Source organism: Paenibacillus sp. MSJ-34, from assembly GCF_018918005.1.
GTDB lineage: Bacteria > Bacillota > Bacilli > Paenibacillales > Paenibacillaceae > MSJ-34.
The window spans coordinates 1-42460 of sequence record NZ_JAHLPR010000052.1 but is presented as its reverse complement, the minus strand read 5'-3'; the positions used below and the strand labels follow the sequence as shown (position 1 = coordinate 42460).

The following is a 42460-nucleotide window of genomic DNA, read 5'->3' as shown; positions in this document are numbered from 1 at the left end:
GAACAGGCTCACGCTATATGGAGGCATCCTTTTCCTTTTCTGTGATACGGACATTATATTCGTCAATCCCTGGACAGGCAATACCGTCAGCTTTCGGGCATTATGCTTCAGCGTAAACACCGTACCGTTTCATGAGAATTTACATATTATACGAAATATAAAAATAAATTATTCCGATCTGCACATCATAGCATACGTCGACAAGGAAGATGTTCACCTCTATAACGATTTGCTGGCAGCTGGCGTTAGCGGAGTTTTCGTTAAAAGTGCCGATCCGCAGCAAATAAGAAGATTACTGTATAGTATTCTCGATGGCGATACGGTCATCCCCCTTTGGCTAGTGGACGCATATCGCTCCAGAAAATCGGAAGATCCGGTCATAGGGATGGAACATTTGTCGGATCGGGATAAGCAAATATTACAATGTGTATCGAATGGATACACGAATTCGGAAATTGCTGCGGAGTTGCACTTAAGCGTTAGATCGATTGAAACTAATTTATCGAAAATATATAGGAAATTGAATGTTAAATCCCGCCTGGAAGCGGTGAAGCAAGGTTATGCTATTGGATTCATAAAATAAATTTCATGCAATGAAACACTGGAGCCAAACTGATTGCAGAGGTGAAAGTTTTGAAAAAATAATCATCGTCGTGCTATGCTTTATTTTCATCATAGGCTGTTCAAAGGTAGCAGATTATTCGGTGCCTACGGAGCAACATTGGCTGATTCTTTAAGTTAAATTCAGGATAGCACTGGAACTGAATATTTCCATTTCTTTGATTGTTTGATTCTTTTTACAACCAGGTTATGTCCTGCTTATATAAAGGTGGTGAAACAAAGTTACGAAAGTATAAAAAAACTTTAATTATAACGCTCTTGTTATTTATTTTTATAATAGGAGGATACTTGTATTATTTTGCTTCTAAATTATATAAAAAATCTAAACCAGTTTGATATACAAATCGGAACTCAACAAAATCAAGAGTTTGGATATTTTAACGATGCTGGCAAAAGATTTAAAAACGACACAACACTAATTGCAGTTGCAATATATCCTCAAATTGGGCCACTTGATTCCTATAAAAAAGCCTCTCTTAAGGTATCACCTAAAGGATTAGATAAAGTTCTCCAAAGAGATGAGTGGAGGGAACATGAAAATTTAAGGATTTCAGCTCCGCTTTACCTAGACAATTTAAAATGGCCTAGAGGAACGTATACGATTACTTTTACTCGTGGTAATGAACTTGTAAAGTCAATTGATTTTGAACTGTATTAAAAAGAGATGGTTTATAATGCGGACATTGAAACATCATGCTCTTAAAGGGCTTAAGGATAATTAGGTTTTGGTAAGCTCGTAAACATTATTCCCTCTTATACACTAACTACATGTCACCCAAAATAATTGGAATTTAACAATTCGTAAATAAAAATTTGGTAAAATATCGTATAATACCATTATATCCCCTAATTGGAAGAGGTTCTGTATATGGCAGATAATTCATTGATCTACAAAAGTATTTCAGCATTAAAACAAAGATTAATAAACAACGGAGGATTCATTGAAATTCAACTAGAAAACGGTCAATTGGATAAATATGGTTGTTCGTTTAAATTGCCTGCGGTAGACGAAGAATGGAATGAACTTATCGAAAAAATAGGTCCGCTTCCCGTTGACTATTTAGCCTTATTTAAATTATGTAATGGTTGTAGTCTCTTTGATCATCCATTATATGGAGGAGAAAACCACATTTTTAGTCTAAGTGAGATACTTGAATACAATCGAAAAGACGAAGTCCATAATTGGTTGAAAATAGCTTATATCTATGATGATTACATAGTAATTAATATGGATAGGGTTCGAAATAATCAATCACATTATCTATTTGTTACCGAAAGTACCGATCCATTTGAATACAGTAGGGATCTTTACTGCAATTTCGAAACATGGTTGGAACGTTTTATCATCACTAACGGGAATAAATTTTGGAACTGGGGGGCGGAACCATACAAGTACTAAGATATGGTGGGATATTTCAATGAGTCTATTAATTTTGTGTTCGGTTTACGATTTTTGTGTCTCTTATAAATAGATGAACTGTTGAAATGGGAAATAATAAAATCAGCGTTAAATTTTAGATTGAGGTAAAGGCAATGAACTGGTTAAGAAAAATTGACAGGAGTTATTTAAGTCGCTACGAGAAAAGCACATTTTTTGAAGAGGAATTTAACATTAGAAGACTTCATAATATCGGCGGATACGATCATATTAGTGTAACGGCCCAATTTTTCCTAACGCCAGAATTATTGGGGAAAGAACGAGTCGTTTCCCATATTCCCACTCCGTCAACCGAGGTATATTTGCAAACCATCGAGGAGATAGCTGTACATTTCCAACATGTTAAGATTGTTGAAAAAAGTGGAATTCCTTGCGAGGTGATTTTGCAAGATATCAATCCAATGTCAAAAAAACAAATGGAAAAAATATTGAACCATGATGCGCTTAATCCCATTGTTAAAGATATCTATTATTCAAGCAGCCTAAGATTAGAAGAAAGTATCAATAATATTGGATATTATTCCGTGATTAAAACGAATATAGACCGAATAGAAATGAAGTCGTTCGATCCTGCTTGGCAGTTTATTTTCGATAGCTATATAATGCAGGATGGTTCGGTTTCCATTGTTCCAAGTAACTGGATATTTGATGATCATCTTAAAGAAAAGGTCAGTTTACAATATTTCGCTTTTAAATGCAAAGAAATAATTTTTACTGTAGATTTAACTGCAAGTAAAGTTCTTGCGCTTTCACTTTTCAATGAATTAGATTAAAGTTTGATTGAACTACTCCAAGAAAATTCAACTAAGCGGCCCTTACGATTATTAGGGAGCTGTTTTTTGTTGTCTCTAGGAAACAGAATCTCTGTCTTTTCTTGAGGGGACTCGATTTTTGCAATTCTTTTTAATAGATTTTTTAATACGGTCATCCCCCTTTGGCTAGTGGACGCATATCGCTCCAGAAAATCGGAAGATTCGGTCATAGGGATGGAAGATTTGTCGGATCGGGATAAACAAATATTACAATTTCTATCGAATGGATATACGAATTCTGAAATTGCCGCGGAATTGCACTTAAGCGTTAGATCGATTGAGACGAATTTATCAAAAATATATAAGAAATTACAAGTCAAATCGCGCCTTGAAGCGGTGAAGCAAGGTTATGCCATTGGATTCATAAAATAAATTTCATGCAATGAAACACTGGGGCCAAACTGATTGCAGAGGTGAAGTTTCATGAAAAAATTAATCATCGTCGCGCTTTGCGTTATTTTCATCATAGGTTGCTCAAAGGTAGCGGATTATTCAGTGCCTACGGAGCAACAATTGATTGATTTTTTGGGATCGAAGGATATTACTCCGTTAGACATGCATTTTTTTAAGGATACGGCGGTTGTACTGCACGGGGCGGAGTATAGTAATGCCATTTCATTTATATCCTATGAAGATATTGAAAAGAGACATGTTATCAATGCTAGCAGTACGAGTGCCGCTGGTCCGCTCACGATCATTCCGTATAAAGGCAGCGATCGAGATCCCTCATTTGTTGCCATTTTCCTGAACGATTCGCAACTCGTGGCCGATGCGACGAAGATCATCGTTGATTTCGATGGAACGCCAACAGAGACAGCGATTGAAAACAGGAGAGGCATTATTGTCAGCAGTCCCAACTCCAAACCAACGAAAAAAATGAATGTCTTAATATACGGTAATGAAAATCGTCTTTTATATAGCAATGAATTTTAGAGATTAACGCGAAATCAAAAGTGTCGATCTTGGGGGGTTAGCAAAAAACGATTTTGAAGGTTCAAGAAAGGAACCTGATGAAAAAGGTATTTACATGGAAATTTATTGGATATTCATTGCTGTTTTTGCTAAATATCATTTCATGGCTAGAGCAATCAACTTAATAATCTCTATAATTTTATTCTTAGTAATAGCGTTATACTTCGTCCTCCATTTCTCATCAAATCAAAAGAGTAAGGATAAGGGACCTAATTAGAGCAAGAAACCTTGGAAACAGAAATCGAGATCATAGTACATGGATAAGGAATGGGCTTTTTCCAATCAGTTAAATATGTGTGTTTTCCGTCAACTTTGCGATTCTCCTTCCGTCGATTTATTAAAGGGTGGAATGAATCTAATGAACAAGTACGAGATATTCGTCAATTTTACTTGGACGACATTATTACTCAAATTTTCAGATGAAATTGAACAGTTATTTAACAATTTGATTCTAAGCAATACCATACAATTTATTATCTCTTTTTTGTTTTTTACATTAGTTGCTCCTAGAATATCCCCGTACGTCAAAGCATTTTCCGAAAAATATGCAGTACGCGTGGGAATATTTTATTTGGTGCACTTCATTCTCTACTTATCTTTGTGAGTTGAAGGAGAGGCCAATGAAAAAAGTGTTTCTTATACTATGTATTGCAACGATGATGCTTACGGGTTGTCACAATCAATCTCCCAAAATACAAACTCCAACGAAAATCAAAATTCTTGCTTGGGATGAGCAAGGTTTTTATGATCGATACGGCAATATATTTCTGGCGGCACACCCACATATTGAATTAGAGGTCGTTTCCGTTCTGGACTCTGCAAAACCAGGCGAAGACTTCGGTAAAACGATTGAAAAAATCGTCAAGGAACAAAAACCGGATGTGCTTACTTTATCTATGGATTTTTATACGATATATCGGGAGAGGAATGAACTAAGTCCGCTTTCTGCTTTTATGAAAGAGGATGATTTTGATCTTTCCGGCTTCACGCCGGCAATAATCAATTATATAAAAGATGAGTTGGGAGAGTTGTACGGGCTTACGCCATCATTTACAGGCAAAGCGTTGTACTATAATAAAAAACTTTTTCATACTTATGGTGTTCCGCAACCGGCTGATACCATGACATGGGACGATGTTTTTGCTTTGGCTCAACGTTTTCTCAAATCAATGGATAATGAAGCGCCCTTGTTCGGATTTTATGATCGAGATTTATCCAATCCCTTCGTAATGGCACTTAAAATCGGGGAAGGCGGCGGGTTGTCTCTATATAACAATAACGAAATCATGTTGAATACAAAAGGATGGAACACTATTTTTCAAAGCGTGATCGATTGTTTGATAGCGGAGACCTGTTGGGATTACAACAAACAACAAGCAACCGATAGCGCAGTTTTAAAAAGACACCCTTTTCTAAAAGGTAATATTGCGATGGCGATTGATGATTCGGACTTGTATAAGATGATGACCCTGAACAAAAATGATTATAAAGATTTGGATTGGGGTGTTGTATCTTTTCCAGTTCGTGCCGAACAACCCGATACCGGGAATGGAATGCATATGGAGGAAATATTTTCAATACACTCTACTTCCACTCAAAAAAATGCGGCATGGGAATTTATTAAATATGTTTGTGGTGAAGATTATGCCAAGCTGCTCCCAAAGACGAATCCTTACGCCCTGCCGGCTCGAAAGCCTGCGGACGATCCGACCATCCCTGATATACAGGCATTTTATAAATTGGATCATGTGACGAACACGATGATGAATACATTGAGACGACTTCCAAAACCGGTTATTACAAAAATGGATGAAGTGTCTGTCACTTATATAAATGACGTCTTTGAAGGCAAGTTAACTGTTTCGGAGGCATTGCAATTAATAGAAGATGATTTGCAAGTAGAATTAAACGAGAAAAAGTAGGAGGAATGGGAGGAAAAAGAACTCATTGGTTACGATATAGATGAAAATGGCGGCTGGTCGTTTACATGGGCCTTCGGCGACAGGAAGCATACAGATACGGAATGAAAGCAGGGATGAACCTCCCGTTAAATGAAAGTCCTGGATAACGATGTGTACCTCACAAATTTTTTCACGTTACTCAAGCCAATCATTTTATTTTATCGTTATTTTTCTCCTCTTCCCTTCGTTAAATAAATAAACCTGAACAACAAAGGAAACGAAAGGGACGATCAAAAATGAGATGGTTGATAATAGCGATTGTATTTATCGGCTTGATCGGCTGCACACCCGTCAAAACGGATGTAAAGGATTTGAACGAAGAAATCAGGCAATACGGCATCGATGCCGAGATCCCGGAGATTGACGGGCTGGTTCCCGTATATGTTCATGTTAATTCCCCGCCTGTCGATGGATACGGCAACTCGATTGGGGACCATTCCGCTTTAGTTATAACCTATTCGGAAAAGAAAGGGCCAAACGTCGATATTCCGGACGAAGAGAAGGAGACTGCCGACCGAAAAATATTATACGGTCCCTACGACGGCGAGAAGGTCATGGATATGACGATAAGCAATGCGGAAAATCATCTGGATGGCGCAGAAGACTTGTCCATGAGCGACGGGGAGAAGATCCAGTATAAACAAATGAACGATCGGGTTCTGTTTGTTTTCAATCGGGAGGATTTGTCTTATTTCATCGAGGGCCGCTTTACGGACCGGTATAATCTGAAAAAATACATGGACATTGTGGAACATTTGGCGATGTCGCTCCGGGAAGAAACGACTTCCGATTCGGCGTTCGTCTAGGCGTGAAGTTATTTCTGCACAATCTGAATAAGGTTGCCGCATGTATCGTCGAAGACAGCTATTGTGAGTTCGCCCATTTTTGTCGGCTCCATAGTAAACTTCACGCCTTTTTCCAATAATCGTTTATACTCTTTATTAATATCTGCAACGCCAAACATGGTTGCTGGGATGCCATCGGCAAATATCTTCTTCTGATACTCTTTGGCGGCAGGATGGTCATTCGGTTCGAGCAAAAGCTCGGTACCGTCTTGTTCATCGGGGGAAACAAGCGTTATCCACCTAAATTCTCCGACGGGAACATCCTCCTTTTTTATAAACCCCAGCTTTTCTGAATAAAACTCCAGTGCCTTGTCTTGATCTTGTACGAATATACTGGTAACAACGATTTTCATACTGTTTTTTGCCTCCTTTGATAGTTGCGACGTTGGTGCTCTGCTAACAATCTAGCTCCAATCGGAAAAAACGTACTTTCGTCTGAAGTTTTTAATTAAAATTACTCTACCCATCCTTTCAGCAAATTTTTAAGTGGTTCGTTGTTGAAGATAATCACGCGGTATTTTCCCCTTTTTTCTGATTTTACGAGCCCTGCATCTTCCAATGCAGAAAGATGTTTAGCAATCGCCTGTCGCGAAATGGAGAGGTCGTGCTTCATAATAAGACGTGCCGTAAGTTCATACAACGTGAGCTCGTTGCGTTCGGATAGTTCGTCTAACATAAGCCGTCGAGTCGAGTCGCCTAGAGCTTTGAATATAGCGTCTTTGTCCCAATTCATAGATCTAGTATAAGCAACCCCGGGGTTGCTTGTCAAGAGTAAGCAACTATAAAGTTGCATGATAAAGAAACCGTATCATTGCTCGGGAAATAATACGATCCACTGCAACAATATCAATCATTGGCAAATGAACGGCAACCAGGAAGGAAAAGCATCAAAGACCCCGCCCATACTGGTTCGGGAGCTAAATTGGCGGGCTTGTTGCTAATATTTGCTTCAAAACTTGACAAAGGTTAGTCAATGCGATTGATGATCGATGATTTTTTCGGCTTGGAAAGAGGGGGTCGGGTGGATTGCTGCAATAAGAAGACGATTAACGCATGTCCGGCGATTGGGCTATGGATGGCAAAACCCACCGCAACGTAGGTTAGATGCCTACGCGGTGGGTTTCTCATATCATCGTGAATAACTATACCGATTGCACCGAGTCGCCGGGAACCAGTGTAACATAAATGCGTTCATGTTCGACTTCCTCGCCGGCGATGAGCTTCAGCAATTGTTCGGAGGCGATGGCTCCCCATTTGCGCTTGGAGTAGTCGATCGTTGCGATGCGGGGATGCGTGTATTGGGTAAGCTCGATATTATCGAAGCCGATGATGTGGATTTGTTCGCCTACCCGAAGCCCGGCATGAACGACCGTATCGTAGACGCCGATAGCCATTTCGTCGTTCAAGCAGAATATGGCCGCCGGTTCCGTAAATTCTTCAATCACTCGCCGGGCCGCTTCCTCGCCTGTCGATTTTGTGAAATCGCCTTGGATGGAAGTGAAGCGAATCGGTTGGTTCCGCTCAATCGTTTGCCTCGCCGCTTGCATGCGCTGCATCGAATCGAAAGAATCTTTCGGGCCGGATACGACGTAAATGTTTCGATGGCCTTTCTCGATTAAATATTCTACAGCGAGGCCCGCCCCCGCTTTGTTGTCGAGCAGCACTTGATTTACATTCGGGTGGTTCAATTCCCGGTCGAGCACGACTAATTTATGGCCGCGATCGGCATATTGAAGCAGTTCTTCGCTGGAGAAGAACCCGTCCAAAATGATAGCGCCATCAATCATCTTCTCCGGTAAAAGCCGATGGGATTGCGAGCCGCTGCATACGATGAGATCGTAGCCGTTCCTGTTCAACACTTCCTTCATGCCTTGCAATAAATCGCCGTAAAAAGCGCCGCTGAAATCGGTCAAGAACGCGCCGATGATTTTCGTTTCTTGCTTTTTCAACGTTCTGGCAGCCGCATTCGGCACATAGTTCAGTTCTTTTGCAATCGCCAAAATTTTGGCTTTCGTTTCTTCCGTTACTTTCGGGTTCCCGTTCAACGCGTAAGATACGGTTGAGATCGACACCCCGGCCTTTTTAGCGATATCTTTAATACTGACCACAACACCCGCTCCAATCGTTCATTTCCACCATTTTCTTTACTATAGCAAATTTGACGGCGATCTCGAAAGATCGCCGACGAATTCCATCCATTTTCACCGCGCTAACATGTGAAAGTTTCCTTGTATTCTACATCCGTCTATTGGATTTTATCCAGTAGAATATTTCTTTCTGACTTCGTAAAACGGCCTTTCATTGGAATTTATCCAATGAAATCTTCGCAAACGCGGCCGAAAATGATAAATAAGGTTGAGTTCATTGGAAGTTTTCCAATGGGTCTGCAAATTTTACATAAAAATTGCCAATATGATTGGATATTATCCAATGGGCAACGGAAGGGAGGCGCCAAAAGCGGGCTTTCTTCGCCTTTTGTACACCCACCGCCGTCCGCCAAACCCGTAATCCCGCAAGCCCCCCCCCCCCCCCCCGGGGCGACGCCCCGGCGAAGGCCTACATCTCGATGACGATCTCGTTCGCATCGGCGCTCAGCGTGCGGGCCAATTCCTGGCCGCGAATGCGTAGACCGCCCTGACGATAACGATTGGCTGTTCGAATCGATTCCATTTGCTGCCCGTTTATCGTCACGCTGCGAACCGGCTGGCCGCTGACGCGGTATACGAATCGTACCGGAACGTCGTTCAGCTTGAAATCGAATTGCAAACCGTCGCAGTCCTGCGGCAATACCGGGTCAACGATCAGATCATCGCCTTCGTGGCGGATGCCCAGGCAGTTCGAGATCAACTGGTTCATATAAATTCCCGGACCGCTGGAATAGATGCGCCATCCGCCTTTGACGGCCACCTTGCCTTGGCGCAGTTCGCCGAACCGTTCCTGCGCTTCGTAACGGTTGTTGAATTTGCCGTCCGAGCTGCTGAAGTAAGCGTTGCTCTGTCTGAGTTCGGCGTTCGGCACCGCATCCCGCAATCCGATCGGGTTGATCGTCTCCAGCCCTTTCCAAGCCTCTTCGGCTTTCCCCAGCTTCGCCATCGCTTCGACGAAACGGATATGCGCATGCACGTATTGCAAGCCGACTTCGCGGCCGAAGTTCGCCGCTTGTTCCGCCCGCTTGAAATGCGTGCTCACGCCACCGGCATACTGGGCCGGACGGTTCATTAACCGGACGCCGTCCGGACAATACAGTTCCCGCTTGATCAGATCGTAGTGAGCCGCGGCTTGCTTCTCGTCCAGCAATTCGCTAATGATGCTGCGCGTCATCGGAAGCAAGCGGTACTGTATACCTGTCTCGGCGTCGGTCGGGTGAAGCATCAATTTCGCTTGCCCCGGCTCTTCCATATAGACGAAGCCCGGGATGACGTCGGTTTGCAGCATGTACCGCTGGAAATCGGCTTGAATGCCGGAGGCGAGTTCCCGCAACTGAGCCGTTAACGCTTGATCCGCTTGCGCGAGCGCATCCGATAATTGCCGGAATACTTGGTACGTCAGCGCGACGGTCCAACTGCTGATCAAATACTGCTTCAGCTGCGGGTTCGCGGGCTGGAGCGTGTCGTCCCAATCGCCGTCGCCATACGAGGACAGGAACGTATCGTGCAGGAAGTTTCGCTTCATATAGTCGATTTCTTTGGCGACATGATCGGAGATCGCCGCCCGTTCTTCCGTAAACTCGAAGCTATGGCGGTCCGTATAAGGAACCCGTTCCGTCAAAATACTGTAATCCCGCGTTGCGATTAAATAATCGCCCAACACTTTTAACGGCCAGACGATAATATCGCCGTGACTTTCTTCCTGCTGAATCCGATAATACCGGTCGAACATAAACCACTGCGGCCAATTGCCTTCATCCGCATATTGATGGCTGTATACCGCAAGCAAAATTTCGCGCACTGCGTCGTATTTTTGCGTCGCCAGAAAATATTCCGTCGGTCCTTGGCATACGTCGCGCGTTCCCCATGCCGCCCCGCCGTATTGCTCCAATCCGTGCGGCACGGAATAATGCACGAGCATGTTATGCGTATACCACCAGGCGAGCGCGTTGATTTTGCCGAATTCCTCCCCAGTCCCGTTCCGGCGGGAAAGCCGGAAGCCGTTCATCACCTTCTCGTAAAATGCCCGGTAGCGGGCGGCCTCCGCGTCGGCGTCGACGGGAACGAACGGTCTTGCCTCGCCATGGATCGATCCTTGCACGGTCATCGTCCATGCGCTGCTCTCGCTGAGTTCAAGCACAACAAGGGAAGCATCCCCGGAACGGACTCCGGCCGCCAAGGCGCTCTCGTCCTTCACCGACACGTTGGAACCTTCTACCTGCATGCGATAGCAGAGACTAGGGAGCGTCTTCGCGCTGTCCGACGCCGCATCGGCCGTAAATGTCAGGATGGGCCCTGCCTGCTCCATATGAAACGGCGCATCGTATTCGTTGTTATTCATAATCACCTGTTTCGTGACGAGCCAACGATACGATTTGCCGCTCTCGGAGCGTACTTGCAAATGAATTTCCGGCGTATCCACTGTCGTGAAATTCGTAATGACGAGCGTATCGTCGGCCGTTTTATAATACCATCGCGAGTAGTTGAAGCCCATTTCGAACATGGAAGGCATCGTCAACAGACGATATTGGCCGTCCCTTTCAACATAGATGCGCTGTCCCGACGTTTTCATTACATTGAGAGCGTTCCGGGCGTTGGTGATCATTTTATTATTTGACGTATTCCCGACAACCAACTGCGAATTGAAGATGCCGTACATATAGGATGTCGAAGTCAACACTTGGTCGTTCAGCCGCGCATTGTTCCCTGTCATGATAATATGGCCGTGCGGGCGCTCGACGAGCATTTCCTTCGCCTTCAGCACGACATGCTCATGCGTCCCGGTAAAGAAAGCGAGCAATTCCCCGTCCTGGCGTTCCTCCTGACGGCGGTCCGGAAACAAACGGTCGATCTCGTCGATCGTCATGGCCTCCGTTTGCAGCGGGGCTCCGATCTTCGCGTTAAGATGTACCGGTTCAACCGGAGTGAAAGCCTGCTCGCTCACGCCATTCGCTTGGTTCCACGCTTCCGCCACATCCGCCGCGAATTCCAAAGAGGCAATCGCTTGCGGATGGTCGGGACGGAACAAGCCGTAGAACACGAATTGCGCTTTCCCGTCCAGCGTAACGCGCTCGGATTGCAGCGCCGTATAAGCAAATTCGTATTGGTATACCTCGTTGTCCAAACGCTCTTTGCCGAACGCGGCCGGTTCATTCGACTCTTTGTACGACAGGCCGAAAAACTGGAATCCGTCCGTCGAATACCCGATCGCTTTCGTTAGAGCGCCTTGCTGCATATAAGGGAATATGCCTTGCTGAGGCTGATTTTGGCGGGAGCATACGACGTACCCTTTGGTTTCGTCCTCAAATACGGCATGATCGATATATTGCGACAAATACGCTTCATTGGAACGAACGGCTCCTTTATGGGCAAGCCCGAGGTCTTGTCCGTATAAAATATCCACTTCCGCACCGCTGCCCTCGATTTGAACGTCCCAGAACCAAATGCTTTGCGGCGTCAAGGTGAACGTAACCCGATAAGACAGCGATTCGGCCGTTCCTTCCCAAATCACTTGCGTATCGGTATAACGCACTTCGCTCCCGGAGTGAACGCCCAGCAAAGGAACGACCTTGATTCCCGTGTCGCGATGCAAGCGAAGGTAAATATTGTTGAGCGATCCGTCGATCGGATTCGCGATCCATTGATTGATCATCGTGTCGTTATGCCTGATTTCGCGGATATCGCCGCTGTTCAGAAACGTAAACTCTAAATCTCCCGCCTTAACGTGGAAATTCGGGTGTAACAACGTTGTCATAGCTTCCACTCGCTTTCATTGCTTCGTTAGTGTAAATGTCAGTTCCGCCGTGTCGCGGCTGTTCGGACCGACCATGGCGACAAAATCGCCCGGATCGCTGATCCACTCCAAATTCGTATGATGATAGCGCAATTGCCGCTCCGATAAAATGAATTCCACTTCTTTACTTTCTCCCGGCTGCAGCGAGATTTTGCGAAAATCTTTCAATTCTTTGACCGGACGGACCGTTTCGCCCGCCACATCGCGCACATATAATTGCACAACCTCGTCTCCCGCAACGTCCCCGGTGTTGGTGACGCGAACGCGAATCCGCACCGGTTGTTCGGGGGTCATCGTCCCGGACGAGATAGCCGGTTCGCTATATTCGAACGACGTATAGCTCAGGCCGTAGCCGAACGGCAGCAAAGGTTCGTTCGGAATGTCCAAATATTGCGACACATAACGCTCCTGCGCGTCCGGAGCCCCTTGCGGGCGGCCGGTATTGAAATGATTGTAATAGACCGGAATTTGACCGGCGGCATAAGGGAAAGACATCGTTAAACGACCGGATGGATTATGCTTGCCGTACAATAGTTCGGCGATCGCCGCTCCGCCTTCCGTGCCGGGATACCAGGCTTCCACCACCGCGTCCGCTTGATCGAATACGCCGTGCAGGTCGAGCGGGCGGCCGTTGAACAAGACGGCAACGATCGGCTTGTTCAGCGGCTTCAGCTTCGCGATCAGCTCCAACTGCACTTGCGGCAGCCGGATATTCGCCCGCGACCCCGCCTCGCCGCTCATCTCGGAATGTTCGCCCAACGCAAGCACGATGACATCGGCGTTCCGCGCCGCCCGCAACGCTTCGTCCCATTCCGCATCCGTCCCCGTCTCGATGCCGCAGCCCCGAGCCGCAACGACGCGGTTCGCGCCGGATATCGCTCGAAGCCCGTCGTACAACCGGACGGCTTCCTCTTGTTCGCCGAGCCACGACCAAGGGCCGAGAATGTCTCCGCTCTGCGCGAACGGTCCGATCAACGCTATGTTGCGATCCTCTTGCAGCGGCAGCACCCCTTCGTTCTTCAACAGAACGATAGATTTCAATGCGGCTTCCCGCGCCGCTTGCCGATGCTCCGCGCACATCACAATTTCGCGTTCCCGCTCGGGATCCGCCCCGCGGTACGGATTGTCGAACAAGCCGAGCTTCCGCTTCAGCTTCAGGATGCGCAGCACCGCCTCGTCGATGAGCGCCTCCTCGACTTGCCCGGTTTCGACAAGATCGCGCAAATGGCGAACATAGCACGGCGTCATCATCTCGATATCGACCCCGGCTTGAATCGCTTTGCGGGCCGCTTCGGCTTCGTTCGCCGCCACGCCGTGCGGAATCAACTCTTTCACCGCGCCCCAGTCGGAGATAAGCACCCCGTCAAAGCCCCATTCGTCGCGAAGCAAGTCTCTCATCAGGCGCCGATTGCCGGTTGCCGGAATGCCGTCTACCGTATTGAACGACGTCATCACCATTTCGCAGCCTTCGTCAAGCGCCGCTTGGTACGCCGGCAAATAATATTCGCGCAATTGCCGCTCCGACATATCGACCGTATTATAGTCCCGGCCGCCTTCCGCCGCGCCGTACGCCGCGAAATGCTTGACGCAGGCGGCGACCCGCGACGGGTCCCCGGTCAAGTCGCGCCCTTGGAAGCCGCGGACGAACGCCCGCGCGAATTCGCCGTTCAAGAACGGATCTTCTCCCGTCGACTCCATGACTCGACCCCAACGCGGGTCTCTTACGAGATCGACCATCGGCGCGAAGGTGACATGAACGCCGGCCGCGGCCGCTTCCGCGGCGGCGATTTCGGCGGTTCGCTCCGCCAGCTGCATGTCCCAGGAGCATCCTAGCGCGAGCGGAACGGGAAAGATCGTCTTATACCCGTGCACGATATCGGCCATCATTAATAGGGGAATCCCTAGGCGATTGTTGTTCATATGGGCTTTCTGCACTTGAATGACTTGCTGCGCTCCGGTCAAGCCAAGCACGGAACCGGTATTGGCGACGACTTCCTTCGAGATGCCCATGGCCGCCATCGGGCCCGTAATTTGCCCCTCGCCTTCCGCTCCTTCGTAGAACGGCGCTGCGAGCTGCAGCAGTTGAGCAATTTTCTCATCTATCGTCATTTGGTTCAGGATCGAGACCAATTGTTGTTCTGTCATCTGTACAACTTCCTCTCTATCGCATGGATCGATTTTCATAGCCTTTCTGTGCACTGCATCGCACTCGCAGTATCCATCGACAATTTAATAGAAACGTTTCGATTTACTATAAAATTCATTATAATAACGTTTTCCAACGGAGTCAACCAAGCATTTGTCCTCACGGCTTGAAATTCGAAACGTTTCAAATTTGACAAAAAAACCACTTGTATACGATTTCACTCTGTTATATAATGAGTATCGAAACGTTTAGATATAGATATTACACTCGTTTTGAAAAAAATTTACGCTTTAGAGAAACGTTTCACCAATTTTCATTTCCACCCGTCTCTATGGTTGTTTCTTATTCGGGAGGGGGACGATTCGATGTCACGGGAGGTGTTCGCAGCCTGTATTGATCTGTAAATATTTTTCGTTTGAAAAACCAATATTAAAAGGAATGTTATACCAAGTTAGCGGAAGGAAGTTGAAAAATGCGAAAAACATTATCTATCGTATTAGCTGCAACGTTGCTCGTTATGGGGGTTCTCGCGGGATGTTCGTCTAGCTCGAATAACGAATCTGCCGGCGGCCAAGATAAAGAAGGGAAAGTCACGCTCAACGTATGGGGGATGGGAGAAGAAGCGAAGTCGCTTCCGAAGATCGCCGAACAGTTCGAGCAAGACAATCCGAACATTAAGGTGAACGTACAGGCATTGCCTTGGGACACCGCGCATGACAAGTTGTTGACGGCGGTCGCTTCCAAGAAAGGTCCGGATGTCGTGCAAATGGGGACGACCTGGATTCCGGAATTCGCGTCCGCGAAAGCATTGATGGATTTGGCGCCGTATGTGGAGCAATACCCGGAATTGGGCGAGGACCACTTCTATCCCGGCTCCATTATGACTGGAAAATATGAGAATGCGTATGTAGGCGTGCCGTGGTATATCGATACCCGCGTTCTGTACTACCGTTCCGACCTGTTGAAGGAAGTCGGATACGACGAAGCGCCGAAAACATGGGAAGAATTGCAAGATGCCGCCAAAAAGCTGGCCGATCGCGGCGACAATAAATACGGCATCAGCTTGGACACGAAGGAACAATCGTTAGGCTTCATGTTCGCCCGTCAGAACGGCTCGGAATTGTTCGATGCCGACGGCAAACCGTTGTTTAACCAACCGGAATTCGTCGAGGCGGTTCAATTCATGAACAGCTTCTTCGAGAACGGCTCGGCTCCGAAAGATCTCGGATTGGATGCCGTGCAAGGCTTCCGCGGCGATGGCGTCGCGCCGATGTTCATCAGCGGACCGTGGATGGTGAATCTGATTAAAGAACAAGCGCCTGATTTGGAAGGCAAATGGGGCACTGCCGTACTGCCGGCCAAAAATAACAATAAATCTACGCTTGGCGGATCCAACTTGTCCGTATTCCAATATACGCAAAATGCCGATGCGGCGGTAAAATTCGTCGCTTACATGAGCAAGCCGGAAACGCAATTGAAATGGATGGAATTGACGAAATCGCTGCCTGCCGCGAAAGAAGCTTGGGAGGATCCTATGCTGAAGGAAGACCCGAACTTCAAAGTGTTCGGCGAGCAGTTAGAGACGGCCGAGCCGATGCCGATTATCAAGCAATTCGAAGAGATCGCGCAAAACTTCTTGAGCAGCTTCGAGAACGTTTATCGCGGCGGAACGGACGTACAAAAAGAAATGGACGCTTTCAACAAGAAAGCCGAGCAAATTTTGAATAAATAATGCGTTGGAACGATGCTAACCGGCCGGCCGAACCCGCCGGTTAGCCTTCTTGTTCGCGTATCGGACGCAAGAGTAAAGGAAGTGATGCGGCATGAAAGGATTGACCCGGAGCAAAGCGCCTTATTTTTTCATTGCGCCTGCGCTTATATTGCTGTTCGTATTTTCGCTGCTGCCAATATTGGTCGCGCTTTTCATTAGTTTTACCAACATGGATTTGGCAGGATTGGCCGATTATTCCAACTTGAAGTTTGTAAGTTTCGACAATTACAAGAGCGTTCTAACCGACCCCGTTTTTCTCAAAGCGATCTATAATACATTGTTTTATGTCATTATCGGCGTTCCTTTCGTTATTCTCTGCTCCTTGACGATTGCGATTTTAATTAATTTGGGAACGTCGCGAATTTTCAAAGCCTTTCGTGTCGTCTATTACTTGCCTTCCGTTACGAATGTCGTCGCCGTCGCCGTCGTCTGGACGATCTTGTACAATCCGACCTTCGGCTTGTTCAATTATTTGCTGAAAGCGATCCACTTGCCTGCGGTTCCTTGGTTGACCGAACCGACCGTAGCGAAGGTATCTCTGATTCTTCTGGCGTTATGGCGGGCGATCGGTTTGAATATGATCATCTTTATCGCCGCTCTGCAAGGCATTCCGAAGTCTTACTACGAAGCGGCCCAGTTGGACGGGGCGACCACATGGCAGCAAGTGAGACATATTACGTTGCCGATGCTGCGCTTTGCGATCTTCTTCGTCTCGATTACGACGATGATCGGATGGCTGCAGTTCTTCGAAGAGCCGTTCATTATGACCGACGGCGGACCGCTGAACGGCACGATGTCGGTGGCGCTGTTCATTTACCGCAACGGTTTCCAACTGAGCAATTTCGGATATGCGGCGGCCGGATCGTTCGTTCTGTTCATCGCGATTATTGCGGTAACGTTAGTGCAATTCAAATTGCAAAATAAAGAATCGGACTACTAAGGAGCGGAGGTGAACCGATGAGTACAGCGAGCGCAGCAAGCAAACCGGCCAAAGCCCGCGGGAAGAGCCGGGCGTTTCAATGGGCGGTTGGAATGATATTAACGTTGGGCGGCATTATGTTCCTGCTTCCGTTTATTTGGATGATTCTATCTTCGGTGAAGCATGAGAGCGAAGTGCTGCAAATCCCGCCGACTTTGTGGCCGCATGAGTTTACAATGGAGAATTTTCGAAATTTATTTACGAATATGAATTTTGGCGTTTATTTGAAAAATACGATTCTCATCGTCTTGTTCCAGTTTGTCGGCATGTTCTTGAACGCGATGGCGGGCTTCGGATTTGCCAAATATAAATTCAGAGGAAGAGAAAGCTTATTCCTTGCGGTGCTTGCCACGATGATGATTCCCGGCCAAGTGACGATGATCCCGATCTATCTTATCTTGAACAAGATGGAATTGACGAACACGCTGATCGGTATCGTGCTGCCCGGACTTGTGGGGGCGTTCAACATTTTCTTGTTCCGCCAGTTTATGTCGACCATTCCCGACGAAGTGCTGGAAGCGACGCGGATGGACGGCGCCAGCGAATTCAGAACGTTTCTGCAAATCGCGCTGCCGATGTCCAAGCCGATTCTCGCCGTGCAGGCGATCTTGACGTTTATCGCGGGGTGGAACAGCTTCCTTTGGCCCTTAATTATCGCGAACGACGAGAAGCTGTATACATTGTCCGTCGGCCTTGCCCTGTTGAAAGGGCAATACGGCGGAAATTACGCGCTCCAGATGGCCGGCTCGACCTTGATGGTGCTGCCGATCATTATCATATTTATCAAATTCCAAAAAAATATTATCGAAAACTACACCACTTCCGGTTTGAAATAGGATGGTATAACGACAGGCAGAAGCCCGATCGATGTCCGCATCGTTTGGGCTTTTCTTTTGCTCGAACATCCTGTTAAAGGGGCTCGTTTCGCCTGAAGCGACTCAATAAACGAGACTGTCGATAAATTGCGGCCGCTCGAATTCGACGTTCCCAATTTCTAACGGATGCAGAAGACCTTAATGTGGGAAAAAGCAGCCTTTTCGGATTCTAACGGATGTGAGCGCTCTTATTCGTTGTTTACCTAGCGGGAAATGAACGAATGACTGCAAATAAGGTTTCTTAGTTCCGTTACATTTTGAAATGTCTCGATTTTGCTCAAATAACGTCTCCTACATCCGTTAGCCGTGAAATCGTTGCTGAGCGTTCATCGACATTTTTCGCAAATGCAAAAATCCATTAATTTCGGAGCAAAAACCGTTTTTTGCCTATAGCAACTGCGAAAATCCAGTTAATCGGGCTCGTTTTGCCGATTTTGCGGTTGTGGGGGCAGTAGCAACTGGATCATTGCAGCTATTTCGTTCAAAATCGCCGAAAGTGGCTTATGTAAATGGATTTTTGCAGTTACCTTAGGCGGGATCGCCTGTTTTAGCAAAACGGCAAACGAAATACTCACCTTCCCATAAACAATGATGAGCTTGAAACGGCGCTCCCGGCGGAACATATGGATGCATTTGTAAAAATTTGATGCTATAATGGATAGAGTAGCGCGTGACGCATGGCAAGGGGTCATGAAGTTGGCCAATTTGTTAATTATCATTTTAGCGCTTGGATTTTTCTTCGTTATCGCTTACCTTCGTGCGATTGGATCGCACTGAAAGAAATACAATTCGACTCAGAAGGATCGGGGAGGACGGAAAATATGAATAAAAAAATGATAGCCGTCACAGCGGCGGGCATCGTTGCTCTCATCGCGGCGGTAGGATCGTCGATATACGCGTCTCAATCTGCAAAACCGCCATTGACGGAGCGGGACAAGCGGATCATCGGGCAGACGTTTGACGAAATCCAGTCCTATGCTGCGCAGCAAGGGACATCGCCATCGGAGAGGGCTCCGCTCGTGAATAGCGAACATTTTCAAATTTCCGCGGAACGGTTCTTTTTTTACAAGAAAAATATTGAGATGGCCGCCGAACTGAACCTTGGCGAAGGCGCCAAGGCTGCAACATTCTCCGACGCCGAATTGCTCGATCTGATGATCAAAAAAGAGCTGACGGTTCAATACGCGAAAGAGGCGGGCATCACGGCGACCGACGAGGAGATCGGGCAAATGATCGACCGGGAAAAGAACATGCTGTACGATCCGTCCGTTTCCGGAGCGAATAAGGAGACGGTGCAAGAGCTGATGGCGCATCGAATCCGGATGACCGGCATGTCCGAGGACGAGTTCTGGCAAAGCGAGGATACCCGCGCCGAATACGCCAAAACGATCTATATCGGCAAGCTGATGCAACAGCTGAGCCAGGACGGGACGTTTACCGACACGTTCGGCATGGACGAATTCCAGGATCGATTGCTCGCCGATGCCCGGGATCGATATACGGTCGATTGGTCCGTGCTGGAAGCGGCCGGCAACTGACCGCTAACGGCAAACCATCGGCGCACACTTTACACAATTTTGTTTCTCTCGTAATATTCCGCTAACATACATTCCGTACAATGTCCCTATCACCAACCGATTACATCGATGGAGGGACATGACAGAATGAAGAACAAATTCAAGAAACTGCTCGCGCTGCTGTTGCCGGCGACGATGCTTGCGGGGCTGTTGTCGGGCTTCGGCGCGTCCGCAAGTCCGGCCGCTTCGCCGGGCAGCGACGACAGCTTCAAGATGGCCATCCTGCCGGATACGCAAAAGTATGCGCGTTACAAAAACGAACTTTGGCTGTCGCAAACGAACTGGATCGCGAAGAACGCGAAAAAAGAAAATATCGTTTTCACGGCACATTTGGGCGATTTGGTCGATCGGGCCGATGAGGATTACGAATGGCGCAACGCCGACGAAGCGATGAAAGTGCTCGATCGAGCCAAGCTTCCATACGGTTTTTTGGCAGGAAACCATGACGTGCTGAACTCGCGGCAATACGACAACGAACGGGATGTGGCCAAGGAACCGTTTTTGAACTATTTTTCGACAGACCGAATGAAGAACATCCCGGGCTTTGACGGCCATTCCGAGAACGGATTTAATTCCTACTATATTTTTGAAGGGGCCGGGAAAAAATATATGGCGCTCTTCCTGGATTGGAGAGCGTCCGAAGAGACGCTGAAGTGGGCGCAAAAAGCGATCGACGAGCATCCGACGTACCCGGTCATGCTGTTCACCCATCAACTGCTGAACATTTCCAACGACAAAAAATCGGCCGTCATGACCGATCACGGGCAATTTCTATGGGACAAGCTGATCGCGAAGAACGATCAAATCTTCCTGACCGTTAACGGCCACCACCACGGCTATGCCCATACGGTCAAGAAAAACGACAAAGGCCGCGACGTCGTCATGATGGTCGTCGATTATCAAAGCGCCTTTCACGGCGGCAACGGGTTGATGCGAACGCTCGAATTCGACATGGCGAAGAACCGCATTCATATTTCTTCCTTCTCCCCATGGGTGATGGGCATGCCGGAGAAACAAAGAACCGCGTTCGATGAGGAGCGATTGGTCGACGATTTTAACGATTTTACCGTCGCGATGGATTTCGAGGAACGATTCTCCGGATTTCAACCGGTTATTTCCGTCAATAAGGAAGTGCCGAAGGTAGAAGGTACGGTCGCTTACTGGCGAATGGACAACCGTTCGGCCGCCGAAGGGCAAGCCGTTGCAGGCAAGGGAACGGCGGCGGTCCAAGATCTTTCCGGCAACGGCAACGATTTGTACCGCATTGACGAAGGCGACGCCAAGCCGGGCGATATGATCTGGTACAAAGGAAATGCGCAAAATCCGCAAAGCAAGTCGGGCATTCGTTTCTTCGGCGACAAATCGCAAGAGAAGGGCTCGTATTTGCAAACGTCCGATCAGGCGCCTCTCAATGCATTGACGTTCCCGAACGGATATACGATCGAAGCGGTCGTGAAGCTCGGGCCTGAGTTCGACGCGGATAAGCATTCCTGGATGGGCATTCTGGGCCGGTACGGCACCGGGCAAGACGCCGGCAAGAAGGACGGCGACGCCGACGCGCCGCTAGCGACGTTGGCCGTGTCGAACTTGCGGGAAATTCAATGGGCGTCCTTCCCGCTCAATTACGGAAGCGAGCAGACGAGTTGGTCGTGGGAAATGGACGACAGCTGGCGCCATATTGCGCTGGTCAACGACGGGCAATCGACGATGATGTATATCGACGGCGTGGAAGTGCTGCGCAATCCCGACACGAAGCCGCGCGGCATCGCCTCGACCGGCAAACCGTGGATTGTCGGCGCGAGCCAATACGCCAACGAACTGGACGGCGTGTTTAACGGATGGATCAGCGAAGTTCGCATCGTCGATCATGCGCTGGACAAGAAAGATTTCTTGCAATAGATAGAGGTGCGCGCAAGCGCCGGGACAATTCCTGGCGCTTGAAGTTTTTTATATGATCCCTTCTTCCACACATTTCCGAATCGCTTGTTCGCGATTATTGACCTGAAGCTTCGCGTACATTTCGGAAGCATAGTTTCTTACCGTCCCTTCGGACAAATAAAGCCTGGCGGCAATCGACTTATAACGCATTCCTTTCGACAAGTAGGTGATGATCTCAATCTCCCTCGGCGTGAGTCCGTAACGATTTCCATTCGGAACATTTCGGTTTTGCAACTCTTCGAACACTTGATTGGCAATTTCATGGGAGATAATCGTATCTCCGCGGTGAATGAAGGACAGCGTCTCAATCAGTTCATTCGTTTGAATGGATTTGAGCAAATACCCGTTCGCTCCGTGTTGAAGCGCCGAAACGGCTTGGTTGACGTCCTCGGACGAAGAAAGGATGACGACTTTGATGCTTTTGGCGATTTCTTTCATGGCCGCCATGGCTTCCATTCCGTTGATGGCCGGCGTGTTTACATCCATCAGTACGATATCGGGATGCGTGCTGGCACACATAGCAATACCCTCTTCCCCCGAGGCAGCCATCCCTACAATTTGCAAATGATCATGTCTTTCCAGTGTTGTCTTCAAACTATCCAAAATGACGCCTTGTTCGCCGACCAGTACGACCTTCATGGTCTGTTGGTTATTTTCCAACGTTCTTGGCACGTTGCAGAGAATGACCGTTCCTTCGGTGCCTTCCGTATAAATGGACAATTTCCCCTGTACGGCTTCCACTCTCTGCTTCAGGGCGGATAGACCGAAGCCGAGCTCATCGCGGCCCGTTTCCCCGTTATCCTCGACTTGCAAACGCAACTCCGAGCGATCGAAGTAAAGGTAGACCTTGATCTCGCTGGCATGTCCGTTCCTGACGGCGCCCGTTAAAGCTTCTTGCATGCAGCGGATGATCGTTAATTTTGCCTCCTTTGCCACGTGGTACTCGTTTCCGAAAAAGCGAAATTTTACGGACGCATTCGTGCTTTTCACGAAATCGCGAATGACATTTTTGGCATATTGAACTAGGGTTAGATCGATTTCGGACGCTTCCTGCTCATGTACGAGCCTTTTCATCTCTTGCAAGCCGGCATGAGCCGATTCCATGACGGACTTTAGCTTGTCTTTCGCCGATTCATCGGCCAACGACGACCCGATGGACTCTAACGCTCTTATGATCGCGATCAAAGAATTCCCGACCGCATGATGCAGTTCTTGGGACAAGCGGTGTCGTTCCTCCAGTGCGGTTAGCTGCTCCACTTGATATACATACTGCTCAAGAGCGTTGTTCTGTTCGCGGATCATCAAGCCTTGCTTATGATTGGTTACGAGCAATTGAAAAGCGTAACCGAGCGCATACGCTACGCCATGATGAAACATTAATTTCATAACGATGAATCCCAAAGTCTGGTCGGTCACCAATCCGATCAAAAGAGGAATGACGACGATCGTGAAAGGGCAAGTCCAGATGTAAGATTTCTTGATGCTATAAAAACCGATCACAAAGGCGATGGGCAGAAATTGCCATTGAGCCTCGTGAAGCAAGAAAGCTAAAAAAATCGAATAGCCTCCCGCAATGAAGATTTCGGCGAACATGTAATATGGCTTGAAAAACTGCTGGAACAGAAACGGAACGGAAAAAACGATTAAAGGCATGCCGATCATCATCCAAAGCGGAAACGATAAATCATGGTGGAAATGCCACACGCCGATAAGAACAGAAATGAACCAAATGGAGCGAATCACAAAGACCATCCAGTCAAACCAATACCATTTTTTTATAATGTCATACATATTACAACCTCGCCTTAAGCTCTATATCGTCCACGTCATTTTATCACATGCCATAGTTGAATTCAGTCATGAAAAAGAAGTGACAAATTGAAACTATCCGTCATGACACTAAATCAAGATAATAAACTCAAAAAAGAAAGGCGGTTTTGCTGAATGAATCGAATCATCTTATCCAACATTAGAAATTTTTCGTACATGCTTCTTTGGTTTTTGATCGGCTTTTTATATTTTGCTTTCTACTTAATAAGCATTATATTTTCCGTGGCGGTAAGCTTTACCGTTGTCGGCGTGCCAATGCTGGCCGGAGTTTTCCGGACCATCCCCGCTTTATTGAATATCGACCGCAATGCGGCGATCAAATATGCAGGGATCGATATGCCGATTGTGCGCTGGAATCCGCAGCTGAAAGTGACGAGGGAAATATCGGACAAGAGCAATTGGTTTACGGTAGCACTCATGATGTTTCCCCGGTTCATTCTCGGCTTTGTCAGCTTTATAGGCGTTTTTGTATGCTACTTGATTCCAATCATTATGATTTTTTCTCCGTTCTTGTACCAATCATTTGACATGTCGATCATGGCGATTCCGATTGATACGTTATGGCGCGCTATTCTAGCCAGTATAGCCGGGATCGTTTTGCTGGCGGTGCTTTCCCGGTTGGCGGGATTCATTGTAAGCTGCATCGGGGGATTTACAAAAATCATGATAAAAACCGTCCGCAGCTGGCGTTAATCCGATCTGTTCGGGAATCCGGCAGACAGGCCTGGCCGCATCCGCACAACATTCGCATACCTTCCTTACAGCCGGGGATAATACAGGAATAGAGGCATAATCATCCATGAAAGGCAGGAATGCAGGATGCAACAATCATTGGAAAGGCTTGAAGGATTGGCCCGGGGCTGCATGAAAATCGTGAATCATATGCATGACGGCAATGGCGGTGCGAGCAACCCGGAACTGGCGCGGTTGAAACAGGCCGTGGACGAAGTCGACAAGCAGTTGTCCGGCTTAAGGGCGGGCAACGGGGAGCTCGACAGCCAATCGATCGCTTCATTAAAGGAGCAAATCGATCAGATCGAATCGCCGAGCCGCTGAATCGGCAGATGGAGAATTCCTACCGGCAGGAGGTCGGCTCGGATACGCAAGCGTACCAATCGCTGCCGATCGACGAACAGCGGGAATATGAGGAAGCGTACCACGGAAAGATCGACACGATGAGCATGGACAAATTGAAAGATAACTTATCGGAAATGCGATCCGTCCTGAACGGCGCATCATAAAGCGCGAAAGCCAATATTCCTTGACGGGGTGTTGGCTTTCGCGTTCTCATGTTCCATGCCGGAACGCCCCGCCAATGGCATATGCAGTGGAATTGTTTTATATGGTAAAATATTATAGTGTAAAAGGGTGATGATCGAGAAAAGGGGCGGTTCGCGTTGCTGAGCAAGTTTTTTATTTTTTCCATTTTATTATATATAACGAGAAACCCGCTGCTTGCGATTTTGCTGTTGCTGGTCATTTTATATTTCTTGGACCGGAGATATGTCGGGCTGTCGCCCAGTCTTATGAAACCGTTCAAATTGGCAAACCGCATTTCCAAGCTGAGGACCGAATTGCGCAATAACCCCCATCATGCTTCGTCCAAGTTCGAACTGGCTCGTTGCTTGATCGAACGCAAAAATTACCGCGAAGCGCTCGAATGGATGAAGCAGCTCGAGGGGCCGATGGAGGATTCGGCCGATTTGCACGCCGAAATGGGACTATGTTATTTAAAACTGGGCGATTTGGAGCAGGGAGAGCGTTATATGGAGAAGGCACTGACGCTCAATCCGCGCGTTCGTTACGGCGAGCCTTACTTAAGGTTGGGAGAAGCCTATGCGCCGGCAGACCCGGAGAAAGCGATCCGTATGCTGGAATCGTTCCGCCAAATGCAGTCTTCCTCCTGTGAGGCGTATTACCGGCTCGGCTTGCTTTACGCCGGCATGGGGCGGCAAGAAGAAGCGAAGGCGGCGTTCCGCGAGACGCTGGAAATCTATCGCTCCCTGCCTAAATATAACAAGCGGAAAGAGCGCCGCTGGGCGCTGCTCGCGCGTTTCAAAGCCTAGTTATGCGGATTAAATCTCTCAATTTAGGGCATGCTGTTACTAGATAACAGAGACTGGCCAGAATAGGGAGGTTTTTTTGCGATGAAACAAATTATGTTAATTACGGACGGCTGTTCGAATGTCGGGGTAAGCCCGGTCGTGGCGGCGGCGCATGCGCGGGAGGAAGGCATTACGGTAAACGTTGTCGGCGTCGTCGATCACGGAACGATCGGCGAGCTCGGGGCGGCGGAAATCGAGCAAATCGCGCGCGCGGGCGGAGGGATGAGCCGAATTGTGCAACCGCATCAGCTTTCGCAAACGATCCAAATGATGACGCGCAAAACGGTTGTCCAGACGATCCAGCACGCGGTGAACCGCGAATTGCAGCAGATTTTGGGCTCCCGCGGTTCGGACGGCGAGCGCGGCGTAAGCGGTTCGGCGGCAAGCGGGACCGTTGAGAAGGCGGCGGAGAACCCGTATGCGAAGGAATCGGGGGCTTATCCGGGCGGCGCTGCGAGCGTGGAAGAATTGCCGCCGGAGCAGCGCGCGCAGGTCGTGCGGGTCATGGACGAATTGAGCGAAACGACTCCCTTGAAGGTGGCCCTGATCATCGATGCAAGCGCAAGCATGAAGCCGAAGCTGGCGGCGGTCGAGGAAGCGATCCGCGACTTGATGCTCAGTTTGCAGGCTCGCGAAGGCCGCAGCGAAATGGCGGTATTTCATTTTCCCGGCCCGCGTTCGTCGGACGAGACGGTGCTTGATTTGGACTGGACGAGCGATTTGTCCGGCGTCCGCTCTATTTTTCACCGTATTCAGATGAAGGGAGCGACGCCGACCGGTCCGGCCATATTCAAAGTGATTGATTTCTATCAATATGATAAACTAAATGGAAATCGCCATGGAACTTCGAATGGAACGGAAACGGATGGGATATTCGGTGACTACGTCGTCTAAAGCCGTCTTGCCGCCTGGCTCGTTAATTACGGGCAAGTGGAAGAAGGGAAGGTACCGGGTGGAGCGGCTGCTCGGGCAGGGGGCCAACGGTATCGTCTACTTGGTGCGCCGCGAGTGGGGGCGGGAACGGTATGCTCTAAAGATCGGATACGATGCCGTCGATCTTCAATCGGAGATCAACGTGCTTCAGTCGCTCCTTACGAAGCGGCAACAGGGAGGCCGCGGGCTGCGCTCTCCGGAGTTTGCGCATCCCTTCCTGGTGGAAGTGGACGATTTTCCGGCACAGGGCCGCGACATCCCGTTCTACGTGATGCGGTACGTGCAAGGAAGCACGCTGCAGCAGTTTATCGCCAAAAACGGGCCGGAATGGTTCGGGTTGATCGGCTATCGCTTGCTTGGCAAATTGGCCGCGCTGCATGAGATGGGATTTGCGTTCGGGGATTTGAAGGCGGAGAATATTCTCGTCTCCGATTACGGGCGCGTAGAACTTGTCGATTACGGCGGGGTGAGCGCGATCGGGCGCAGCGTCAAGCAGTTCACGGAATCGTACGACCGCGGGTTCTGGAACGCGGGCACGCGTACGGCCGATCCGGGATACGACTTATTCTCTTACACGGCGCTTTGGCTGCATGTGCTGGACCAAGCGAGATTGCGGCGGATGATGGCGGAGCAGCTCCCGATTACGAGGCAAGCTTCGGATTTAATGCAGCTGATTCGTACGAATGCGCATCTAAAGCCGTTCGAGCGATGGTTCGGGAAGGCGGCGTCCGGGCAATTCGCCACCTCGCGCGAAGCGTGCGCCGCGTGGAAAGAAACGATGCTGGCGCTGGGCGGGCAATCCGGCGATTTGCAACGGAATCGGGCAAAGACCCCTTATTGGTTGACAGGCGCGCTGATCGCGGCCGTGCTGTTGCTTTGCTCGACGATTTATTGGGTGCTGCAAAGTTAGTTGGCTGCAGAGGAAGGATTCATGCTATGTACGATTCGAAAGGGTACCATATTTTGCAACAAGTTCAGCGCACGGCTGCCGAGCATCGCCTATGGAGCCGAGGAGATACGATTGTCGTCGCCGTTTCCGGAGGGCCGGATTCGGTGGCGCTTTTGCATGTTCTTTACGATTTGTCGAACGCGGAAGGCATGCGGTTCCGGCTCGTCGTCGCGCATGTGAACCATCAGTTTCGCGGGGAGGAGTCGGACGCGGAAGCGCGCACGGTGGAGCAATTGGCGCTGCGCCTCGGTCTTCCCTGCGAAATGGCGCGCATCGATGTGCCCGCATATATTGAGGAAAGCGGCATGAACGCGCAGGCGGCCGCGCGCGAGAAGCGTTACGCTTTCCTGCACGAAACGGCGGGGCGCCACGGCGCGGGCAAAATCGCTCTCGCCCATCATGCCGACGATCAGGCGGAGACGATGATGATGCGTATTTTGCGCGGGGCGGGACCGGCTGGGCTGTCCGGCATGCCGATTCGAAGAATTGAAAAAAATGTGGAACTTATTCGCCCTTTCCTGCGTATATACAAGACAGATTTGATTCGATATTGCGAGATGAACGGCATTTCATACGTAACGGACAGCAGCAACGCATCGCGCAAATATGCAAGAAACCAGATTCGAATGGATGTCCTGCCATTTTTGGGGCAATATAATCAACAGATTTCGCTCGTATTAAATCGAATGGCCGAAGTCATCGGGCCGGAAAACGAATACTTGGAACAGGAGACGCAGAAATTATTCGAGGACCAGGTCGTTCCCGCGGGAAACGGATATTCCTTCCATCGTCCCGGGTTCGCAAAGGTCCATGTCGCTTTACAACGGCGGCTGATTAAACTAATATTAAATTATCTCGCTATATCGGCGGACGGTAAGGATGAAATTGCCGAATTTTCCAAAATAGAGAATCTGCGTTTTCGTATTTTGCAACCAAGCCCTACGACTTGGAGCATCGATTTGGCGGATCGGATTCGATGCGTTCGAGAATACGACCGTATCGTATTTGTGCGCGAGGAGCGCATGAAGGACGGTCGCGGCGAGTATGATTATACGATGCCGTTATGCGGCGAAGAGTCAACGGTTTCGATCCCGGAACACGGCAGTTCGATCCATTCCCGCATTTATCGGGCAGGCCTGCAGGATCGCGATTCGTTGCCAAGACCGGCCAATCGGTACGAAGCGGTTTTCGACGCCGATCGCGTCGCATTTCCGCTAACCGTGCGCAATCGCCGTCCCGGCGACCGGATGAAGATCATCGGATTAAACGGTTCCAAAAAAGTGCAAGATATTTTCATCGATGATAAAATCGCTCCTTCGGTACGGGACTCGATGCCGATCGTTACCGATGCGAACGGCACGATTCTATGGATTCCGGGCGTTCGGCGTTCCGGGGAAGCGACGGTAGAAGCCGGAACTTCCCGTATCTTATATATGAAGCTTCAAGGGCGAAGCGCTGACCGCTAATGTAGAATGTAAGACCATTCGCTTTCATAGTATAACGTAGGAGGGGCCATCATTGCATAATGACATTCAGGAAGTGTTGTACACGGAAGAACAAATCCAACAGAAGATTAAGGAACTGGGCGAAGCACTAAGCCGCGATTATGAGGGACGCAACCCCCTTGTTATTTGCGTGCTGAAAGGTGCGTTTATTTTTATGGCCGATTTAGTCAAAAATATGACTGTACCGTTGGAACTCGACTTTATGGCGGTATCCAGCTACGGCGCATCGACGAAATCGTCCGGGGTCGTGAAGATCATTAAAGACCTGGACCTGCCTGTAGAAGGCCGCGATGTCATCATCGTCGAAGATATTATTGACAGCGGACTGACGCTTAGTTATTTAATCGATGTGTTGGAGCGAAGAAACGCCAATTCCATCCGCGTCGTCGCTCTTTTCGACAAGCCGGCGCGTCGAACGGTTGGTTTGGAGGCAGACTATAAAGGCTATGTGTTGCCGGATGCATTTGTTGTAGGCTACGGTCTGGATTATGCCGAGAAATACCGCAACCTTCCATACATCGGGATCTTGAAGCCGGAGGTCTATTCGAACTAACGATTGCAGATGATGCTTGCCTCGCCGCTCTATTGTGGTGGCAAGACATGCTATGGTAAAATAACTAAAGTGTCTTGAGAGGAGGTTGGGGATGAATCGGTTCATCCGGAATTCTGGTTTTTATTTGATACTTTTTCTAGTCGTGGTGGGCATTGTTCAATTTCTGGGAAATCGGACCGAATCCGCCGTCGAAATTCGTTACGACCAATTGCGAGTAGCGTTGGAAGACAATAACGTTACGGAATTAACCGTGCAATACGAAGGCAAAACCAACTTGGTAACGGGTAAATATAAAGCGGCGCCCGAGGGTGCCAAGACGGATAATTTCTATACCCATATTCCTGATCTGGAATCGTCTTATAACGAATTAATCGATGCCAGCAAGGCCAACGGCTTCGACCTGAAGGTCAAGCCGATGGAGGGCGACAGCATTTGGCTGACATTCCTTACATCGTTAATACCGTTCGTCATTATGTTCGTGTTGTTCTTCTTCCTGTTCAATCAAGCGCAGGGCGGCAACGGCAAAGTGATGAACTTCGGCAAGAGCAGGGCGCGCTTATATAATGAAGAGAAGAAGAAAGTCACCTTCGAAGACGTCGCGGGTGCGGACGAAGAGAAGCAAGAGCTGGTGGAAGTGGTCGACTTCTTGAAAGATCCGCGCAAATTCGCAGCCGTCGGCGCGCGTATTCCGAAAGGGGTGCTGCTTGTCGGGCCTCCGGGTACCGGTAAAACGTTGCTGGCGCGTGCGGTGGCAGGCGAAGCGGGCGTTCCGTTCTTCAGCATTTCCGGTTCGGATTTCGTGGAAATGTTCGTCGGGGTCGGTGCATCCCGCGTGCGCGACTTGTTCGAGAACGCGAAGAAAAATGCGCCATGTATTATTTTCATTGACGAGATCGACGCGGTCGGCCGTCAACGGGGCGCAGGTCTCGGCGGCGGACATGACGAGCGCGAGCAGACGCTCAACCAATTGCTCGTTGAGATGGACGGCTTCGGCGCGAACGAAGGCATTATTATCGTCGCGGCGACGAACCGCCCGGACATTTTGGACCCGGCGTTGCTTCGTCCGGGACGTTTCGACCGGCAAATTACGGTTGACCGTCCGGATGTGAAAGGGCGCGAAGCGGTATTGAAGGTGCATGCGCGCAACAAACCGCTGACCAAAGACGTGAAGCTGGATATTATCGCCAAACGGACGACCGGATTTACCGGCGCCGATTTGGAAAACTTATTGAACGAAGCGGCGCTGCTTGCGGCCCGCAAAAACCGGAAGGACATCTCGATGCTCGAGGTGGACGAAGCGATCGACCGCGTTATCGTCGGTACGGAGAAGCGCAGCCGCGTTATTAGCGACCGGGAGAAGCGCATCGTCGCTTATCACGAAGCGGGACATACCATCATCGGCTACTTCCTGGAGCATGCCGATCAGGTGCATAAGGTGACGATCATCCCGCGCGGACGCGCCGGCGGATATGTCATTATGATGCCGAAGGAAGACCGGATGCTTGTCACGAAGCAGGAATTGCTCGATAAAGTGACCGGGTTGCTCGGCGGCCGCGTGGCCGAGGAGATTTTCATCGGCGAAATCGGTACGGGCGCTTACAGCGACTTCAAACAAGCGACCGGCATCGTACGCAGCATGATCGTGGAATACGGAATGAGCGAGAAGCTCGGTCCGATGCAGTTCGGCACATCGCAAGGCCAAGTGTTCTTGGGCCGCGATATCGGACATGAGCAGAACTACAGCGACTCGATCGCTTACGAAATCGATCAGGAAATGCAGCGTTTCATTAACGAATGTTATACGCGCGCGCATGAGCTGTTGAATAAATACTCGAAAGAAGTCCATTTGATCGCGAATACGTTGCTTGAGAAAGAAACGTTGGAGCTTGAGCAAATCAAGCAATTGATCGAAAATGGAAGCATTTCGGAAGACGGCGGCAGCGATGCGGGGCCGACTTCGATCGAATCCGGCTCGACGGTAGAGTCGATCGGCGATGTGAAGGTCAACATCCATAGACAATCCGATCAGAACGGCGCGAACAAGCTCGACTTCAAAGAGAAGGACGAGAGCGGCGCACCGGAAGATCCGTCGGTTCAACGTCCGAAGGACGGCGATGCCGAACGGAACGAGGAAGACGCTCCGAAAGATCCGCAGGATCCGCAAAATCCGCAGGATGGAGTTCCTCCGACCGGCAATAACGGGCCGAAGGGCGATTCCGGCAACAATGCCGGCGACGACGGCACGAATAAAGCGTAAAGAAGAGCTTCCCCGGCTTGAGCTGGGGGAGCTTTTTTGCTATTGCAAGGCACGGTGCTCGCTTCGTCGAGTGTACGCTATGCGCTCCGGTAGAAGTTTTGCTCGTTCGTCAGTTGGTGTGCGGTGCTACGAAATTCGATATGTATGGACGCCACCCCTGAACGAAATGTGATACGCATGTACCGCAATAAAGGTAAAATGTGGAGCTAAAATGGGTTGCTTCGGCTAATAAGTAAATTTAACGGTAATTACTGGTGCTAATTTCAACATTTCGGTCGTTTCATCGAATTCACGTGGAATTAGCGCCGGTTTTTCCATCTAAGGTAGCTAAAGAGGGGCATGCGGTAAATTTAACGCCAGCTTTCGGCGTTAGTTTGTTTTTGCTAGCTTTAATGCCAACTCCGCGGGGACGTCTACCATCCCTATGATGTAAAATGTACAACATGCTACCCCGTTTCATGAGGCGATTGCCACCTATGCTGCATAATATGCAACATTTTAGGTCATTTCGAGCGATGCAGGCGAATAATTCACCGAAATTGTTGTATTTTCTGCAACATAGTGACCCATTCTGCGCTATTTCCCCGCAAAATGTTGTACTCCGTACAACCTAAGGCTACTCCTACTAATATTTTGGGTAATTCCCGTGCCACCCGTCTCGCCAAGCACTAATTGAACATCCTGTTCGCTTCAGTCTCACCTTATGCTACTCCACATCCTCCCGCGCCATCACGCCGGCCTCGTACCATCTTACATCCTCCCTGTGCCCTAGGGCGTCCCGCCTGTGTCTTCTCACACGTTCGCGACACGCCCTGCATATCGCTACACCTCTTCACAAACTATCCCTCTAACTTACTTTTATACTCGTCTGTTGCCCGCTATTCCGCACTGCCTATCAAAATCTTCACAGTACTCCCCTGCCACGATCCATCCCTGCATGTCCCCCTTTCCGCCCCGTCCGAGCTGCCTAAATTTTCAGCGGTTTGTTTTCATACTTTCATTGACACTTACTTCTGCGTTGTGTAAATTAATTGATAAAGATTCGAACGATTTATAGAGTGGTGCCACATATCATAAAGAGAAAAGCTTTTGGTTAAGGGGGAGCATCAATGGAAGCTTTAGCTTTGCAGCATAAAGCCGAACAAAACCGCGAATTGCGCGAACGGCTGATGCAATTGAAAAAAGAGAGAAACGCAATCATACTGGCTCATTATTATCAACGCGACGAAATTCAAGAGGTTGCCGATTTCCGCGGCGATTCGTTCCTGCTTGCGCAGAAAGCGGCGGAGACGGACGCGGATACGATCGTATTTTGCGGGGTTCATTTTATGGGGGAGAGCGCCAAAATATTGGCCCCGAACAAAACGGTCATCATTCCCGACGAGCGCGCAGGCTGCCCGATGGCGGATATGGTCAACGTCGACGGATTGCGCAAATTGAAAGCACAGCATCCGAATGCGAAGGTCGTCACGTATATTAACTCCTCCGCGGAAATTAAAGCTGAAACCGATATATGCTGTACCTCGTCCAACGCGGTCAAAGTCATTCAATCGCTGGACGCGGAAGAAATCATATGGGTACCCGACAAAAATCTGGGCCATTACGTACAAGAGAAAACCGGCAGAGAACTTATTATTTGGGAAGGTTATTGCAATACGCACGACATGCTGACGGTGAAAGACGTCGTGGAGATGAAGAAGCAATATCCGAACGCGCAATTCGTCGTGCATCCCGAATGCCGTCCCGAAGTGGTCGCTATGGGGGATTTTGTTGGAAGTACGACCGCGATCCTCGAATACTGCAAAAGCTCGGATTGCCAAGAGTTTATTATAGGAACGGAAGACGGTACCGGCTATCAATTGCGCAAAGACAGCCCGAACAAAACGTTCCACTTCGCATCCAAATTTCTCGTTTGCCCGAATATGAAAGTAAATAACCTCAAGAAGCTGGTCAAATGTTTGGAGACGATGCAGCCGCAAATTTACGTTCCGCCGCATATCGCCGATCAAGCACGGCTTTCCTTAGAGCGCATGTTACAAGTCAAGTAGCATGCGCTACTCTCTTGCCCAAGATAGGTGAATGACAATGATTCCGCCATATTTAGTCGATTTTTCACTGCAGGATGTACCGCATATTCAAACCGATGTCGTCGTGATCGGCGTCGGAATCGCCGGGCTGTTCACGTCTATCAAAGCAAGCGAACATAACCGGGTCATTATGATTACGAAAAAATCGCTCCTCGACAGCAACACCCGCTACGCGCAAGGCGGCATCGCAGCCGTCATATCCGACGAAGATTCCCCGGCCTATCATCGGGAGGATACCCTGATCGCCGGAGCCGGGCTTTGCTCGGACGAGGCGGTCGATGCGCTCGTTCACGAAGGCCCGGCAGGCGTGCAGGATTTGGTCTCCATGGGAACCTCCTTCGATACCGAGAACGGAGAATTCGCGTTGACGAAGGAGGGGGCGCACAGCCATCGCCGCATTTTGCACGCCAATGGGGACGCTACCGGCTTTGAAATCGTAAGAGCGTTATCCGACCAGGCGAGAAGCAATCCGAACATCGACATTTGGGAGGAGCATTTTGCGATCGACCTGATTACCGATGGCGGGGAATGCGTCGGCGTTCTTGTGCAGCGTCCCGACGGGCGGCGCGTGTTCGTGCAAGGGAAGGCGACTGTCCTTTGTTCGGGCGGAGCGGGCCAATTGTACCGGTATACGACGAATCCCGATGTTGCGACAGGGGACGGGATTGCGATGGCTTACCGTGCCGGGGCGACGGTACGGGATATGGAATTTATCCAATTCCATCCTACCTCGCTATGTTATCCCGGTGCGCCGCGTTTTCTCATTTCCGAAGCGGTGCGCGGAGAAGGAGCCGTATTGCGCAACATCAAAGGCGAGCGGTTTATGGACAAATATCATCATCAACTTGAGCTGGCGCCGCGGGATGTCGTGGCGCGGGCTATCGTCAGCGAGATGGAAGAAACGAAATCGACGTTCGTTTATTTGGATATTACGCATGAATCGGAAAGTCTGATCAAGCACCGGTTCCCTACGATATATGAATATTGCTTGAGGTATGGTCTCGACTTGACGTCGGATTGGATTCCGGTCGCGCCTGCCGCGCATTACACGATGGGGGGCGTTCGGACCGATCTGAACGGAGAGACGAATATACGCCGTCTGTTCGCATGCGGCGAAGTTTCGTCCACAGGCGTCCACGGCGCGAATCGGCTGGCAAGCAATTCGCTTTCGGAAGCGATCGTGTTCGGGCGGCGCATCGTCGAACGAATCAATGCACTGCAGCCGATCGAGCGCGATCTGACCGGGATCGCATATTCCGCCGGCCGAAGCGACAGCCCGATGCAGGCGGTGATCGAGAAAAAGTTAAAATTGCAAAAAACGATGGTACGCTGCGCCGGTCTTCGCCGCAATGACGAAGGTTTGCATAAAGGGTTGGAAGAATTGAACCGGCAGTTGCCGATATACGATACATGTCTGGCGAAGAAGGAAGAATTCGAATTCGCCAATATGCTGACGTGCGCCCTATTGCTTACGCAGGCGGCCATTTGGCGGCAGGAAAGCCGCGGGGCGCACTACCGCGAGGATTTTCCGGAACGAGACGATATGGTGTGGCGCAAACATTCGCTGATCCACCGCAAACAAGGATTGACAGAGGAGCGTGTTGACATTGTGGAACGGGTATAATGAACAATTAAAAGAGCAAATTCGCGCCTGGCTGCAAGAGGATATCGGTACGGGCGACGTAACGACGCAATATACGATCGCGGCAAACCATCAGTCGAAGGGGATTATTCACGCGAAAGAATCGGGCATTGTCGCGGGACTTCCTGTTGCCCGGCTTGTATTTGCCGTCGTAGATCCTGAGTTGCATTTTTCGGCGGACGTGCAGGAAGGCGCGCATGTCGAACGCGGCACGGTGCTTGCGGTCGTGGAAGGACGTACTCGCAGCATTTTGACGGGGGAACGGCTGGCTTTGAATTTGATGCAGCGCTTGTCCGGCATCGCGACCAAAACAAGATCGTTCGTAGACGCCGTAGCCGGTTTGAACGTCCGGCTGGCCGATACGAGAAAAACGACGCCGGGGCATCGGCAATTGGAGAAATATGCGGTCCGCGTCGGCGGAGGGGCGAATCATCGGTTCGGATTGTACGATGCCGTCATGATCAAGGACAATCACATCAAAGGCGCCGGCAGCATTGCGCAGGCCGTGAACCGGGTACGCGCGGGCGTTCCGCATACGATGAAGATCGAAATCGAAGTGGAAAATATGGATCAGTTGCAGGAAGCGATCGAGGCGCGCGCCGACATCATTATGCTGGACAATATGAAGCCTGAGCATATGAAGGAAGCGGTACAAGCAATTAAGGCGCAGGCGCCGCATGCGATTGTAGAGGCGTCCGGCAACGTATCGCTGGAGACGGTGCGGGACATTGCGGCAAGCGGCGTCGACGTTATCTCGGTAGGGGGACTCACCTACTCCGTCAAAGCGCTTGATATTAGCTTGGATTTGAACGCGAAGAAAGAGGGGTAACGGCAAGCATGATATTGGTGATCGATGTAGGAAATACAAATATCGTGCTGGGCGTATACAAAGGGCGCGAACTGCTTCATCATTGGCGCCTGAGTACGAACCGGTCGGCTACGGTAGACGAATACGGCATCATGATTCATAATTTGTTCCGTATGGGAAAACTGCAAGTAAAGGATATCGACGGCGTCATTATTTCCAGCGTCGTGCCTCCATTGATGCATATGCTTGAGGTTCTATCCAAAACATATCTCTATAAAGAACCGCTCATTATCGGACCTGGAATCAAAACAGGCCTCAATATACGGTACGAGTATCCCCGCGAAGTCGGAGCCGACCGGATCGTCAATTCGGTGTCGGCGATCGAACAATACGGGGCGCCGATTATCGTAGTTGATTTCGGAACGGCGACGACATTCGATTATATCGATGGAAAAAGCAATTATTTAGGCGGGGCGATCGTTCCCGGCATTCAAATTTCGACGGAGGCGTTATATCAGCGCGCGTCCATGCTTCCCCGGATCGAGTTAACCAAACCGAAGAGCGTCATCGGCCGCAATACGGTCCATGCGATGCAATCCGGCATCATATTCGGTTATGCGGGACAAGTGGACGGGATCGTCGAGCGAATGAAGGCGGAATATGGGGAAAACCCTAAGGTGGTCGCCACCGGCGGTTTAGCCGAACTGATCGCAAGCGAATCGCGCACGATTGAGAAGATCAACCCGATGTTGACGCTGGAAGGATTGCGTCTCATTTATGAACGGAATCAATAGAATCGCAACGCTCACAAAACAAAGCGGATGCTTACGAAGCAAGTTTTGTTCGAAGCCCAATCGTAGAAGCAACGCTCACAAAACAAAGCGTATGCTTCCGAGGCGAGTTTTGTTCGAAGCTCAGTCTAGAAGCAACGCTCACAAAACTTTTAGGAGGATTGCATCATGGCGAACAACCAAGAACAAGATTATTTAATCCGCGGGACGGCATTCGGCGGCAAAGTACGCGTGTTTGCCGTTCGCACGACTCATTTGGTGGATGAACTGCAGCGCAGGCACGGCACCTATCCTACGGCCACGGCGGCGCTGGGCCGGACGGTAACGGCGGCGGCCATGATGGGCGCCATGCTGAAAGGCAATGAGAAGCTGACGATCCAAGTGAAAGGAGACGGTCCCATCGGCCAAATCGTGGCCGACGCCAACGCCAATGGCGAGGTGCGCGGTTATGTCACGCATCCGCAGGTGCATCTGGCCAGCAATGCGCAAGGCAAATTGGACGTGGCGGGCGCGGTGGGAAGAGAAGGCTTCATCCATGTCATTAAAGATCTCGGCCTGAAAGAGCCCTACCATGGGAGCGTTCCGATCATCTCGGGCGAATTGGGCGAAGATTTCACGTATTATTTTGCCAAGTCGGAACAAACTCCTTCCGCCGTCGGTCTCGGCGTACTTGTCGATACCGATTCTTCCGTCATTACGGCCGGCGGATTTATTGTTCAATTATTGCCCGGATTAGCCGATGAAGATATTACGAAGATTGAAAATGCCGTCGGCATGCTCCCGCCTGTTACCGCGTTGCTCGATCAAGGATTGGAATTGGACGAACTTCTCGGTTGGATTGTCGAGGACGTCAATGTGCTCGATCGAATGGACATTCGTTTTCAATGCAAATGTTCCTACGAACGGGTAGAGCAAACGTTAATCAGTTTGGGCAAGCAGGAAATCGAGGAAATGATCAAGGAAGACGGCAAGGCCGAGGTCGTATGCCATTTCTGCAACGAAGCGTACCAATTCGATCGAGAGCAATTGCAAAATGTACTGGAACGGGCAGCAAGCAAATAAAGCGGGCGGCAGAAGTATAAAGTAAAGGGTTTAATGTGTATGACGAGGATTGAGAAAGGATTATGGGCCGCGGTCGCCCTGTTGTTCGGGTGTGTAGTTGTTTTGTCGTGCATGATTTTAATGTGGGGTTTGAATATGCCGGGGACGGAGAAATCCGGCGCAACCGCGACGCCCTCCGAAATCGACGAAACGGACGGCACACCGGTGGCGGAGATCGGTGGCGAGACGGTAACCGCCGGCGATTTGCGGGAAGAGCTGGTGCGGCAATACGGCGCGGTTACGCTGCAGCTTCTGCTGACGCGCAAGGCGTTTGCCAAAGAAGCCGTCTCGCTCGGCCTTGACGTCACCGACCGGGAAGTGGAGGAAGAGCTGCGAAGAATGATGTCCGGCTACCCAAGCGAGCGGGCCTATTACGATGCGATGTTCGAGCAGTTTGGCTTAAGCCCGGAACAGTTGCGGCAAGATACGTACGACCGTTTGCTGGCCGAGAAGGTGGCCGTTTCCGGCGTCAAAGTGAGCGATCGGGAAGTCGACGAATATATTGCGGCTCATGCGGATCAATACCGCGTCGCCGCACAATACAACATCGCGCAGATCGTTGTGAAAACCAAACCCGACGCCCTGGATGCATTGAAGCTTCTGGGCGAAGGGCAGCCGTTCCCGCAAGTGGCGCGGCAGGTTTCGCTTGATTACGGAACCGCGGACAACGGCGGGGCGTTGGGCTGGATCGGCGATGACGATCCTTTCGTCGATGCGAATATATTGTCCGCTGCCAGGGGGATGCAGGTCGGAGACATTAGCGAACCGATCCTATTGGACGACGGCCGATACGCGGTCATCCAATTAACCGGCAAGGAGGAGCCGCGGTCGCTGCAAGGCGACGAATTGCGCAAGACGGCGCGGAAAGACGCCGCATTGCAAAAAGGAAAATCTGTATACGAATTGGAACAAGAGTTAAGGGAAAAGTATAATGCGGTAATTCTCGATCCTCGTTTCATCGTGCAATAACACGAATTTTTGAATCGTTTGGAAATGCTTTGCGGGCGGTCGGCTTGCGAAGTATTTTTTTGCATTAATATGGGGGTTTCAAGGCGATTTCTTGTTGACAATCCGTGGAAAGGTTGTTACTATGAAAGTAATAAAACCTACCTAATTACTCGGAAATTAAAAATGACATCGAACATAACTGCAAAAACGTTTAGGAGGAGTTACCATGGCTAAAATTGTACAAAGTATCACGGATTTGATCGGCGATACGCCGCTTGTACGCTTGAACCGCATCGTACCGGAAGACAGTGCGGAAATTTATGTGAAGCTCGAATATCAAAATCCGGGTTCCAGCGTCAAAGACCGGATCGCCATAAGCATGGTTGAAGTTGCGGAGAGCGAAGGAAAGTTGAAGCCGGGCGATACGATCGTGGAGCCGACGAGCGGCAACACGGGAATCGGCCTCGCAATGGTCGCCGCCGCCAAAGGATATAAAGCGATTCTGGTCATGCCGGAAACGATGAGCATCGAGCGCCGCAATTTGCTCCGCGCGTACGGCGCCGAGTTGGTGCTGACGCCGGGATCCGAAGGGATGAACGGGGCGGTGCGCAAAGCGGAGGAACTGGTAGCCGAGAATCCGGGCTATTTTATGCCGCAGCAATTTAAGAACCAAGCCAATGTGAAAATCCACCGCGAAACGACCGGACCGGAAATTGTCGAGGCGATCCATTCGCTTGACGGCAAGCTGGATGCGTTCGTAGCGGGAATCGGTACGGGCGGCACGATTTCCGGCGCGGGAGAAGTGTTGAAGGAAAGCTTCCCGAATATCAAGATCGTAGCGGTCGAGCCTGCGGCATCGCCGATTTTGTCCGGCGGAAAGCCAGGACCGCATAAAATTCAAGGCATCGGCGCGAATTTCATCCCTGATATTTTAAACCGTGAAATTTATGACGTGGTGCAAACGGTCGATAACGACGAAGCTTTCGAAACGGCTCGCCGCGTGGCGAAAGAAGAGGGCATTCTGTGCGGAATTTCCTCCGGCGCCGCCATCTTCGCCGCTTTGAAGGTCGCGAAGGAACTCGGCAAAGGCAAACGAGTCGTAGCCGTCGTTCCGAGCAACGGCGAACGTTACTTGAGCACGCCTCTATTCCAATTTGAATAATCAATTTGTCCAGATTGAAGTTGTCGACTTCGAACCCGGTACCGGTATGGTGCCGGGTTTGCCGTATTATCGGGAACGATTCCGGGGCTTCTTCCAATAGGCGACTCCGTTTCGGATGTTTCGCCATTAAACGGCATCTTTCTTATGCATCGCATTTATATTACACTATTCATAAATCTTTACTCGGATCATATTGGAGGATCAACAGTGACGGTTGGCACGGTTCTAACATCATACGATCAATGGCGGAAATGGGCGGAGCAACAATATACCGTTTTGCCTTATGTTGTCAAATATAAACTCGACTCGCCCGAAAGGCTGCGGTCATGGAATCAGGCTTGGCATACGGCGGGGGATTACGCATTTGTTCTCGAAAGCGGGAAAGACGGGCGCTATACATTTCTCGGATTGCGTCCCGAAGCTGTGATACGCGGGAAAGGCGATCGGGCGCAGGCCGACGAATTGTCTGCGAATGCCGAAGGGCAATCGCTTACCGGCAAGCCTCTAGAGCTCGTTAAGGGCTGGATGGCGCCGTATCGCTCTCCCTTCGTCGATGGAGCGCCGAAGTTTATCGGGGGCTGCGTCGGGTACTTGAGCTACGATACGGTTCGTTCGCTGGAGGAACTGCCCGAGCGGGCGGCTGACGATCTCGGTTTGCCGGACTATCTGTTTATGCGCATCAACGAGTTGTGGATTATCGATCATGAACGGGCCGAGCTCTATTGCGCGGTACATACGCCGGTCTTGACTACGTTAGCGGACGAAGAGGCGTTGCCGCGGCTGTACCAAGCCGCCCTTCAGAGCGAACGGCGCATGAAGGGGCAGTGGGATGCGATCCGGTCGTCCGCCGACGATGAGAGAACGGCGGCGGAATATGATGCCCGTCTTCGCATGGTGCAGGAAGACAAGCTGCATATGGATATCGAGTCGCTTACGGGAATCGAGACGTTATTTCCGAAATCCGATTTCGAGGAGGCCGTACGCCGAATTCAGCAATATATACGGCAAGGGGACGTATTTCAAGTCAACTTGTCGCTGCGTCAGAGCAGGGCGATCCGTTCGGTTCCGGAAGAGTTGTACGAATGGCTGCGCTTATTCAACCCTTCCCCGTATATGGGATTTCTGCGCTGCCCCGATTTTCAGCTTGTGTCGGCTTCGCCGGAGCTGCTTGTGAAGTTGGAGCGGGGACGAGTCAGCACGCGGCCGATCGCGGGAACGAGAAGAAGAGGGCGGACGGAACGCGAAGACCGCGAGATGGCGGCGGAATTACTGGCAAGCGAGAAGGAGCGGGCGGAGCATATTATGCTCGTCGATTTGGAGCGCAATGATCTTGGCCGCATTTCCAAGTACGGAACGGTGCGCGTCAGCGAGTTGATGGCTGTTGAATATTATTCGCATGTCATGCATCTCGTGTCCGAAGTGGTCGGCGAACTGGCCGAAGGGAAGGATGCATACGACGTGCTTGCCGCTACCTTCCCGGGCGGGACGATTACCGGCGCGCCGAAAATTCGCACGATGGAAATTATCGAGGAGCTCGAGCCTACGCGGCGGGGACCGTATACCGGGTCGCTCGGTTTTATTGACTATAACGGGAATATGGAATTTAATATTATTATACGAACGTTGACGGTCCGGGAAGGCGTCGGCCATATTCAAGCCGGAGCCGGAATTGTGATCGATTCCGATCCGGAGCGGGAATATTACGAATCGATGAATAAAGCGAAGGCTTTATGGAAGGCCATTCAATACAGCGAGCGGGAACTTGGCGATTACCGTTTCAAGCGGAGTCAAAAGAAGTCCAGCGGTAAGATGTCAAGCCCCTGATTCATGAGAATTGGAAATTTACTTTAAGGAACAGGTCAATGAGTCAGGAAAAAAGACAACACCAAACTAAACCCAGTTCAAAAATCGAGT

General features: G+C 49.8%; 36 protein-coding genes. 30 read left to right on the top strand and 6 right to left on the bottom strand.

Annotation, left to right across the window (positions count from 1 at the left end; genetic code table 11):
• The 8 genes from KQI79_RS22730 to KQI79_RS22695 all read left to right on the top strand — a co-directional run.
• Window positions 1-583: response regulator transcription factor (locus KQI79_RS22730; protein ID WP_216540600.1), on the top strand; the 583-nt coding region annotated here is incomplete at its 5' end.
• Window positions 584-919: 336 nt separating this feature from the next.
• Window positions 920-1279 (top strand): hypothetical protein, encoded by a 360-nt coding sequence (locus tag KQI79_RS22725; RefSeq protein ID WP_216540599.1) that lies wholly within the window; start codon window positions 920-922, stop codon window positions 1277-1279.
• A 210-nt stretch (window positions 1280-1489) separates the two neighbouring features.
• Entirely contained in the window at window positions 1490-2020 is a 531-nt protein-coding gene (locus KQI79_RS22720) for an SMI1/KNR4 family protein (RefSeq protein ID WP_216540598.1), read from the top strand.
• Between the two features lie 134 nt (window positions 2021-2154).
• Entirely contained in the window at window positions 2155-2832 is a 678-nt protein-coding gene (locus tag KQI79_RS22715; protein WP_216540597.1) for a hypothetical protein, read from the top strand.
• A gap of 213 nt (window positions 2833-3045) precedes the next feature.
• Complete coding sequence (locus KQI79_RS28385; protein ID WP_367398231.1) at window positions 3046-3243, top strand: response regulator transcription factor; 198 nt, start codon at window positions 3046-3048, stop codon at window positions 3241-3243.
• A 51-nt stretch (window positions 3244-3294) separates the two neighbouring features.
• On the top strand, window positions 3295-3804 hold the full coding sequence (locus tag KQI79_RS22705) for a putative periplasmic lipoprotein (protein WP_216540595.1): 510 nt from the start codon (window positions 3295-3297) through the stop codon (window positions 3802-3804).
• Between the two features lie 659 nt (window positions 3805-4463).
• Window positions 4464-5765 carry an ABC transporter substrate-binding protein gene (locus KQI79_RS22700; RefSeq protein WP_216540594.1) on the top strand — a complete coding sequence of 434 codons (1302 nt, stop codon included), beginning with the start codon at window positions 4464-4466 and terminating at the stop codon, window positions 5763-5765.
• A gap of 275 nt (window positions 5766-6040) precedes the next feature.
• Complete coding sequence (locus KQI79_RS22695; RefSeq protein WP_216540593.1) at window positions 6041-6610, top strand: hypothetical protein; 570 nt, start codon at window positions 6041-6043, stop codon at window positions 6608-6610.
• 8 nt (window positions 6611-6618) lie between these two features.
• Here the strand turns inward: KQI79_RS22695 and KQI79_RS22690 are convergent, their stop codons facing one another.
• The 5 genes from KQI79_RS22690 to KQI79_RS22670 all read right to left on the bottom strand — a co-directional run bounded on the left by KQI79_RS22690 (window position 6619) and on the right by KQI79_RS22670 (window position 14734).
• Window positions 6619-7002, bottom strand: coding sequence for a VOC family protein (locus tag KQI79_RS22690; RefSeq protein ID WP_216540592.1), 384 nt, complete (start codon window positions 7000-7002; stop codon window positions 6619-6621).
• Between the two features lie 101 nt (window positions 7003-7103).
• Complete coding sequence (locus tag KQI79_RS22685; RefSeq protein ID WP_216540591.1) at window positions 7104-7382, bottom strand: ArsR/SmtB family transcription factor; 279 nt, start codon at window positions 7380-7382, stop codon at window positions 7104-7106.
• A gap of 409 nt (window positions 7383-7791) precedes the next feature.
• The gene (locus KQI79_RS22680) at window positions 7792-8757 is read right to left on the bottom strand and encodes a LacI family DNA-binding transcriptional regulator (protein WP_216540590.1); all 966 of its coding nucleotides are present in this window, start codon (window positions 8755-8757) and stop codon (window positions 7792-7794) included.
• 448 nt (window positions 8758-9205) lie between these two features.
• Window positions 9206-12550, bottom strand: coding sequence for a GH36-type glycosyl hydrolase domain-containing protein (locus tag KQI79_RS22675; protein ID WP_216540589.1), 3345 nt, complete (start codon window positions 12548-12550; stop codon window positions 9206-9208).
• A 15-nt stretch (window positions 12551-12565) separates the two neighbouring features.
• A complete protein-coding gene (locus tag KQI79_RS22670; protein ID WP_216540588.1) occupies window positions 12566-14734 on the bottom strand; it encodes a glycoside hydrolase family 3 N-terminal domain-containing protein in 2169 nt (722 codons plus the stop codon).
• Window positions 14735-15207: 473 nt separating this feature from the next.
• Between KQI79_RS22670 and KQI79_RS22665 the strand changes: the two genes are divergently transcribed.
• The 5 genes from KQI79_RS22665 to KQI79_RS22645 all read left to right on the top strand — a co-directional run bounded on the left by KQI79_RS22665 (window position 15208) and on the right by KQI79_RS22645 (window position 21836).
• A complete protein-coding gene (locus tag KQI79_RS22665) occupies window positions 15208-16467 on the top strand; it encodes a sugar ABC transporter substrate-binding protein (protein WP_216540587.1) in 1260 nt (419 codons plus the stop codon).
• A gap of 91 nt (window positions 16468-16558) precedes the next feature.
• Window positions 16559-17446 carry a carbohydrate ABC transporter permease gene (locus KQI79_RS22660; protein WP_216540586.1) on the top strand — a complete coding sequence of 296 codons (888 nt, stop codon included), beginning with the start codon at window positions 16559-16561 and terminating at the stop codon, window positions 17444-17446.
• Window positions 17447-17463: 17 nt separating this feature from the next.
• Window positions 17464-18321: a carbohydrate ABC transporter permease gene (locus KQI79_RS22655; RefSeq protein ID WP_216540585.1), complete on the top strand. Its 858-nt coding sequence runs from the start codon at window positions 17464-17466 to the stop codon at window positions 18319-18321.
• Window positions 18322-19181: 860 nt separating this feature from the next.
• On the top strand, window positions 19182-19898 hold the full coding sequence (locus tag KQI79_RS22650; RefSeq protein ID WP_216540584.1) for a SurA N-terminal domain-containing protein: 717 nt from the start codon (window positions 19182-19184) through the stop codon (window positions 19896-19898).
• Between the two features lie 126 nt (window positions 19899-20024).
• Window positions 20025-21836, top strand: a complete 1812-nt coding sequence (locus KQI79_RS22645; protein ID WP_216540583.1) for a LamG-like jellyroll fold domain-containing protein — start codon at window positions 20025-20027, stop codon at window positions 21834-21836.
• Window positions 21837-21884: 48 nt separating this feature from the next.
• On the opposite strand, the gene KQI79_RS22640 is transcribed toward KQI79_RS22645, so the two are convergent.
• On the bottom strand, window positions 21885-23666 hold the full coding sequence (locus tag KQI79_RS22640) for a helix-turn-helix transcriptional regulator (RefSeq protein ID WP_216540582.1): 1782 nt from the start codon (window positions 23664-23666) through the stop codon (window positions 21885-21887).
• A 153-nt stretch (window positions 23667-23819) separates the two neighbouring features.
• Between KQI79_RS22640 and KQI79_RS22635 the strand changes: the two genes are divergently transcribed.
• From KQI79_RS22635 to KQI79_RS22555, 17 genes are all read left to right on the top strand, one after another.
• A complete protein-coding gene (locus KQI79_RS22635; RefSeq protein ID WP_216540581.1) occupies window positions 23820-24398 on the top strand; it encodes a sensor domain-containing protein in 579 nt (192 codons plus the stop codon).
• Window positions 24399-24524: 126 nt separating this feature from the next.
• On the top strand, window positions 24525-24761 hold the full coding sequence (locus KQI79_RS22630; protein WP_216540580.1) for a hypothetical protein: 237 nt from the start codon (window positions 24525-24527) through the stop codon (window positions 24759-24761).
• 8 nt (window positions 24762-24769) lie between these two features.
• Window positions 24770-24946, top strand: a complete 177-nt coding sequence (locus tag KQI79_RS22625; RefSeq protein ID WP_216540579.1) for a hypothetical protein — start codon at window positions 24770-24772, stop codon at window positions 24944-24946.
• Window positions 24947-25105: 159 nt separating this feature from the next.
• Window positions 25106-25771: a tetratricopeptide repeat protein gene (locus KQI79_RS22620; protein WP_216540602.1), complete on the top strand. Its 666-nt coding sequence runs from the start codon at window positions 25106-25108 to the stop codon at window positions 25769-25771.
• 81 nt (window positions 25772-25852) lie between these two features.
• Window positions 25853-26704, top strand: a complete 852-nt coding sequence (locus KQI79_RS22615) for a vWA domain-containing protein (protein ID WP_216540578.1) — start codon at window positions 25853-25855, stop codon at window positions 26702-26704.
• The gene (locus tag KQI79_RS22610) at window positions 26688-27653 is read left to right on the top strand and encodes a serine/threonine protein kinase (RefSeq protein WP_216540577.1); all 966 of its coding nucleotides are present in this window, start codon (window positions 26688-26690) and stop codon (window positions 27651-27653) included. Before KQI79_RS22615 ends, KQI79_RS22610 begins: the two co-directional genes overlap by 17 nt.
• Window positions 27654-27679: 26 nt before the next feature.
• A complete protein-coding gene (gene tilS / locus KQI79_RS22605; RefSeq protein WP_216540576.1) occupies window positions 27680-29158 on the top strand; it encodes a tRNA lysidine(34) synthetase TilS in 1479 nt (492 codons plus the stop codon).
• A 52-nt stretch (window positions 29159-29210) separates the two neighbouring features.
• The gene (gene hpt / locus KQI79_RS22600; RefSeq protein WP_216540575.1) at window positions 29211-29750 is read left to right on the top strand and encodes a hypoxanthine phosphoribosyltransferase; all 540 of its coding nucleotides are present in this window, start codon (window positions 29211-29213) and stop codon (window positions 29748-29750) included.
• A gap of 91 nt (window positions 29751-29841) precedes the next feature.
• Window positions 29842-32007 carry an ATP-dependent zinc metalloprotease FtsH gene (gene ftsH / locus KQI79_RS22595; protein WP_216540574.1) on the top strand — a complete coding sequence of 722 codons (2166 nt, stop codon included), beginning with the start codon at window positions 29842-29844 and terminating at the stop codon, window positions 32005-32007.
• 1109 nt (window positions 32008-33116) lie between these two features.
• Window positions 33117-34055 (top strand): quinolinate synthase NadA, encoded by a 939-nt coding sequence (nadA, locus tag KQI79_RS22590; RefSeq protein WP_216540573.1) that lies wholly within the window; start codon window positions 33117-33119, stop codon window positions 34053-34055.
• Window positions 34056-34092: 37 nt separating this feature from the next.
• The gene (gene nadB, locus KQI79_RS22585; protein WP_216540572.1) at window positions 34093-35718 is read left to right on the top strand and encodes an L-aspartate oxidase; all 1626 of its coding nucleotides are present in this window, start codon (window positions 34093-34095) and stop codon (window positions 35716-35718) included.
• Window positions 35702-36565 carry a carboxylating nicotinate-nucleotide diphosphorylase gene (gene nadC, locus KQI79_RS22580; RefSeq protein WP_216540601.1) on the top strand — a complete coding sequence of 288 codons (864 nt, stop codon included), beginning with the start codon at window positions 35702-35704 and terminating at the stop codon, window positions 36563-36565. The genes nadB and nadC overlap by 17 nt, the downstream gene beginning before the upstream one ends.
• 8 nt (window positions 36566-36573) lie before the next feature.
• A complete protein-coding gene (locus KQI79_RS22575) occupies window positions 36574-37338 on the top strand; it encodes a type III pantothenate kinase (RefSeq protein WP_216540571.1) in 765 nt (254 codons plus the stop codon).
• Between the two features lie 165 nt (window positions 37339-37503).
• Window positions 37504-38397: an Hsp33 family molecular chaperone HslO gene (gene hslO, locus KQI79_RS22570; RefSeq protein ID WP_216540570.1), complete on the top strand. Its 894-nt coding sequence runs from the start codon at window positions 37504-37506 to the stop codon at window positions 38395-38397.
• A gap of 39 nt (window positions 38398-38436) precedes the next feature.
• Window positions 38437-39405 (top strand): peptidyl-prolyl cis-trans isomerase, encoded by a 969-nt coding sequence (locus KQI79_RS22565; RefSeq protein WP_216540569.1) that lies wholly within the window; start codon window positions 38437-38439, stop codon window positions 39403-39405.
• A gap of 205 nt (window positions 39406-39610) precedes the next feature.
• Window positions 39611-40546 carry a cysteine synthase A gene (gene cysK, locus KQI79_RS22560; RefSeq protein WP_216540568.1) on the top strand — a complete coding sequence of 312 codons (936 nt, stop codon included), beginning with the start codon at window positions 39611-39613 and terminating at the stop codon, window positions 40544-40546.
• A 144-nt stretch (window positions 40547-40690) separates the two neighbouring features.
• Window positions 40691-42370 (top strand): anthranilate synthase component I family protein, encoded by a 1680-nt coding sequence (locus KQI79_RS22555; protein WP_216540567.1) that lies wholly within the window; start codon window positions 40691-40693, stop codon window positions 42368-42370.
• Window positions 42371-42460: the final 90 nt, after the last annotated feature.

Bases quoted from the DNA above. Each gene is read 5' to 3' on its own strand.
- nadB (WP_216540572.1), top strand. From the start codon at position 34,093: ATGATTCCGCCATATTTAGTCGATTTTTCACTGCAGGATGTACCGCAT.
- tilS (WP_216540576.1), top strand. From the start codon at position 27,680: ATGTACGATTCGAAAGGGTACCATATTTTGCAACAAGTTCAGCGCACG.
- KQI79_RS22705 (WP_216540595.1), top strand. From the start codon at position 3,295: ATGAAAAAATTAATCATCGTCGCGCTTTGCGTTATTTTCATCATAGGT.
- KQI79_RS22675 (WP_216540589.1), bottom strand. From the start codon at position 12,550: ATGACAACGTTGTTACACCCGAATTTCCACGTTAAGGCGGGAGATTTA.
- KQI79_RS22645 (WP_216540583.1), top strand. From the start codon at position 20,025: ATGAAGAACAAATTCAAGAAACTGCTCGCGCTGCTGTTGCCGGCGACG.
- KQI79_RS22575 (WP_216540571.1), top strand. From the start codon at position 36,574: ATGATATTGGTGATCGATGTAGGAAATACAAATATCGTGCTGGGCGTA.
- KQI79_RS22685 (WP_216540591.1), bottom strand. From the start codon at position 7,382: ATGAATTGGGACAAAGACGCTATATTCAAAGCTCTAGGCGACTCGACT.
- KQI79_RS22720 (WP_216540598.1), top strand. From the start codon at position 1,490: ATGGCAGATAATTCATTGATCTACAAAAGTATTTCAGCATTAAAACAA.
- KQI79_RS22690 (WP_216540592.1), bottom strand. From the start codon at position 7,002: ATGAAAATCGTTGTTACCAGTATATTCGTACAAGATCAAGACAAGGCA.
- hslO (WP_216540570.1), top strand. From the start codon at position 37,504: ATGGCGAACAACCAAGAACAAGATTATTTAATCCGCGGGACGGCATTC.
- KQI79_RS22660 (WP_216540586.1), top strand. From the start codon at position 16,559: ATGAAAGGATTGACCCGGAGCAAAGCGCCTTATTTTTTCATTGCGCCT.
- KQI79_RS22565 (WP_216540569.1), top strand. From the start codon at position 38,437: ATGACGAGGATTGAGAAAGGATTATGGGCCGCGGTCGCCCTGTTGTTC.
- KQI79_RS22640 (WP_216540582.1), bottom strand. From the start codon at position 23,666: ATGTATGACATTATAAAAAAATGGTATTGGTTTGACTGGATGGTCTTT.
- KQI79_RS22630 (WP_216540580.1), top strand. From the start codon at position 24,525: ATGCAACAATCATTGGAAAGGCTTGAAGGATTGGCCCGGGGCTGCATG.
- KQI79_RS22695 (WP_216540593.1), top strand. From the start codon at position 6,041: ATGAGATGGTTGATAATAGCGATTGTATTTATCGGCTTGATCGGCTGC.
- KQI79_RS22555 (WP_216540567.1), top strand. From the start codon at position 40,691: ATGCATCGCATTTATATTACACTATTCATAAATCTTTACTCGGATCAT.
- ftsH (WP_216540574.1), top strand. From the start codon at position 29,842: ATGAATCGGTTCATCCGGAATTCTGGTTTTTATTTGATACTTTTTCTA.
- nadA (WP_216540573.1), top strand. From the start codon at position 33,117: ATGGAAGCTTTAGCTTTGCAGCATAAAGCCGAACAAAACCGCGAATTG.
- KQI79_RS22670 (WP_216540588.1), bottom strand. From the start codon at position 14,734: ATGACAGAACAACAATTGGTCTCGATCCTGAACCAAATGACGATAGAT.
- KQI79_RS22625 (WP_216540579.1), top strand. From the start codon at position 24,770: ATGGAGAATTCCTACCGGCAGGAGGTCGGCTCGGATACGCAAGCGTAC.
- cysK (WP_216540568.1), top strand. From the start codon at position 39,611: ATGGCTAAAATTGTACAAAGTATCACGGATTTGATCGGCGATACGCCG.
- KQI79_RS22655 (WP_216540585.1), top strand. From the start codon at position 17,464: ATGAGTACAGCGAGCGCAGCAAGCAAACCGGCCAAAGCCCGCGGGAAG.
- KQI79_RS22635 (WP_216540581.1), top strand. From the start codon at position 23,820: ATGAATCGAATCATCTTATCCAACATTAGAAATTTTTCGTACATGCTT.
- KQI79_RS22700 (WP_216540594.1), top strand. From the start codon at position 4,464: ATGAAAAAAGTGTTTCTTATACTATGTATTGCAACGATGATGCTTACG.
- KQI79_RS22665 (WP_216540587.1), top strand. From the start codon at position 15,208: ATGCGAAAAACATTATCTATCGTATTAGCTGCAACGTTGCTCGTTATG.
- KQI79_RS28385 (WP_367398231.1), top strand. From the start codon at position 3,046: ATGGAAGATTTGTCGGATCGGGATAAACAAATATTACAATTTCTATCG.
- KQI79_RS22615 (WP_216540578.1), top strand. From the start codon at position 25,853: ATGAAACAAATTATGTTAATTACGGACGGCTGTTCGAATGTCGGGGTA.
- KQI79_RS22715 (WP_216540597.1), top strand. From the start codon at position 2,155: ATGAACTGGTTAAGAAAAATTGACAGGAGTTATTTAAGTCGCTACGAG.
- KQI79_RS22650 (WP_216540584.1), top strand. From the start codon at position 19,182: ATGAATAAAAAAATGATAGCCGTCACAGCGGCGGGCATCGTTGCTCTC.